This is a genomic window from Pontibacter locisalis, assembly GCF_042684605.1.
GTDB classification, from domain to species: domain Bacteria; phylum Bacteroidota; class Bacteroidia; order Cytophagales; family Hymenobacteraceae; genus Pontibacter; species Pontibacter locisalis.
The window spans coordinates 224,067-268,271 of sequence record NZ_JBHULU010000004.1; the positions used below are offsets into that span (position 1 = coordinate 224,067).

43 protein-coding genes and 1 tRNA gene (1 of these 44 cut by a window edge) are annotated in these 44,205 nt (G+C 45.1%); 32 read left to right on the top strand and 12 right to left on the bottom strand.

Going from position 1 to position 44,205, the window contains the following annotated elements; all coding sequences use genetic code 11:
- The 6 genes from mfd to ACFSRY_RS04145 all read left to right on the top strand — a co-directional run.
- Positions 1-1,480, top strand: the 3' portion of a protein-coding gene (gene mfd, locus ACFSRY_RS04120; RefSeq protein ID WP_377503498.1) for a transcription-repair coupling factor. It extends 1,892 nt beyond the left edge of the window; only the last 1,480 of its 3,372 coding nucleotides appear in the window; its start codon lies beyond the left edge, outside the window; the stop codon is at positions 1,478-1,480.
- 152 nt (positions 1,481-1,632) lie between these two features.
- Positions 1,633-3,261, top strand: coding sequence for a PAS domain-containing protein (locus tag ACFSRY_RS04125; protein ID WP_377503499.1), 1,629 nt, complete (start codon positions 1,633-1,635; stop codon positions 3,259-3,261).
- Positions 3,262-3,406: 145 nt separating this feature from the next.
- Positions 3,407-5,707: a PAS domain-containing protein gene (locus ACFSRY_RS04130; protein WP_377503500.1), complete on the top strand. Its 2,301-nt coding sequence runs from the start codon at positions 3,407-3,409 to the stop codon at positions 5,705-5,707.
- A gap of 27 nt (positions 5,708-5,734) precedes the next feature.
- Positions 5,735-6,142: a response regulator gene (locus ACFSRY_RS04135; protein WP_377503501.1), complete on the top strand. Its 408-nt coding sequence runs from the start codon at positions 5,735-5,737 to the stop codon at positions 6,140-6,142.
- 165 nt (positions 6,143-6,307) lie between these two features.
- Complete coding sequence (locus tag ACFSRY_RS04140; RefSeq protein ID WP_377503502.1) at positions 6,308-7,114, top strand: hypothetical protein; 807 nt, start codon at positions 6,308-6,310, stop codon at positions 7,112-7,114.
- A 198-nt stretch (positions 7,115-7,312) separates the two neighbouring features.
- Entirely contained in the window at positions 7,313-7,762 is a 450-nt protein-coding gene (locus tag ACFSRY_RS04145) for a hypothetical protein (protein ID WP_377503503.1), read from the top strand.
- 64 nt (positions 7,763-7,826) lie between these two features.
- On the opposite strand, the gene ACFSRY_RS04150 is transcribed toward ACFSRY_RS04145, so the two are convergent.
- Entirely contained in the window at positions 7,827-8,378 is a 552-nt protein-coding gene (locus ACFSRY_RS04150; protein WP_377503504.1) for a hypothetical protein, read from the bottom strand.
- A gap of 113 nt (positions 8,379-8,491) precedes the next feature.
- Between ACFSRY_RS04150 and ACFSRY_RS04155 the strand changes: the two genes are divergently transcribed.
- Genes ACFSRY_RS04155 through ACFSRY_RS04165 form a run of 3 tightly spaced genes read left to right on the top strand, consistent with a single transcriptional unit; the run spans position 8,492 to position 11,089 of the window.
- Entirely contained in the window at positions 8,492-9,079 is a 588-nt protein-coding gene (locus tag ACFSRY_RS04155; RefSeq protein ID WP_377503606.1) for a uracil-DNA glycosylase family protein, read from the top strand.
- Between the two features lie 35 nt (positions 9,080-9,114).
- The gene (locus ACFSRY_RS04160) at positions 9,115-10,263 is read left to right on the top strand and encodes a methionine aminotransferase (RefSeq protein WP_377503505.1); all 1,149 of its coding nucleotides are present in this window, start codon (positions 9,115-9,117) and stop codon (positions 10,261-10,263) included.
- 55 nt (positions 10,264-10,318) lie between these two features.
- A complete protein-coding gene (locus ACFSRY_RS04165; protein ID WP_377503506.1) occupies positions 10,319-11,089 on the top strand; it encodes an amidohydrolase in 771 nt (256 codons plus the stop codon).
- A gap of 72 nt (positions 11,090-11,161) precedes the next feature.
- Here the strand turns inward: ACFSRY_RS04165 and ACFSRY_RS04170 are convergent, their stop codons facing one another.
- Positions 11,162-11,551: a hypothetical protein gene (locus ACFSRY_RS04170; RefSeq protein ID WP_377503507.1), complete on the bottom strand. Its 390-nt coding sequence runs from the start codon at positions 11,549-11,551 to the stop codon at positions 11,162-11,164.
- Positions 11,551-13,773 carry a T9SS type A sorting domain-containing protein gene (locus ACFSRY_RS04175; RefSeq protein WP_377503508.1) on the bottom strand — a complete coding sequence of 741 codons (2,223 nt, stop codon included), beginning with the start codon at positions 13,771-13,773 and terminating at the stop codon, positions 11,551-11,553. The genes ACFSRY_RS04170 and ACFSRY_RS04175 overlap by 1 nt, the downstream gene beginning before the upstream one ends.
- A 175-nt stretch (positions 13,774-13,948) precedes the next feature.
- Here ACFSRY_RS04175 and ACFSRY_RS04180 point away from each other — a divergent pair, with 175 nt between their 5' ends.
- Positions 13,949-15,235: a UDP-N-acetylmuramoyl-tripeptide--D-alanyl-D-alanine ligase gene (locus ACFSRY_RS04180; RefSeq protein ID WP_377503509.1), complete on the top strand. Its 1,287-nt coding sequence runs from the start codon at positions 13,949-13,951 to the stop codon at positions 15,233-15,235.
- A 117-nt stretch (positions 15,236-15,352) separates the two neighbouring features.
- On the opposite strand, the gene rfbC is transcribed toward ACFSRY_RS04180, so the two are convergent.
- The gene (rfbC, locus tag ACFSRY_RS04185) at positions 15,353-15,895 is read right to left on the bottom strand and encodes a dTDP-4-dehydrorhamnose 3,5-epimerase (RefSeq protein ID WP_377503510.1); all 543 of its coding nucleotides are present in this window, start codon (positions 15,893-15,895) and stop codon (positions 15,353-15,355) included.
- A gap of 114 nt (positions 15,896-16,009) precedes the next feature.
- On the bottom strand, positions 16,010-17,128 hold the full coding sequence (locus ACFSRY_RS04190; RefSeq protein WP_377503511.1) for a glycosyltransferase family 4 protein: 1,119 nt from the start codon (positions 17,126-17,128) through the stop codon (positions 16,010-16,012).
- Between the two features lie 134 nt (positions 17,129-17,262).
- Here ACFSRY_RS04190 and ACFSRY_RS04195 point away from each other — a divergent pair, with 134 nt between their 5' ends.
- From ACFSRY_RS04195 to ppk1, 4 genes are all read left to right on the top strand, one after another.
- Positions 17,263-17,982, top strand: a complete 720-nt coding sequence (locus ACFSRY_RS04195; RefSeq protein WP_377503512.1) for a SirB2 family protein — start codon at positions 17,263-17,265, stop codon at positions 17,980-17,982.
- Positions 17,982-19,169 carry a GTPase HflX gene (hflX, locus tag ACFSRY_RS04200; protein WP_377503513.1) on the top strand — a complete coding sequence of 396 codons (1,188 nt, stop codon included), beginning with the start codon at positions 17,982-17,984 and terminating at the stop codon, positions 19,167-19,169. The genes ACFSRY_RS04195 and hflX overlap by 1 nt, the downstream gene beginning before the upstream one ends.
- 176 nt (positions 19,170-19,345) lie before the next feature.
- Positions 19,346-19,840: a SixA phosphatase family protein gene (locus ACFSRY_RS04205; RefSeq protein ID WP_377503514.1), complete on the top strand. Its 495-nt coding sequence runs from the start codon at positions 19,346-19,348 to the stop codon at positions 19,838-19,840.
- A gap of 79 nt (positions 19,841-19,919) precedes the next feature.
- A complete protein-coding gene (gene ppk1, locus ACFSRY_RS04210; RefSeq protein ID WP_377503515.1) occupies positions 19,920-22,028 on the top strand; it encodes a polyphosphate kinase 1 in 2,109 nt (702 codons plus the stop codon).
- Positions 22,029-22,114: 86 nt separating this feature from the next.
- Here ppk1 and ACFSRY_RS04215 read toward each other — a convergent pair whose 3' ends face one another.
- Complete coding sequence (locus ACFSRY_RS04215) at positions 22,115-23,143, bottom strand: DUF6268 family outer membrane beta-barrel protein (RefSeq protein ID WP_377503516.1); 1,029 nt, start codon at positions 23,141-23,143, stop codon at positions 22,115-22,117.
- A 56-nt stretch (positions 23,144-23,199) separates the two neighbouring features.
- Positions 23,200-27,021 carry a metallophosphoesterase gene (locus ACFSRY_RS04220; RefSeq protein ID WP_377503517.1) on the bottom strand — a complete coding sequence of 1,274 codons (3,822 nt, stop codon included), beginning with the start codon at positions 27,019-27,021 and terminating at the stop codon, positions 23,200-23,202.
- A gap of 327 nt (positions 27,022-27,348) precedes the next feature.
- On the opposite strand from ACFSRY_RS04220, the gene ACFSRY_RS04225 reads away from it, so the two are divergent.
- From ACFSRY_RS04225 to ACFSRY_RS04235, 3 genes are all read left to right on the top strand, one after another.
- Positions 27,349-28,551 carry a Pycsar system effector family protein gene (locus tag ACFSRY_RS04225; RefSeq protein ID WP_377503518.1) on the top strand — a complete coding sequence of 401 codons (1,203 nt, stop codon included), beginning with the start codon at positions 27,349-27,351 and terminating at the stop codon, positions 28,549-28,551.
- A 72-nt stretch (positions 28,552-28,623) separates the two neighbouring features.
- Positions 28,624-28,695, top strand: a tRNA-Arg gene (locus tag ACFSRY_RS04230).
- Between the two features lie 97 nt (positions 28,696-28,792).
- On the top strand, positions 28,793-29,146 hold the full coding sequence (locus ACFSRY_RS04235; protein ID WP_377503519.1) for a hypothetical protein: 354 nt from the start codon (positions 28,793-28,795) through the stop codon (positions 29,144-29,146).
- 155 nt (positions 29,147-29,301) lie between these two features.
- Here ACFSRY_RS04235 and ACFSRY_RS04240 read toward each other — a convergent pair whose 3' ends face one another.
- Both ACFSRY_RS04240 and ACFSRY_RS04245 read right to left on the bottom strand, forming a co-directional pair.
- A complete protein-coding gene (locus ACFSRY_RS04240) occupies positions 29,302-30,294 on the bottom strand; it encodes an alkaline phosphatase D family protein (protein WP_377503520.1) in 993 nt (330 codons plus the stop codon).
- Positions 30,295-30,479: 185 nt separating this feature from the next.
- Positions 30,480-30,854, bottom strand: a complete 375-nt coding sequence (locus ACFSRY_RS04245; RefSeq protein WP_377503521.1) for a T9SS type A sorting domain-containing protein — start codon at positions 30,852-30,854, stop codon at positions 30,480-30,482.
- Between the two features lie 525 nt (positions 30,855-31,379).
- Here ACFSRY_RS04245 and ACFSRY_RS04250 point away from each other — a divergent pair.
- The 4 genes from ACFSRY_RS04250 (at position 31,380) to ACFSRY_RS04265 (ending at position 33,656) form a co-directional block, all read left to right on the top strand.
- Positions 31,380-32,498, top strand: coding sequence for a type III polyketide synthase (locus tag ACFSRY_RS04250; RefSeq protein WP_377503522.1), 1,119 nt, complete (start codon positions 31,380-31,382; stop codon positions 32,496-32,498).
- A complete protein-coding gene (locus tag ACFSRY_RS04255) occupies positions 32,479-33,174 on the top strand; it encodes a methyltransferase domain-containing protein (RefSeq protein ID WP_377503523.1) in 696 nt (231 codons plus the stop codon). Before ACFSRY_RS04250 ends, ACFSRY_RS04255 begins: the two co-directional genes overlap by 20 nt.
- A gap of 31 nt (positions 33,175-33,205) precedes the next feature.
- The gene (locus ACFSRY_RS04260) at positions 33,206-33,379 is read left to right on the top strand and encodes a hypothetical protein (protein WP_377503524.1); all 174 of its coding nucleotides are present in this window, start codon (positions 33,206-33,208) and stop codon (positions 33,377-33,379) included.
- 70 nt (positions 33,380-33,449) lie between these two features.
- Entirely contained in the window at positions 33,450-33,656 is a 207-nt protein-coding gene (locus ACFSRY_RS04265; RefSeq protein WP_377503525.1) for a hypothetical protein, read from the top strand.
- A gap of 12 nt (positions 33,657-33,668) precedes the next feature.
- Here the strand turns inward: ACFSRY_RS04265 and ACFSRY_RS04270 are convergent, their stop codons facing one another.
- Positions 33,669-34,571, bottom strand: a complete 903-nt coding sequence (locus tag ACFSRY_RS04270; protein WP_377503526.1) for a histone deacetylase family protein — start codon at positions 34,569-34,571, stop codon at positions 33,669-33,671.
- A 521-nt stretch (positions 34,572-35,092) separates the two neighbouring features.
- Between ACFSRY_RS04270 and ACFSRY_RS04275 the strand changes: the two genes are divergently transcribed.
- From ACFSRY_RS04275 to ACFSRY_RS04285, 3 genes are all read left to right on the top strand, one after another.
- On the top strand, positions 35,093-35,710 hold the full coding sequence (locus tag ACFSRY_RS04275) for a porin family protein (protein ID WP_377503527.1): 618 nt from the start codon (positions 35,093-35,095) through the stop codon (positions 35,708-35,710).
- Positions 35,711-35,852: 142 nt separating this feature from the next.
- Positions 35,853-36,599, top strand: coding sequence for a YceI family protein (locus ACFSRY_RS04280; protein ID WP_377503528.1), 747 nt, complete (start codon positions 35,853-35,855; stop codon positions 36,597-36,599).
- A gap of 100 nt (positions 36,600-36,699) precedes the next feature.
- On the top strand, positions 36,700-37,251 hold the full coding sequence (locus ACFSRY_RS04285) for a DUF6992 family protein (protein ID WP_377503529.1): 552 nt from the start codon (positions 36,700-36,702) through the stop codon (positions 37,249-37,251).
- 54 nt (positions 37,252-37,305) lie between these two features.
- Here the strand turns inward: ACFSRY_RS04285 and ACFSRY_RS04290 are convergent, their stop codons facing one another.
- On the bottom strand, positions 37,306-37,863 hold the full coding sequence (locus tag ACFSRY_RS04290; RefSeq protein WP_377503530.1) for a type 1 glutamine amidotransferase domain-containing protein: 558 nt from the start codon (positions 37,861-37,863) through the stop codon (positions 37,306-37,308).
- Between the two features lie 115 nt (positions 37,864-37,978).
- Between ACFSRY_RS04290 and ACFSRY_RS04295 the strand changes: the two genes are divergently transcribed.
- The 4 genes from ACFSRY_RS04295 (at position 37,979) to ACFSRY_RS04310 (ending at position 40,594) form a co-directional block, all read left to right on the top strand.
- On the top strand, positions 37,979-38,476 hold the full coding sequence (locus tag ACFSRY_RS04295; RefSeq protein WP_377503531.1) for a TlpA family protein disulfide reductase: 498 nt from the start codon (positions 37,979-37,981) through the stop codon (positions 38,474-38,476).
- A gap of 11 nt (positions 38,477-38,487) precedes the next feature.
- Positions 38,488-39,120 carry a thioredoxin family protein gene (locus ACFSRY_RS04300; protein ID WP_377503532.1) on the top strand — a complete coding sequence of 211 codons (633 nt, stop codon included), beginning with the start codon at positions 38,488-38,490 and terminating at the stop codon, positions 39,118-39,120.
- A gap of 331 nt (positions 39,121-39,451) precedes the next feature.
- Complete coding sequence (locus ACFSRY_RS04305) at positions 39,452-40,132, top strand: outer membrane beta-barrel protein (RefSeq protein ID WP_377503533.1); 681 nt, start codon at positions 39,452-39,454, stop codon at positions 40,130-40,132.
- A gap of 204 nt (positions 40,133-40,336) precedes the next feature.
- Positions 40,337-40,594 (top strand): hypothetical protein, encoded by a 258-nt coding sequence (locus ACFSRY_RS04310; RefSeq protein WP_377503534.1) that lies wholly within the window; start codon positions 40,337-40,339, stop codon positions 40,592-40,594.
- 18 nt (positions 40,595-40,612) lie between these two features.
- Here ACFSRY_RS04310 and ACFSRY_RS04315 read toward each other — a convergent pair whose 3' ends face one another.
- Complete coding sequence (locus ACFSRY_RS04315; RefSeq protein ID WP_377503535.1) at positions 40,613-40,990, bottom strand: hypothetical protein; 378 nt, start codon at positions 40,988-40,990, stop codon at positions 40,613-40,615.
- 282 nt (positions 40,991-41,272) lie between these two features.
- On the opposite strand from ACFSRY_RS04315, the gene ACFSRY_RS04320 reads away from it, so the two are divergent.
- The 4 genes from ACFSRY_RS04320 (at position 41,273) to ACFSRY_RS04335 (ending at position 44,003) form a co-directional block, all read left to right on the top strand.
- Positions 41,273-41,884, top strand: a complete 612-nt coding sequence (locus tag ACFSRY_RS04320; protein ID WP_377503536.1) for a C40 family peptidase — start codon at positions 41,273-41,275, stop codon at positions 41,882-41,884.
- Between the two features lie 211 nt (positions 41,885-42,095).
- Positions 42,096-42,638, top strand: coding sequence for a YkvA family protein (locus tag ACFSRY_RS04325; protein ID WP_377503537.1), 543 nt, complete (start codon positions 42,096-42,098; stop codon positions 42,636-42,638).
- A gap of 22 nt (positions 42,639-42,660) precedes the next feature.
- Positions 42,661-43,008 carry a hypothetical protein gene (locus ACFSRY_RS04330; RefSeq protein ID WP_377503538.1) on the top strand — a complete coding sequence of 116 codons (348 nt, stop codon included), beginning with the start codon at positions 42,661-42,663 and terminating at the stop codon, positions 43,006-43,008.
- Between the two features lie 254 nt (positions 43,009-43,262).
- The gene (locus ACFSRY_RS04335) at positions 43,263-44,003 is read left to right on the top strand and encodes a M48 family metallopeptidase (protein ID WP_377503539.1); all 741 of its coding nucleotides are present in this window, start codon (positions 43,263-43,265) and stop codon (positions 44,001-44,003) included.
- The last annotated feature ends 202 nt before the right edge of the window (positions 44,004-44,205 follow it).

Below are 44,205 nucleotides of genomic sequence, written 5' to 3' on the forward strand. Positions count from 1 at the left end.
CGACAGGCTGGAGCAGTTTCCGGTTACAGTGGATTATATCAACCGCTTTAAGACTACGAAAGACACAAAGGATACATTAAAGCGTGTAGCCGAAGGCAAAGTAGATATCCTGATTGGTACGCACCGGATCGTTAGTAAAGATGTGAAGTTTAAGGACCTCGGGCTGCTGGTAATTGATGAGGAACAGAAGTTCGGCGTAAAGACAAAGGATAAGCTGAAGGAGATGCGTATAAATGTAGATACCCTCACGCTAACGGCTACGCCTATCCCGCGCACGCTGCACTTCTCGCTGATGGGCGCCCGCGACCTGAGCGTGATCGCCACACCGCCGCCTAACAGACAGCCGGTAAAAACAGAGCTGCACGTTTACGACGAGGGGCTGATTCGGGATGCTGTTGTAAATGAAATGAAACGCGGCGGGCAGGTGTTCTTCGTGCACAACCGCATTAAAGATATCGAAGAGATTGCCGATATGATCCTGCGCCACGTTCCGGATGCAAAAGTCACGTATGCTCACGGGCAAATGGAGCCGGAGAAACTGGAGAAGCGCATGATGAAATTCGTAAATGGGGAATATGATGTGCTGGTATCAACCAACATCATTGAATCAGGTCTGGACATTGAGAATGCCAATACCATCATCATTAACCGGGCGCACATGTTCGGTTTATCGGACCTGCACCAGATGCGTGGGCGCGTGGGCCGATCAAACAAAAAAGCGTATTGTTATCTGTTAACACCACCTGTAGCAGGCTTACCTTCCGATTCCCGAAAACGATTGAGCACGCTGGAAGAGTTTTCTGACTTGGGCGAAGGTTTCAAAATCGCAATGCGTGACCTGGATATCCGTGGAGCGGGTAATTTGCTGGGTGGTGAGCAAAGCGGCTTTATTACCGATCTTGGTTTTGAGATGTACCACCAGGTGCTCGACGATGCCATCAAGGAGCTGAAGGAGACAGAATTCCGAGAGTTGTTCCTCGGCGATAATCTGGAGCAGTTCATTGAGCCGGTGCGGGAGTGCAACATTGAAACGGACATGGAAGTGCTGATTCCGGAGAGCTATGTAAGCAACATTTCGGAGCGCCTCAACCTTTACAGCAAACTGGACAGCACCAAAGACCTGCAGGAGCTGGAGAAACTAAGAGCGAGTATTGTAGACAGGTTTGGCCCATTGCCTGAGCAGGTACAGCAGCTTGTAGAGATTGTAAAACTACGTTGGCAGGCACAGCAGTTAGGCTTTGAAAAGCTTACCATCAAGAAGGAGGTAATGAAGGGCTACCTGCCAAGCGAGAACAACGATAAATACTTTCAGTCCGATACTTTTGGCAACATCCTGAAATATGTGCAGCAGCATTCAAGACGGTCACGCCTGAAGGAGGCAAAGAGTAAGTTGATCGTGATTGTGGAGGATATTCAGAACATAGAAGATGCCAAGGAAGTGTTTGAGGGATTTGGAGTAAGGGAAGCCATCTCTGCATAAGCTTAATGTAGTTATAAATCAATTTGTTTCAGGATCTAAACCATTAGTTCTGAAGCAAATTGCATTTGCTTAATATATTCTATTGCAACGCTAAGTGATTTTAACTACTTTAGCTACGACTTTTACATCTCTCCTCACCAAAATAGTTTAACATGCTGTTGCCCGACGCAAATTTAACATCGGCCTTAGGTCCGGTTTTCAGAATACTGCCGGGGCTATACCTGGTCCTGAAACCTGACCTTACAATTTTCGATGCCACAGATGCTTACCTGCGGGCAACTATGGTTGCACGTGAGGAAATATTAGGAAAGTACTTCTTTGACGTGTTTCCTAATAACCCCGCTACCCCAACCCGTGATTCAGCCAGTGAGTTTGAACACTCCCTCCGGTATGTGTTACGTGAGAAAAAGCCACATAACATGCCTTTGCTCCGTTACGATTTACCTTCCCCTGACAAACTAGATCAAACGTTTGAAACACGTTATTGGAGCCCAACAAACACACCTGTTTTTGATGAGTGCGGTAACCTCATTTACATCTTACATGAGGCACGGGACATAACAGAGGAAATAGCAACAGCGGAAACGCGGGAACATCATGATGAGCGGCTTATGTTACTCACAACCGCATTAAATGCCGTAGCCTGGGAGTATGACATGGTAAACAACAGGCTTGCATGGGGTAAAGGGCTGTTAGAAGTTTTTGGTTACCAGCCAGATGAAATGGGACCTGGAGGCGAATCGTGGGATAGTCGCGTTCACCCTGAAGACTTTGAGTGGCTCCAAAAATCTATCACTGATGCGATTACCTCCAAACAAAAGATATGGACCGGAGAATACAGGTTTAGGAAGGCCGACGGCACTTATGCACATGTACTGGATCAGGGATATCTAATTTATGGCAGTAACGGAAGGCCCATCCGCACAATAGGCTCCATCATTGATCTGTCGCATAACAAGCGTATAGAAGAAGACTTAAAGGAGAGCCATGCCCGCTTCAGACATTTACTTGAGAACCTTCCGCACATGGCCTGGACAGCAGACCGCAGAGGTAAAGTCCTATACTTCAACGACAACTGGTACAGTTATACAGGTATGCCGAAGGGGCAGACGGAGGGTTGGATACATTATATTCACCCTGAAGATTCGGCAGCAGTACTTGCCTCCTGGTATAATGCGATCGCTACGGGTAGCTTATACGAAATTGAATATCGCATCAAAGACCAAGTTACCAACACCTACCGCACTTTCCTAGAGCGGGGTGTACCTATGTATGAGCAGGATGGCAGTGTAAAACTGTGGATTGGCACTTACACCGACATAGAAGACCAGAGGCAAATACTGGAAAAAATACTGCTAAAAGACCAGCAGATGGAAAAGATTCTGCAGCTTTCACCAGCACACCTGTGCCTACTGGAAGGTCCCAGACATATCTGCCGCTATGTTTCACCGGGCATCTATAACCTGTACGGTAATCGCTCTTATATCGGGAGAACGGCAAAAGAATTATGGCCAGAGTTCCAGGACTCAGGGCTGAACAAATTGCTTGACAGAGTATACCAAAAGGGGAAAACCATGCACCTCAAAGCATACCCATCCTTATATGACCGCTTCCAGAACCTAAAACTGGAAGAAGCTTATTTTAACATTAAATTTCAGCCAATTTTTGATAACGAAGGAGGCGTAGAAGGCGTATTGATATCGGCAATAGAGGTAACAGAAGCTGTAGAAGCTAAACGTACCGCCGCAGAACTTACTTTAAAGCTACAAGAAAGAGCATAGAGCATATTTTGAAGCCAATTGGCAAAACGCTGCACTTATTCTTAAATTTCGTGCTGCCTATTAAGTTTTACACCTTATCTTACAGTAGATACAGCTCGTTTACTACACGCTGCAGCAACAGGGTTAAAAGCCTACACTAAACATTATGGAAAGCTCACCCGCTTTACACCAGACTCTGAACTTCGAACATATTTTCCTCGCTTCGCCTGGGCTTCTCACTGTACTATCTCCTGATCTGTACATTGTTGCGGCCACTAACAGCTATCTGAAAGCTGTAAACAGAACGCGCGAAGAAGTAATAGGCAAATATTTTTTTGATGCTTTTCCTGACAATCCGGATACACCAGATGTAAAGACTTCTCAAAGAGCAAAATCATCTTTCGAAAAGGTGATAAAGTCTAAGGAGAAGATTTCTTCACCTATAGTTCGCTACGACATTAAACAATCTGGTGCACTTAACGGGGGCTTTGAGGAAAGGTATTGGGAAAGCACTTATATTCCAATACTGGACAATACAGGGGACCTGATCAACATCCTGATTGAGTTGCGCGACTGCACAGCACACATAGTGGCCGATCGTGAGGTAAAAAAATCTTTTGACCATATCCGGGAAATAACTGAAGTAGTTGGTGGCGTAGCATGGGAATGCAATGTTGCAGAGAACAAACTTACCTGGAGCGCCGCTTATAAAGACACTTTTGGTTATACTGACCAAGACCTAAAGACAACACCAGACGCCTGGGATGAGCGAGTACACCCGGAAGACTACAAACGCATCAGAGCAAGTCTTGATCTTATTAAAGCTACCAGGAGTAAAACTTGGACAGGTGAGTACCGTTATTTAAAAGCTGATGGCTCATACACAGAGGTGTTGGACCACGGGTACATATTCTACGACGAAGAGGGTAACCTGACTCGTATGTTAGGTTCTATGGTAGACCTGCGCCAGCAAAAACAGCGCGAACAGGAACTAAAGGAAAGTAATGAGCGATTTGAACGCATTGCTATGGTCACCAATGATGTGATCTGGGACTGGAACCTGCGCAACGATTCTCTTTGGTGGAACGAAGGCCTTTTCACCTTGTTTGGCTACAAAGTCAACTCACGGACAAATATTAACTTCTGGAAAGAAAATATCCACCCGGAAGACCTTCCTCGTGTTCAGGCAGGTATTTATCAGGCAATCGCCTCTGGTGAAGTGAACTGGGAAGATGAGTATCGTTTCAGGAGCGCTGACGGCAGCTATGTATTGGTGAACGATAAAGGCTACGTCATTTATAGTGAATCGGGCGCACCTGTTCGTATGCTGGGTGCAATGCTGAATATCACTGAGAAGAGGAGAGTTGAGCAGGAGCGTGAAAGTCAGTTAAGCTGGATGCAAAAGCTGCTTGACTCACTTCCCCACATGACGTGGACTGCCACTCCGGAAGGAGTGACAGAATATTTCAATGAACGTTGGCAAATCTATACAGGACTCTCTCAAGAGGAAAGTTGCAAGATGGAGGCATGGCTCAGCGCCATTCATCCAAAGGATCAGAAACATACAATAGAGCGTTGGCAGCATGCTGTTCAAACCGGAGGCTATTATGAGATCGAGTACCGCATCAGGAATGGCAGAGAAGGTTCTTACCGTTGGTTCAGGGGGCAGGGCATTCCTCTCCGGGATGAGGAGGGGCGTGTAGTGCAGTGGATAGGAACCTGCACTGACATAGAAGATCATAAAAGAGCAGAAGAAGGACTCGTAGAGAAGAACCTGGAACTAGAGCTTATTAATCAGGATTTGGATAGCTTCGTTTATACTGCTTCTCACGACCTTAAACTACCAATTATAAACATGGCCAGCATATTTGAGGAGCTGGTATGCATGGCCGAATTCAAAGATCCCGATGCCCACACCATGATTGGCATGTTTAACAGATCACTGCAACAAATCCACAACACGATTCACGATCTGTCTGAAGTGGTAAAGGTGCAGAAAACGAAGAAGCGCGATCTGGAGGATCTTTATTTTATGGAAGCAGTGCAGGATGTCACACTAAGCCTGCAGAGTATGATTAATGACACCAACACCCAGCTAATTACAGAATTTTCAGAGGCACCCTTTGTTCCATTTACAAAAGGTAGCCTGAAAAGTATACTTTATAATTTAATAAGCAACAGCATCAAGTACAGATCGCATGAACGTTCACCGGTTATCCTGATAAGCTCAAGAATAAAAGATAACTTTGTGGAGCTCACAGTGAAAGATAATGGACTGGGACTGGATATGAACAAACACCAGAATAAGCTGTTCCAGATGTTCAAACGCTTTCATAACCACGTAAACGGCTCCGGTCTCGGCCTTTATATCGTAAACAGGTTACTTACCAACCATGGGGGTTATATTAACATAGATAGTAATTTGGGCGAGGGCACAACCTTTACGCTATACTTCAAATATAAATAAGAAATAAGGTTCAAAGGAAATAGAACTATGAAATCGCTGAACACTATACTGCTCATTGATGACGATGAGACCACCAACTACCTGAATCACCGCCTGCTCACCCGCCTGGAGGTAGCACCAGATATAAGGGTAGTTACTAACGGCGAAGAAGCGCTTGACTATTTAAACAAATCATTTGCAGGTGAGCCTGAATACCCACGCCCTGACCTCATTTTTGTAGATATAAAAATGTCGGTAATGGATGGCTTTGAGTTTTTGGAGGAATACCAAAAACTTGACCAGTATGATAAAGACAAAGTAGTTATGCTAATGCTTACCTCCTCAGCAAGCTTCTATGACCTGGAAAAACTCAAGCAGTTTCCGGATGTTCGTAAACATTATTCCAAACCTCTAACGGAAGGCGATGTCCGGGATGTAATGCAAGAATACTTTTAATATATCCTTAAAAGTATTTAACCTGCAGGGGCACATCTTTTAAAAAGATGTGCCCCTGTTTTTTTTACCATACCTGCCGCTCTTTAACTATACCCCCTGCAATACCGTAAATATAAACCCGTACTAGGCGGAATTTAACTTGTAACAAACTTAAAAGATAAAACTATGACAAACACTGCAGGACGCTACAGAGGCTATGAAGAAGAGAACTGGCGCATGGGTCGGAAACTAAACGAGGAAGATAAAGAAAAGCAGAAACGCTATGGCTACCGAGGCCATGATAATCGCGAATGGGACGAAGGCAACTATTTCCACACAGGGCCAAGCCCACGCGGAGCACAAGATACACCTGAACGCAAGTATGGCGAGAATTACCAGCACGACCGTAACAGCACCTATGCGAAAGGCCGCAATGCACATCTAAATGACCACTACGGCAGCCGCTCCGACAGCGCTTACCGCAACGAGAAGTCTTACCTGGACCATGGTGACAGCTATCAACACAGTGAACAGCACAACATGCGTCGCCCTCACACATCGGGAGGCTCCTTACAAGGGAATACAACCGACAGAACAGATTACCAGAACAATATCTGGCGCGAAGGGCCAGGCAGCAGAGGCCGTTATAAGGAAGATGACTACAGATATGGTAGTGGCTCCCACAACTGGTACAGAGAAGGACGCTATACCCCAGATGAGGACAGAAGATCTCCTGAGCACCGTGGCTTCTTTAACAGAGTGAAAGATACCTGGAATGATATCTGGCATTCAGATGATCCGAACTACCGTCCGCACAGCCGTCCTTCACAGGCGCAGCGCATCGACTCGTATGAGCGCCATGGTTCAGAATCCTACCGTGACCGCAGTTTTGATAAAGGCTATGAAGGAGGACCTCGCTGGGCAGATGAAACTGATTCAGGCAGAGATGATTACTATAAAGATTCTGACAGAACCCAACGCTACCGCAGATAAGCCCGTATAAATGGCAGATTAGGTAGAATTGGTAGTAGATTAGTTTTAGTTAGTGAAGAGCAAAGCCGGCCATCAAAGCCGGCTTTGTTGCTTTTATCCGGTTTTTTGTTTATATTCTCTGCAAACATCCTGATTATCAGAGCGTACATCTAAGTATGAGCTAAACAGGAATTGATTGTCACACTTAAAAGATATAACATGCATCACGACGAACACGACCCAAGGCATCCTCATCACAATAACCTGCGAAACAGAAGAGAGCAGCATCCCCGCCATCATCATGATCAAAATTTTAATGATTTCAGAAGCCGCTGGGGCGAACCTAATCCATACATTCACCTGAACCACCAGCATGACTGGCACTCAGAAGATGTAGGGAGGTTCGAAGATCAGGGCCGGTTTCACAAAGAGGACTGGCTACCAAACCAGCAAAACAGGCAGTACCAGCAACGGCACCATGAGCACCAGCAACGGCATCCGGATAAACACTCCCAGGATCCTTTATGGCGCCAACGCGATGTACACTTCGACAGCAGTAACCAGCGTGTAGAAGACCGCTGGTATGAAGATCCACTCATGCCACACCCTAAATCTCGCCGTCGCAGTCGTGACCCGCGTGATGAGTATTGGAATGAGCGCAACCGCTAGAATTATTTTCCCATAGCAGAGGGCCGGAGTTTTTTCTTCCGGCCCTCTGCTATTTTTATCAAACCTAAAAATGCTTTCGTACCCCTACTCCCAGTGATACCAACTCCGGCAACCCAGGTACCAGGTTCACCGAGAGGTCAGTACTTTCATTAAGTTTATAGTTGTATTCGAACTCCCCTCCGTACCAGTAGAACTTATACTGCCACTCACCACTTCTGTTAAAGTAACCATCATCCTTGTACCCTTCTATCTTGTTCCAGTCTTGCCGGTAAACTAAGGTAGGTCCAAATCCTCCGTTTAAGGAGTGCCGGTTCCTTCGGAAGATAATGCCCCGCCAACCCAAATGCGTAAAGCCTGCCAGCTCGCCTGCACAATCTGCATACAGTCCCTGCTCTACCCGCACACTTATCGCATCACGCACAATAAAACGTTCATACCCAGCAATGCCGCCATAGTTGAAAGTGGCATAGCCTTTTTCATCTAACCTGTTAGGAAATATTTCAGGGTAAGGACTCTCTTTAAGATGCATGGAAAGCCCGAAGAACTTCACCGTAAAAGCGTTTTTATAAACTGCTGATTCCTGTGCCTGCACTGCAGGATGGAAACAGTATGCCATTAAAACTATTAACCAGAATTTCCAATACTGACGCATTGCATTTTACTTTCTACCCGATAATTGCCGCCACTCTTGCGGTATACTTTGTACCTTTGTGGTACTACTACTATACTATGGAAGCACTGGAAAGTTTGTTGCAGCAAGTTCGGGCCTGCCGCATTTGCGAAGAGCACCTGCCACTGGGTCCACGCCCGGTATTGGCGGCTAGCACCAGTGCAAAACTCCTAATTGTAGGACAAGCCCCTGGCACTAAAGTACATGCAAGCGGTATTCCCTGGAACGACCAGAGCGGCAAAAGACTGCGGGAATGGCTGGATATGGATGCTGAAGTTTTTTACGATGCCTCGAAAGTAGCCATTGTACCCATGGGCTTCTGCTACCCGGGTAAAGGCAAAAGCGGAGATTTACCCCCACGGCCGGAGTGTGCACAGCACTGGCACCAGCAACTGCTACATCTTCTCCCCAACATAAAGCTCACCCTGCTTGTCGGAAAATATGCCCAGGATTTTTTCTTAGGTAAAGCTGCTAAACCTACCTTAACCGAAACAGTAAGTAACTGGCACGAGTATTTACCTGATTATATGCCGATGCCTCACCCTTCTCCTCTGAACCATTTCTGGCTACGGAGAAACTCATGGTTTGAGGCAGACGCCGTACCAGTTCTGCAACAACTCGTAAAAGATTTGCTTAACCGGACCTAAGGCTGTAACTTCAATTAGCTCCTATAAAGTAAACTATGATGAACTATCCCCACAGCAAACTGCCTGATGTCGGCACCAGCATCTTTACCATTATGTCTGGCTTGGCAAACGAACATAAAGCAATAAACCTGTCGCAGGGGTTCCCTGATTTTAACTGCCCGGAGCCTTTGATAAACCTGGTAACACAATACATGCACGAGGGCTTTAACCAATATGCTCCGATGCCTGGGGTGCTGAAATTGCGGGAGAAGATCAGTGTGAAAACAGAAAAAATGTATGGCTACCTCCCTGACCCCGAAACGGAAATAACAGTAACAGCAGGGGCAACAGAGGCACTTAATGCAGCCATCACCGCAGTAGTTAAGCCCGGAGACGAAGTAATTGTACTGGAGCCCTGCTACGATTCCTACGCACCAGTTATCCGGCTTTGTGGTGGCCTTCCGGTATATGTCCCGCTAATGCTGCCAGACTTCAGCGTTGATTGGGACCGGGTAAAGCGCAGCATCACGTCACGTACCCGCCTGATCATCATTAACACGCCGCACAACCCGACAGGTGCTGTGATGACCCAACAGGATATGAATACGCTTGCCAAACTTATTAAAGACACAGACATACTGATAATCAGCGATGAGGTATATGAGCATATGGTATTTGATGAAAACGTGCATTACAGCGCCCTGCAAAACGCCCAGCTGCGGGAACGCAGTTTTGTAATCTCGTCCTTTGGAAAAACCTACCATACCACCGGCTGGAAGACAGGCTATGCTGTTGCTCCTGCCCGGCTTACCGCTGAATTGCGCAAGATGCACCAGTTCATAACATTTTGTGCTGTTACTCCGCTTCAGCTAGCCATTGCCGATTTTATGGATGAAGAAAGCCATTACCTGGAGCTACCATACTTCTACCAGGCAAAACGTGATTTTTTTATTGAACAGCTAAAGCAAACGCGCTTTGAAGTTATACCATCTTCAGGCACCTATTTTCAGCTGGCAAAGTACAGCAGCATATCTGATGAGCATGATCAGGATTTTGCCAAACGCCTGACAAAGGAAACGGGCGTGGCAGCTATTCCTGTGTCAGCTTTCTACCATGATAAAACGGACAACAAGTTCCTCCGTTTCTGCTTTGCGAAAAGTGAAGAAACACTTAGAAAAGCCGGTGAGAAGCTGGCGAAGCTTTAGCGTTTAGCTTATCATTCTTTATCCGAAGTTTTAATTCATTATTTCAGCAACAAGTATGGACTTACGCATCACCATCGTACAAACAGAACTATACTGGCAGGATGCCGTGGCTAACAGAAAAATGTTCTCTGAAAAACTGGCTGCAACTGCACCTAAGACAGACCTGATCGTTTTGCCGGAAATGTTTACCACCGGCTTCAGCATGAATGCTCCGGAGTTAGCAGAAGAAGCAGATGGATCTACGCTAAGGTGGATGCAGGAGGAAGCACAGAGACAACAGGCTGTGTTAACGGGCAGTGTGATTGTGAAGGAAGCCGAAAAATATTACAACCGCCTGTACTGGGTGAGGCCCGACGGAAGCTATGAAAAGTATGATAAAAGGCACCTCTTCCGGATGGCAAAGGAACACCATACTTATACTGCCGGAAAAGAGAAGCTTTTGGTTGAATTAAAAGGATGGAACATCTGCCCGTTAGTGTGCTACGATCTGCGCTTTCCGGTGTGGAGCCGAAACAAAGACAATGCTTATGACCTGCTGCTATATGTGGCAAACTGGCCTAAAGCACGTAACCAGGCCTGGCGTACTTTACTGCAGGCCCGCGCCATTGAAAACCTGGCCTATGTGGCGGGCGTGAATCGTGTAGGCACTGATGGGAGCAGCCATCCCTACTCCGGCGACTCCGCCATCATTCACCCTAAAGGTTACCAGTTACTGGAAACCAGTGAGGTGGAAGGAATCCACACTATAACGTTGAGCAAAAAGGAGCTGAAGGATTTCAGAGAAGCTTTCCCGGCACATTTGGATGCGGATGCATTTAGTTTATAAGCTTAAGCCACACTTCTTCAGTTTTAGAACAGGTTTGTCATGCACCTGCCCTTCATTGTAAAGAAGGGCAGGTTAATAGCTATGCAGAAACTTCTCTGTTTCCTCCACCACTTCCCCCTCTCCCACTACCTTAAAGTTTACCTCTGGCCTTGCTTCGAACATGCGACTTAGCCTTGTATGGTGCCCAAGCAGCAAAACCAGCCTGTCTGGATTCTCCTGAAAAAGCTCTTCTAAAAAGGGCATGAGTACAGCTATTTCTGTAACTCCTTCATCAGCCTTAATACATACAACCAGCTTTCCGGAATTTCGAAGTAAGCGCAAAGCATAGTGCTGCATCATCTCATCAGACTCAGCGTCTAAATCCAAGACCGATACTTTGGGTAAGACTGCCTTAACTCGCTCCAGCACCGGCTGATGATAAGAAGCCGGTGTTGTAAGATCTATAAAGAGGAAAGCCTGCATTAGTACACAACCAGTTTCGCAGAAGCCTTTGCCCCGGTTTGCGTGGTAGCCCTGATGATGTATACACCTGACTCTAAATTACGAAGCGATACACTATGGCTGCGGCTGTAAGTACCTATTTTAGCTACCTGGCGGCCAATTACATCATACACGTTTAATTGAACTGGTTCTTGTGCTAAAACAGAAACAGTTCCTCGTTCTGTTTTAGCAACAGGATTAGGATACACTTCCAGCCTTAATCCTGCTTCCGGATCAGAGGGCACAGCCATGTTGCCAGAGGTTTGCTCCAACAGGTATACTCCCCCTCCCAAAGAACCGATAGCCGTAAAAAGCTTATCCTCACCGCCCAAAGGAGCCACAGCTATACTAGCTCCTTTGCCAAATCTGCTTGCCTGCAGTTCCTGTGTCAGGTCATTTTCGATGAGTTGCGTTTCTGCCGTAAACACCCCGTTCAACTGTTGCGTGAAGTTCAGGTAAATACGCATTATACCGCTGTTGTCTACTGTAAGTAAGTCAGGACGACCATCTCCATTTACATCAGCGACCGTTGGATGGAGCATTCTACCAGCAGGATTAAAGCCCAACCCACCCAGACTACTGTTCTCCAGAACATAATTTGGTGTAGAGATGCTTCCTGAATTCCTGTAAAAGGACATGCTCCCATCAGGCATGCCTACCAGCATATCTAAGTCGCTATCATTATCCACATCAGCAAAGGCAGGAGAAGCGCCGTCTGGCAAATTCTGCACGATCTGCACATTGGCAAAGTCATACTTTGCAGCCTGTCCTTTTGCAGACTTGTTCGGAATATAGCTTACCCGGTTAGTACCTGCGCTTTTCTCTTTGTACGTCAGCACCATGTCAGTTAAACCATTACCATTTATATCTGCGAAAGCAGGCTTTATACTAAAAAGCTGCCTGTTTTTTAGTCCCAGGTAATCATCCGTCACTAGTTCATAAGCTGGCGCCGTCACAGTACCTGTATTGCGGTAAAAGCTGATGGAGGCACTATACAGGTTGCCTGAGAAAGACACTGCGTTACCAACTAAGAGATCCAGATCGCCATCAGCATCTAAATCTCCAAAAGCCGGGTAAGCCCCTTCGCTTAAATCAATCATCTGCCCTTGCAGAAAATCATTCTGTACAAAATTGAAGTTTGGCTTGTCTACAGCCCCTGTATTTCTGTAAAGCCAGGTAGAGTTCTGAAAATTGATGTCATGAAGGTCCTGCGTAGCCTGTGGCGCCACAAGCAAGTCAGGGACACCGTCGAAAGTTACATCTTCATAATATGCAGCAGGGTATACCCGAAAAGTTGCAGGTCTGGCAGCCGGAAAAGCTGGGGTAAACCCTGTCATTAGTGCATCTCCGCTGTTGCCCTTGTTCTCCATCAGCACCAGACTCTCGCACTGCACGGCTCCTGATATCAGATCTTTGTCACCGTCGGCATCTACATCTATAAGCAGGAGCGAAGAACCGTCATGGCCTGTATGCTGGGGAGCAGCTACACGGCAATGGGCACTAAACAAATAGTTATTACAGCCTTCACACTCTGTAATGCGGCCCCACCAATTTGTTTGCTGCACAAATTTTAAAGAACCGCACGCCAGCCCTTGCTCAGCCTGTGTGTTGCGGTAAAACTCCATGGTGTTTCCACGGGAGAATTCTGATACCAAAATATCCAGGTCACCGTCACCGTCAGTGTCTGTAATGGCCGGGATATCTGCGCCGTTCATTTGTATGTTTACGTTGTTACTGTTGTACAGCAGCACTTCCTCAGCCAAGGTGAATTTCAGCTTCCCGCCAGTTGCCGGTTCCTGCTTAAACACACGGATACCCAAGGGAGTGCTGGTAAAGATATCTTTCAGTCCATCACAGTTATAATCGCGCAGCAGTACCCAGTGCTCCAGGTCTGCGGGGAAGAACACCTCATAGTCCGGTGCGTAAGTATACTTCAACTGGCCGTTTTGCTGCACAGCCAGCCAGGCAAAGACCTTCTTCAGCTGCCTATCGAAAATAAAGAGATCCTGTTGTCCGTCCTTGTTCAGGTCAATGGTAGAGAACTGCGGCGTGTTAAGCCCCCCGCTCCAGGGGCTGGCTAACTTTCCTGTTGCTGTAGAGACAGGCACATCGTTACGGAACCGGAAAGCTAATTTATCAGCTTCCTGGGCTAAGGCCTGCACCAAAGGCAAAAGCAGTAATAGCAGTGTAAGGAGTAATCTCATATTATGGGTTAAGGCGAATTCTAATGTAGGCTAGCACACTTACATATAATCAGATGGAAAGAGCTTTGTTTACCTAATTTGCTGTTTTGGATGTATATTGCCACACAAAGGCGGGTTGATATCATAACGTAATTTGCCTGCGTAATAGCATATTAGATATAAAAATACGCGTTTTATGCCGAACAGCATTGAATTTCTGTACCAAAAATACCTGGAGTGCCGCCATGTGAGCACCGACTCTCGTGCGGACCAGGAGCAAAGTATGTTTTTTGCCCTGAACGGCCCTAACTTCAAAGGTGCTAAGTTTGCCGAAATGGCGCTGGAAAAAGGTGCGAAGTATGCCGTGGTAGATGATCCGGCTATGGCCTCTGATAATGTGTTTGTGGTAGAGGATACGCTGCAAACGCTACAGGACCTGGCGCGCCACCATCGCAAACAACTAAGCATACCCGTGATTGGCATTACGGGCAGCAACGGCAAAACCACTACCAAAGAGTTGATCTATGCTGTGCTTAGCCAAAAGTTCAACACGCTGTACACACAGGGCAACCTGAACAACCACATCGGGGTGCCGCTCACGCTGCTGCGCATTAAGCCGGAGCACGAAATGGCGATCATCGAGATGGGAGCCAACCATATCGGCGAAATTGCCTTACTCAGCAGCATTGCCCTGCCAACCCACGGCATGATCACCAACATCGGTAAAGCGCACCTGGAGGGTTTTGGTAGTCTGGAGGGAGTTGCCAGAGGTAAAAGCGAACTCTATGTGCATTTGGATAACCACAAAGGCACTGTTTTTATAAATACCGGCAATGAACACCTGATGCGCATGAGCCGCCGCATTGAAAACAAAGTAACTTACCCTTCCCCGAGAGATTACTACCACTCTGAGTTACTGGAGGCCTCACCATTTGTGGTGTATAAAGATGAAGAAGGAAACGTGGTAAAAACGCAGCTGGTGGGTAGCTATAACTACGAAAATATGGCTGCAGCTGCCTGTATCGGTAAATACTTTGGCGTGCCGCTAGCTAAAGCCAACGAAGCCATTGCCAACTACAGCCCGGTAAACAACCGTTCGCAGGTGGTGCACAAGGGCAGTAACACTATTTTACTAGATGCCTACAACGCCAACCCAACTTCTATGGCTGCCGCCGTGCGCAACTTCGGAAGCATGACAGCAACACATAAGGTGGTTATACTGGGTGATATGTTTGAGATGGGTACAGAAAGCGCCGCCGAGCATAAAGCATTAGGCGAGGTAGTGGCTTCTCAACCCATAGACAGGGTACTGCTCTGCGGAAAAGACATGAAGTATGCTGCAGAGATAAATAGCGACTTTTTATACTTTGAGACGAAGCCAGAGCTACAGCAGTGGCTACATGACCACCCGGTGTCGGATAGCTATGTGCTGGTAAAGGGCTCCAGAGGTATGGGCTTGGAAACGCTGCTTGATGTACTGTAAAAATTCGGCTAATAAGGAAAGTGAGTTATTCCAGTATAACTCTCAGTATGTAATTCATAAACACAAAAGCCGGAAGCATCAATGCTTCCGGCTTTTGTGTTTATACGTTTAACCTTCTTAAAACGGAGAATCAAAGTGCTTCAGCACCGGCAGTACCTCATCCTTCGGAGACACTAACGGCTCGTCAACTCCCCAGTCAATGCCAAGTGAAGGATCGTTCCAAAGTATACCTCCCTCTGCTGAAGGCTCATAAAAGTCTGTGCATTTATACAGGAAGGTAGTGTTGTCTTCCAGCGCAACAAAGCCATGCGCAAAGCCTTCCGGTATGTAAAACAGGTTCTGCTTCTCAGCATCCAACACACAAGCTATATGCTGCCCGAAAGTCGGGGAGTCTTTGCGAAGGTCCACTGCCACATCAAGAGCTTTACCAGTGCTTACTCTTACCAGTTTTCCCTGCGCGTGCGGCGGCTTCTGAAAGTGCAGTCCGCGTAGAACCCCTTTTGTAGACACCGACTGGTTATCCTGTACAAAGTTGGGCTGTATGCCAAAAGGGGCAAACCACTTCTCACTGTAGGTTTCTAAAAAATATCCCCTGTCATCTCTGAACACACGCGGCATGAACTCTATCAGGCCTTTAATATGGAAAAGCTTATGATCCATTTACTCTTTATGAAAATATATTTTATGTTTTTAAAACCGCTTTAATAAGTAAGATAAGAACAACGCATCTGATCTCAACACCATTCACTAATTCACTCAACCACTCATTCAATACTACACGATCACCTGATTCCCCACCTCCTCTATAGCCTGCAGGTATTTTTGAATCACGATGCGATCATCAAAACGGGTGACAGCTACTTGTCTGCTGGATTGCCCCATCTGCTCCAGTTCCTTGTCGCTTAGCTGAAGCATTTGCATCATCTTCTCTGCCAGATTTTTCGCATTCCGTACACGGCAGAGCAGCCCATTTACCCCATCCTGCACCACCTCACGGCAGCCCGGCACATTTGTGGCTACAATCGGCTTTGCCATCGCAGCGGCCTCCAGTAAAGTCCGGGGAGTACCTTCGCGGTACGATGGCAGCACCACGCAATCTGCACCAGCTATTACACTAGCTACATCGTCAGTGGCACCCAAGTATTCGATCACGCCTGTCGCAAGCCACTCCTGCAGTTTCTGCTGCTTGATGCCGGAGCGGCTCCGCTCATCTACCTGGCCCAGCAACTGGCACTTTACATGTGGGTACTTCTCCTGAATCAGCTTGCTTGCTTTTACAAACTCCACAATACCCTTATCATAGAGCACCCTCGCCACCATCAGGAAGGTAAATCGCTTGTTCCGCTTAAACTGATCTGCTGGCAGGAACTCCTGCAGGTTAATCCCTGACCCCGGAAGCACTTCTGTTTTGCCGGCACTTACCAGTTTGTTGCGCAGAAATAAGCGCCGGTCATCCTGGTTCTGGAAAAAGACTTTTGCAGGAAAGCGAAAAGAGAACTTGTACAACTTAAGAGCGATACCAGAAATATAGTCTTTGGTAATAAAAACCGTACCCAGCCCCGACACATTATTAATAGCAGGTATACTTGCCCAGTGCGCCGCAATGGCCCCGTATATGTTGGGCTTGATGGTATAGTGCAGCACCACATCCGGCTTTACGCGCTTGTATGTTTTGTAGAGGCGGCTTATCAGTAGCAGGTCTGTGAAAGGGTTTGTTCCCTTTTCCATTCTCACAGGTACAAACTTACAGCCAGCAGCAATCAATTTTTCTGAGTAAACATCCTGCGGTGCAATCGCCACTACTTCGTGCCCTTCTGCCAGCAAAGCCCTGATCAGGCTTAACCGAAAGTTAAAAATATTCCAGGAGGTGTTTATAACAATGGCGATGCGCATAGGTGCTGTCTGGCAAACAAAGATACAATTCTTTAGCTCAACTTTCTAAGTTCTATACTTAAGAGGTGGCATCAGAAATTTTAAAGTAAATTGCGTCTGTATTTTTCAAACACTACAAGGCACCCTAAGAAAAAATGCAAGAAACGGTCACAGCGCTGCACACGCATGTATTAGTAGTTATCCTGTTCCTGATTCTTTTCACAGCGAAGGCAATCCTGTTATTCCTGAACAAGCACAAGCAACTTGAGAAGGCAAAGCGCTATACTAAAGCCCTGGATGCGGTTTTTGGCATCCTTATTTTGGTTAGCGGCGGCTATCTGCTGTACCTGTACAATGGAATGCCAGGCTGGTTAATTACAAAGGTGATACTGGTGCTTTTGGCTATCCCTATAGGGATTGTCGGACTCAGGCGCCACAGCAAGTTACTTACTATCCTGGCACTGCTTATTTTCCTTTACGTATATGGAGTGGCAGAAACTAAAAGCCTGACCATGCAGCAACCTGGCCCTGTTCGAAACACCACGACTGCACCAGTGCCAGGTGAAACACCAGAAACAGGTGCTCCCGTAATTTCAGACGCAGGTGCTCCGGAGGAGATAATTTCTTCCATGAATGAGGCACAGTTAACCAATGCAAAAGCAATCTATACGCAGGTATGTGCTACCTGCCACGGCACTGACGGAACAAAAGGTTTAGGCGGTGCCGCCAGGCTTACAATTAGCAACTTAAGCCTGAAGGAACGTATAAACGTAATCGAGAACGGCCGCGGCCTGATGCCTGGCTTCAATGAACAGCTAACCGAACAGGAAGCTGAGGCACTTGCGGCCTATACCATGACGCTTAAAAATAAATAATGGGTAAAAAGAAATATTACGAGACCGCCAAACCACGCGAGACCGCCGTACTTGTGGCCGTACCCGGCTACCGCCAAACCGATGAGCAAACCAACGAGTACCTCGATGAGCTTGCTTTTTTAACTGAAACTGCCGGAGCAGAAACAGTAAAGCGCTTCATCCAGAAACTGGACAAGCCAGACAGAGCCACTTTTGTCGGAAGTGGTAAGCTGGAAGAGATCAAGGCCTTTATACAGGAACATGCTACTGACATGGTCATCTTTGATGATGACCTCAGCCCTTCCCAGGTCCGTAACATCGAGCGTGAACTGCAGGTGAAGATAGTAGACCGCAGCTTGCTGATACTAGACATATTTGCCTTGCGTGCCAAAACTGCCCAGGCACATGCCCAGGTTGAAATGGCGCAGTACCAATACCTGCTTCCCCGCCTTACAAACCTCTGGACGCACCTTTCCAAGCAAAAAGGTGGTATCGGTATGAAAGGACCAGGTGAAACGGAAATCGAGACTGACCGTCGTATTGTGCGCGACAAGATCTCTTTGCTGCGCGAGCGTTTAAAGAAGTTTGAAAAGCAGAATTTTGAACAACGGAAGGCACGTGCCGGCGTTGTGCGGGTAGCTTTGGTTGGTTATACCAACGTAGGTAAGTCCACGATCATGAACCTGCTCTCCAAATCCGAGGTGTTTGCAGAAAATAAGCTATTCGCAACCGTAGACGCTACTGTCCGCAAAGTAGTGTTCGAAAATGTGCCCTTCCTGCTTTCTGATACGGTAGGGTTCATCCGTAAACTGCCAACCAAGCTGATCGAATCATTTAAATCCACGCTGGATGAAATACGTGAGGCAGATCTGCTGATGCATGTAGTGGATGTATCACACCCTTCTTTCGAAGATCATATCGCCGTAGTGAACGAGACACTAAAGGATATAAATGCTGCTGATAAGCCTGTACTGCTGGTATTCAATAAAATAGACCAATACCTGGAGCAGCGTGAACAGGAGCTTAAAGACGAAGGAGCAGACGTTCGCCCGTCTATCGATGATCTGAAAGCCACTTATATGGCAAAAGAACATGCCCCGGCTCTTTTTATATCCGCCACAAATAAGCTGAACATAGAGGAACTGCGTGAGGAGCTGCTAAGAAGAGTATCTGAAATACACTATGAACGGTATCCGAACAATGTTTAATGTTTAATCTTTCTGTTTTAAGAGGAGTCGCAGGTAAACGGCTCCTTTTTTATTTCTCTTCCTAGGCAGAGCCGTTCACCCCTGCCGGCACAACCAATTACCCATAGTTTCAGTAATTAGCAAAGCTACTGTTGTTGTCATTTCTGTAATAACGGTGGCTACGAAACCAAAACAATATGAAGACGCTATATATCCTCAGGCACGCTAAATCGAGTTGGGAGTTCGAAGAACTGAGCGACCATGATCGCCCTCTAAACAAGCGCGGCCGTAATGATGCTGAATTAATAGGCCAGGAGCTACACTCAAGAGGTGTGAAGCCCAACATGATTATGTCCAGTTCCGCAGTAAGGGCTATCTCTACGGCTACGCTAGTAGGCAAAGAGATGGACTATGATGCAGATGATATTGTTGTGAAAGAAGAAATATACGGAGCAGGCAAGGAAGAACTGTTGGAGATAGTACAATCTGCTCCAGCAGAGGTGCAGTACCTGATGCTGGTGGGGCATAACGAAGCTATTTCCGACTTTGCTAACACACTTACCCCGGATCATGTAGCCAGTTTACCCACCACAGGCGTCGTTGCACTGGAGTTTAAGTGCGATAGCTGGTACGACATCAGCAGAAACAACGCAACACTGCTGTTTTACGACTTCCCTAAAAACTACAAATAACTACCGTTGCCTCTTTCTAAATAACACCAGACTTACTACAAAGGTAGATGAGGCAGTTGGAGGCACACACGCAAAAAAGATGGAAAAAGAGCAAAAGAAAGAGCAGAAAACCTCTCCGGAATTTCCCCTTATCAACCGGGAGCTTAGTTGGCTAGCTTTCAACTATAGAGTGCTGCAGGAGGCAAAAGATAAACGCGTACCCTTGCTGGAGCGCATAAAGTTTATGGCTATTTTCTCATCTAACCTGGATGAGTATTTTAAAGTACGGGTTGCCACCATGAAGCGCCTGATTAAACTAAAGAAGAAGACCCGGAAAAAGCTTGATGAAGAACCTTCTGAAACGCTGGACCTGGTAATACAGGAGGTGCGCAGGCAGCAGGAGGAGTTTGGGAAGGTGTTCCGGGATGGCATACTTGCTGACTTGCGTGAGCACGATATTCACCTGCTAACCGAGCACGACCTGAATAAGACGCAGCAGACCTGGGTAAAGAACTACTTTAAAGAAACCCTCGAACCTCTATTATTACCTATTATACTCGATGAAACAGAAACACACCTGTTCCTGAAAGACCAGACAGTTTATTTAGGGGTCCAGATGCTTGACCCAAAGAAGAACAAAGATTGTAAGCCACAGCGCTTCGGCATGCTGGAGATACCAACTAAAAAGCACGGCAGTCGCTTTGTAAAGCTCCCTACTGTTAAAGGGCATCGCCATGTGATGTTTATAGACGATGTAATAAGGTTCTGCCTGCCATTAATGTTCCCGGACTACACCACATTTCATGCGCATGCTGTTAAGGTATCCAGGGATGCTGAATTAGATATAGAGGAAGAGGTATCGGGTAATCTTATGGCTAAGATCAGAAAGAGCCTTAAAAAAAGAGAAACTGGCTACCCTGCCCGTCTCCTGTATGATCCTGAAACGCCTCAGGAATTACTGGAAAGGATGATGAAGCATACCGCCATCACAGAAGAAGAACTGGTGGAGGGCAGCAAATACCACAACTTCCGGGACTTTTTTGATTTCCCTGATTTTAACCTTCCTGACCTGAAGTACACCCCGCAGCCTACGCTGGTGCACCCTCAGCTGGAAAAGGAGCCAAGTATGCTGGAGGCCATGAAAAAGAAGGATTACCTGGTACACTATCCTTACCAATCCTTTGATTATGTGCTGCGCCTGTTTAACCAGGCTGCTGTTGATCCGAAAGTAACGGCTATGAGTGCAACTTTGTACCGGGTTGCCAACAAATCTGCCATTGCCAAAGCCTTAGTAAAAGCAGCTAAAAACGGTAAGCTGGTAACGGTGGTTGTGGAGCTAAAAGCGCGTTTTGATGAGGAATCTAACATTTTCTGGGCAGGTAAGCTACAAAAGGCAGGTGCCAACGTAATTTTCGGCCTCCCTGATCTTAAAGTTCACTCCAAGTTAGGGCTGATCACCCGAAACGAGAAAGGAAGACTGGTAAACTATGCCTATTTAAGCACAGGTAACTATAACGAGGATACTTCAAAAATTTACGCTGACCATGCCCTGTTCACATCAGACCCAAGGCTTACGAAAGACATGGAGCAGGTATTTGAGTTCTTCATTGACCGGCAACCCGACAAGGAGTTTAAGCACCTGTTGGTGGCACCGATCAACATGCGCCAGAGCTTTGTGAAAATGATTGACACAGAGATAAAGAATGCTAAAAAAGGCTTGCCTGCCCGGATGATTCTTAAGATGAATGCACTGCAGGATGAGCGCATGATCAAGAAACTTTATACGGCGAGCCAGGCAGGTGTGAAAATAGACTTACTGGTGCGGGGCATTTGCTGCTTACAGCCAGGCGTAAAAGGTATAAGCGAAAACATAACAGTGCGCAGTATAGTGGACCGCTACCTGGAGCATGCACGTGTTTACATCTTCCATAACAACGGAGAAGAGAAATACTATATAGCGTCTGCCGACTGGATGACACGAAACCTGAATCGCCGCATAGAAGTGGCTTTCCCGCTACTGCAACCTGACTTAATCAAGGAGATTAGGGGAATCATCGATATTCAGCTATCTGACGACATAAAGGCCCGAAATGTAGATAACAGCTATTTCGAGCAGGAATCCCCTACTAATGTACGGTCTCAATATGTCTCTTATGAGTTTCTTCGCGACCTGGTGCCTGAGGGGAAAGACCCAGCCTGCGAAGTATAATAGCAACAAAAACACCTCTTCAAACAGCGGGGCCAGCTATGTAGTAGCTGGCCCCGCTGTTTGAAGAGGTAATATTTCTAATGTTTTTAATTGCTACGTTCTGACCATTTTCGTGGCGGAACAAGAAATAGCTGCACTTCCACATAGCCGGCACCTTTAAGATCGTTTGTTATTAGCTCATCCGTAGAGCCTATTTCGTCAAAAATACGGTGCCTGTAGTACCTTCGGTAGCCGCTTTCTACAGCAAACCATAAAAAGTCATAAATCTCACGTTCCATGCGTACCAAGCCTTTTATATCCGTGCGGCGAAGCTCTATCTCTCCGAATTCTGCCAAGGCAGTTCTGTCAGCAATTATATTATAACTAGCACCTTCCAAACGATACCCTGTATAGAACAAGGTTTTCTCATTAGCATTGTAGCGCAGTCTAAAATTAGCCGGGAAAATAGACTCTATGCCCCAATTAGGATTGAAGGTGCGGTTGTACAAAATACCAGGGAAAATTCTCTGCCTTCCAAAGGTGTAACCCCACTGTAAGCCTACACCAATAGAGTAGTCAGGAGTTTTTTTCCAGCCGTAAGCCACGTCCACAGTAGCTTTAATGTAATCAGAGACTTTAATGTTGTCTTGTGTATAGTCGCCATTTAGTTCTCCCTTTAAGCGGATCAGGTAAAAATTGCGTTCACTTATCGAGCGCAGATAGGCCAGTTGCACTCCAATACTCTTTAAGTTTTTATCCTCCAGGTAACGGTACAGATCGTAGGAAGTTTCGTTCAGTCCTTCGAAGTTAAACTCCTCTAACTCATATTCGAAGCCAAGAATGAGCTTTGTCTGGGGCTTATTTAAAAGTGGGGCGAGAGCACGTACGGCAAATTTATTGTGCCGCCTTATTTGTCCTTCTCCGTCCCCTAGCCTGGGATCATCAGATTCAGATTCTAAACCAAAATCAGGCAGGCGCTCATACCTGATCACTACGCCTTGCGGTTTACCCATGCCACGTACACCTGGTGAGGCATACAAATCCAATGACTCAATTTCTGGCGGTTGTGCTAAGACTTTTGGGAATAAAGGAAAAAGCAGACAAAATGTTATCCCTAGTAAAAATAGTTTTTTCATAGTTTCTTTTCCTGCGTTAGCAGAGTTGATGGCGCTCGCAATTGTACATTAATTGGCTAAAAGAAGAATCCAAATTTGAGCATCCACAGTTTATCAGTTTCGCCAACGGCATACGTAAGCGATACTACCGAACTGTTTAAGGCATCTACCCAGATACCTCCTCCATAACCAGTATGTAAACTACGGAAGAAAGTATGTTTTGGGTCTTCTTTGTAGTAGACACGCCCCAAATCTAACAGGCCCAGCACTCCAAATTTTCCCGGAGCCAGGTACATATTAAAGTTAAACAGCTCTAATCGTGCTTCTCCATTGGCATAAATGCTACTTGTTCCGGAGAAGCGGGCACGGCGGTAACCCCTAAGGTTCTCTGTGCCTCCCAACGTATTAGCTTGATAAAAGCGATAGTCTCCAAAATTGTGTGCTCCACCTATTCTGCCCGCCCACGTGAGTTGGAAGGGGAAATTTGGACTGATATAAAAAGTAAACTCTGAGCTAACACGTGTATAGCTTAGCTGCTCCCCTCCCAACTGGTGGTTATAGCTGATGCGGTTAGACCAGCGCATACCTATGTCTGGGTTTGCTACTGTGCTGCCACCACCAAGCACCACCAGGTTAGCATAAGCTGTTGCCCCTCCGTAATGTTGTACCTCAAACTGACCTTCTACAGGATCATAAGTACCTTCCCGCAGAATTCCCTGTCTTGCCTGTTCCAGCAGGAATGTCTCATGCGATGGCATCTCTACTTCAAAACGGTCGTAAGTCGGGCCAAACCCTACCTTTAAAAATGAACTGATGTCTTTATAGATAGAAGCCCGGAGGTCTACACGGCTGTAGCGCACCCGATAGAACTTATCACTCAAATCGGGAGCCTGATCCGTAAAGTTGCCTAGCCCATAAAAGTTACGCTGGTATTGTGGCCCTTCAAGTAAACCATCTAAAGCCAGGCTCCACCTACCCATAATATAGCGTACATCACCAGTGTACTGCACATTGAATGAGTTTGTCAGAAAAGCAAAGTTTGTCTCCAGAAGGTGCTCCGAAGCATAAGGATTTTTGCGGAACCCGTGCGTTCGAAGCAAAAGACCTGCACCCAAAAACACCCCATCATCCACGTTATATTCTGCAGAAAGCCTTGGCCCCAGGTATGGTATTTTATAGTTGTCACGAACGTACAGATTGACTTCCTCCTGCTCATCTGTCTTGTCTTTTGTCTCGGAGCTGAAGTTAAACTCATTTCCTTCCTCGGTGTCGTATACAATAGTGTGTTTTTTAAGGCCGCTTACATGAGAGGTGTCAATAATTCTATCACTATCTCCTCCTCCGATTATGCGCACAACGATACTTTCATCCACATCACCGGTGATGATGAATTCATCCTTTCCATCCATACCATAAATCCGCACCTCCTCGGTCTCATTTGTGTAGAAGGTGCGGCTAAACATCTTCTCTAGTATTTCCCCTTCCTTAGACAGTTTGTAAACTGTCACTTCCAGTTCCTCGTTGTTCAGGCGCTTTATCTCAAAACGCTCATGCTTGTCACTGCCAGACAAATCAATGTGCTGTACCAGAAAATCAAAATATTCTTTTGCAGCCTGCGGCAGCTTATCTCTTCTTGACTGAAGCTTGGCAATAATCTCATCCCCGGAAATCTTCCGGATTTCTTCCGGCCAGGTGTTCACGGCTTCCCGTATCACTTCATCCGTTATGCTGGCTTTAATGTCTTCTGCTATGCGCATCCATTCCTCACGGGTTATGCGGGAGGTTAGAGTACGGTCTAAGGTGAGTCCGTTTAGGTTCAAGCCGATAATATCCCGGTATTCAAAGGCAAAGTTCTGCACTTTTCTTACGCCCCACTTGCGGGTAGCTAACCAGGGCAATATCCCATCTATTTTAAAGAAGGCCTGATCCCGGTCTTCCGGTACAGGTATGTAAACTTTTCCCTTGTCATTTTCCTTCTTTTCCTCTACCCAACGCCACTGTCCTTCATGCCGGTCCCAGTCCCCGATAAGCATATCAAACAGGCGCGCGCGTACATACTCTTCCTGGTCTACCTCATTATCGTTATCCTGCTCCAGTTCCTCCAGCACCTTGTCGGTACCCACAAGGTTTTTTGCGTAACCAAGACTTGCGATTTCTTCATGATTTTCGTCTGCGTCTTCCTCTAAAAAAGCAACTGTGTTTCCAAACTCGTCTCTGTACTGCCGCAGGTAAGGCGTGTCAGGAATAAAAACCAAGCGAGGGTTTGTGTGATATACACCTGCCGCATCAGCTAGCTTTGGAACAATCAAGGCGCCATAAGGGTGTTGAGCTGATATTTGATCTTGCAGCAGGTCTTTTGCAACAGTCTGCCGCAGGAACATAGGCAAGGCCATGGTAGGATCTTTGTCTACAGCACGAAGTACATATTCTTTTGCATCCGGATTTCGTACTTTTAATGTCGCCGTTTGCTTACCACCACCTTTCATATAAGGCCGTAGCCCACCCAGTTCGTTTTTCATGTCAAGCAGCGGCACCTCTACCTCTGTAGCCCATTCAGTACGGTAATGGTCTCCCAGTATTTTTTTTCTAAAGCTGGAGGCTTTGTATGCAGGGTTGGCAGCAAGCGTTATAGTACTGTCAGCATAATCTGTTCTATCTACAATAGGGGGCTCTTCTTTACGTGGCTTTTTAGTATAAACCGGTGTTCTGTAGGTGACTCTACCTACCTCTCCGCCTTCCTCCGGAACCCAAAACTCTGTCCACACCTCTCCATTCTCATAGTATAAGAGCTTTGCGAAGCCTTTTATGGACTGAAGGTACTTTGTATAGTCACCGCCATTGTTTAAGTACTGAATTTTACAGCCAGACCCACTGACAATTAACGGCACATCCTGATACTCGAAATACTCAAGGCCATGCTCATGGCCTGCAGCATAAACTACGTTATCATACTTCGTGAATATTCCCATTAAACCTTCTACAAGAGCTGTATAACGCGGGTGCGGAATATCTTGCAGAATGCCCCCATATTTCCTGGCAAAGGGATAGATTGAGCCAATCACTGGCATTGGTAAATACATCCACTTGCGGAGCATGGTAAAAGGGAAGAGGTGATCCCGAAGCGTGAAAAAGCCGCCATGGCTGCCCCTTGTCATTAGAGGGTGATGCCCTACAACCACAATATCACTGCCACTGTTCTTCTCGATGATGTCCTCCATCTCTATCAGGAAATCCAGCTCTGTTGCAGATCCACAATTACTGTTATCTCCGTATGGTCTGTCAAACGGGTGCAGCCACCATTCAGAATCTATTGCTATTAGTACAAGGTCATCGCTTATCTTCACTTCATAAGGACCTGGGCAACCATCACCGGGCACAAAGAAGTCTCCTCCCACTACAATGTTTTCATCTGAGAGATATTCGTTCACATAACGCTGCTCCCGCGTAACCGCATCGACGCCACCACGGCCGCTGTGGTTCCAGTCGTGGTTTCCCGGAATCATGTACTTCTCCCCTTCATAGCCTTTCAGAATGTCCAGCTGAGCGTTAAGACGCTGCTCGGATATTTCGCGATCGTATCGGCCTACAGGTGGTAAACCATTGTGGTAAACATTGTCTCCCAGAAAAATGGTAGCACTTTGTGCACCAGCCTCTTCCATTTGCTTCCGCATCAGGATCATGGAGGGTTCTCCATCCAGATCAGGTGCCCCTACATCACCAATCAGGAACACAGTGTAAAGAAGCTTATTTTCAGGATCAGGCTTTTCCCTCTCCCAATCCTGTATATTTTTGCCGTAGTATGGTTCTGTGGATACACACCCCACCATCAGAAATATCAGACACACCTGACCAAGGTACTTCAGGTAAAACCGGTGTTTTTTCTGCAGGTTTTTAATCATAGTTAACTCGAAAGCTTTAGCAGTCTTGCCCGATGGGAGCCTTTTGTTTATGTTTATTTACAATATCAGAGGCACTGGGACTGCACTTTTTAGCAGCACAGATCAGCATGTTGCACAATACCACGGTTGCGGCAAGATCGGGTTTCATAAACGTAATGAAAATGTATTAAGTTGTATGCTCCAGGCGGTGCACACCTACTACCAGTATAACGGATTTTACTAACAAAAAGCTGTTTTCAACGTAACCGCAAACATCATGTGTAGCGCATACACTGTATTTTAACTGTGCCGGGAATTTCCCTTATGCCAGCGCAGAAAACAACAACTATGAAAGACGCAAATATTGTAAAACAGGCCGGGGAATATGTCTTCAAGCTTTTTAAGGGGAGACTATCGAAAAAGCTTGTATACCATAACTATAAACATACTTTCGAGACAGTTGCAGAAGCCGAAGATCTGGGTAAACTTAGCAAAATACCTGAAGATGAGCTTCAGGACCTGCTATTAGCCTCCTGGTTCCACGACACAGGTTACATAAATACCTATACAGGCCATGAGGAAGAAAGTATAAATATCGCAAAAGACTGGCTACAAGAGCAGCAATACCCGGAAGAACGGATAGACCGCATTAGTGGACTTATAAAAGCAACCAAGCACGACCAGGAACCTGAGGGGCTCCTGCAGGAGATTATGGTAGACGCCGATATGGCGAACATTGGCAAAGAAACTTTCTTTGGTACAGCAGAGCTACTCCGCGTGGAGTGGGAGATATTTAAGGAGAAGTTCTTTACTGACCGGGAGTGGGCACAGTTTCAAATTGACTTCCTGCTTACGACTACTTTTCATACCAATCAGGCGCAGCGAAAGTTTGCAGGGCAGCTTGGGCTAAACATACAGGAGCAACGAAATCGCTTAAGCAAGGAAGTAAAGAAAAAGAAAAAGGCGGATAAAAAGCACCGGGAAACACTGGCGCAGCCAAAGCGGGGTATCGAAACCATGTTTCGTAACACCTATCGCACACACCTTGACTTAAGTGCCATGGCCGACAACAAGGCCAACATGATGATCAGTATCAACGCGATTATCTTGTCGGTTGTAATTACATACCTCAGTGCAAAGACATCTGTTACCGGGACTGAGTTTGCGCAACACCGCACACTTATCATACCAATTGGCTTGCTGCTGCTTACTACCTTAGGTTCCATTGTGTTTGCCATTATTTCAGCTCAGCCAGAGGTAACCAGTTTTACATTCAATAAAAATAGGATCAACAGCCGTAAGGTAAACCTGCTTTTCTTTGGAAACTTTACAAACCTGGAGCTCGAGGAATTTCAGCATGGAATGCACGAGATCATGCGCGATAAAAAGTCTTTGTACAACAATATGATCACGGACATATATTACCTGGGGGAGGTACTCAGGCGGAAATATAAGATCCTGCGCGTTTCCTACACAATCTTTATGGTAGGCCTTGTACTCACAGTTACTGCCTTCGGAATCGCAGTTTTATATTATGGGCCTTCAGAATAAAGTTTAATCGCCTTTTTTACTTTTGCACAATACTTTATTTGGCTTAAATTTGCCTCTAGCACCTGGCAATCCGGCCCTGTAGTTCAATGGATAGAATAGGAGTTTCCTAAACTCTAGATCCAGGTTCGATTCCTGGCAGGGCCACTACAAATTACCTGACTCACAAAAACTTAAATTGCCCGGTTGTAACATTATTTAAAGTATTAGCATATACATAGAACCATATGTATATGTGTCCCAGATGAGAAAACTCTTAATACCATTTCTTTCTGTTTTGCTTCTGTCTGTCGCCTCTTGCAGGGATAGCAGCCATGAAGAAATTGAACAGGATGCTTCTGAGGCTACTGTAGCCAGTGAAACAGGCGAGCAGGCTCCGCTGCCAGCTGATGTGATCATGGTTACGCAACCCCTGATCAGCGGAGAACTTTACGCCAGCCCCGCCTTCGAAAGTAAATCAATTACCAGTTTCGACACTTCTCAACAGATTCAGGTTCTGGATACATCACACAATATTTTTGTGCGTGCCAGAATCCGGAAAGATACCATATCGATGACAGGTTATATACCTAAAACTATCCTCCCGGAAAAGAACTAGGTCTAACAGGAAATTGGTCAGCTGACCAGTTTAAAAGAAAACCTATCAAACGCTAAGCCTGATAGGTCTCCGGGACTTTTACATCGCAATGACTTTTTAGGCAGCACCTCGTCTGCTATCCTGCTTTGGGTAAAACCGTTTTTGAAAGCCAGTTGTTAATGATAGCTAACAGTCTCCTTTAGCAGCACTTCACCTCCCTCGCCTTTTATCAGCATATCAACCTTTACAGTATTATTGCTCCAGTCAAAGTTTAGCACCCCAAAATTCACCTGCTTTATCAACACCCCGACACGGTATTTATTCGGCTCCACATTACTGCCGCTATACACATGTGTAAGACCGCTGCTTGTTACCTCATACAGCGGATAGCTCATACCTGAAACAGTTGTTTTTGATATCTCAGCAATATGGCGGTCTCCGCTCAGCAGAATAACCCCTTTCGCACCAGAGGAGGCAATCAGATTTAACAGGCGTTTGCGTGCAGCCGGAAAATTATCCCATTTCTCAAATACCTGTTCCTGCGGCAGTATCTGTATACCATTACCGATAATGTTGATTTCAGCCTTGCTGTTTTTAAGCTCTTTTTCAAGCCACTCCCATTGTTCCTCCCCTAGTATGTCACCAGTTCTATTAACCTGGTAAACTTTGTTAATGCGCGCGAGCGAATCGCGGTGATAACGGCTATCCAGTAAAATTACTTTTACCTGCTTTTCATCCGGCCCGAATGTATGAGAACTGTATACGCCTTCCTGCTGCCGCCGCGGACTATTGGCAGGTTCTCCTATAAAGTCCCAGAAAAGCTGAGCGCTCTCCTCTTTCATTTCATACTCTTTGCCTGCATCATTTTTACCATAGTCATGATCATCCCATACGCCAATAACCTTTGCATTTGCCTGCAGTTGCTGATACCCCGGCTCCTGTAGTACCATGTTATACTTGCGCTGTAGTACCGCCATGGTGTCGGAGTCACCGTAAATGTTATCTCCTAACCACACCCACACATCCGGATTGCTCTGATTTATAGCAGCCCAAAGCAACTGCGGCAGATCCTCACGATTACAGGACCCAAAGGCAACCGTATGAAGTGGCTCAGAACTAGCAACAGGTGAAGTTGTACCAGGTTTTTGGCAGGCAGTAAACAGAAGCAAAAACCATATAAACAAGTTTAGTTTGCAGGTGATCTTAAGCATAACAAATTTAGGTGGTTGTCTGGGCAAATATAGTGAAAGTCGCTTTTCAGTTCAGCAATAGTAAGTTAAAGAAGCGATAAGTGGGGTATAAAAAAAGCGACTGTCTTGTTCTGACAGCCGCCTTCTTCACAAATTTTTAAAATTTATTTTATAACTACCCTGCGTACAGAGCTGTAACTGTCAGTTTCCAGTTTAATATAATATAATCCTTTCGCTTTTCCGCTTAAGTCTATGGTTTTGGAAAACTGACCTTCTGTTCGGGTCAACGTTTCATGGTATATCTCATTACCGATAACGTTTATGATGCGTAACTCTGCCTTCTTTGCAGAGAGGTTCGCAACAGAAATGGTAAACACGCCATTACTAGGATTAGGGTAAATTGCAATCTCCTCATCCTCCTGCTCCTGTACCTGCACTTTGTCAACAGGTCCGGCCTGACCAACTACAGGGCTCCTGGCCTGTGCCTGACTTAAAAGCACTGAAGTACAAGCAAATAGCGTAAGTATAAGTTTTCTCATATATATGTTAAATATCGTAGCGTTCTAAATCAAAGGTACAAAAGGTGTACCACTTATTAAGAACGGCTGTAATATTAATTTGTTCTTGTATTATACACTATAAAAAAGTGGTGTTCACTAAATTCTAAGCTTTCTTTTTGGACTTAAGGTATAATCTTGTTCATTATTAACAACTAAATGATGTAATCGTTTTCAGAGGTGGTTTGTGAGGCCTTATAGCTGCATTACGTGTGGCATGTGCAGGCTATGCTATTCACCCCTTATTTATTTTATCGTTACTACCTTCACTTGCTGTTCGTATGTAAAAGCAGCGCCCTTTACTGTGTACCCTTCAATACAGCAGATGCACAAATGAATACTCTAATGTGCCTAATGCACTGCTATATATCTATTCTTCCGCTGCTTTCGTACTTAATCCATACCCGTTGCTCATTGTTGCAGCACTGCTTACCACTATAACTTTTATGCCTGCTCTTTGTTAGTTAAGCCCGAAGCGGTAACAGGTAAAGAAAAACAGACGAAACCATGAAAAGCTACATTTGCGCCATAGGCACTGCAAACCCACCTTTCAAAATACCACAGATGCAGGTAGCTGATTTCATGGCTAAGGCACTACAATTTGATGAACAGGACACACGTAAGCTAAAGGCACTTTACAGAGTATCTGGCATTGGTCAGCGTTATAGCGTGCTGCAGGATTATACAAGAGAAAACGGAGACTTTACATTTTACCCCAACACACCTTCGCTGGAGCCTTTCCCGACAGTGCAGCAACGCATGGAGCTTTACAGGAAGCATGCTGTTGATCTCTCTGAAGACGCTGTCCGCAGCTGTCTTGAAAACTCTTCTGTCAACTTACAGGACCTCACGCACCTGATCACGGTAAGCTGCACGGGCATGTATGCACCCGGGCTGGACATTGAGTTGGTGGAACGCCTGAGCCTTTCTTCCTGTGTGCAACGCACCGCTGTGAATTTTATGGGATGCTACGCTGCTTTTAATGCCATAAAGCTGGCTGACGCTATTTGTAAATCAAATCCTGAAGCAAAGGTGGTGCTAGTTTGTACAGAGATCTGCACCATTCATTTTCAGAAACACGCCGAGCAGGATCACCTGGTATCCAACGCCTTATTTGGTGATGGTGCCGCAGCTGTGTTAATGCAGGGGCAGCCTTGCCAGGAAGTTTGCCTGGAACTACAGTCTTTTCATTGCGACCTGGCACCAGCGGGTAAACGCGATATGGCCTGGCACATTGGCGACACCGGTTTCGAAATGACCCTCTCCTCCTATGTGCCTGATCTCATCAAGAAAGGCATCAAAGAGCTTACAGACCGGCTACTGCAGGGACTGAAGACAAAAATATCCGAGATCAACCTTTTTGCCATACACCCAGGCGGCAGACGCATTCTGGAGGTAATAGAGCAGGAATTAGGAATGACTCGTGAAGATAACCGGTTTGCCTATCAGGTGCTCCGGGACTTTGGGAACATGTCATCAGCCACAGTGCTTTTTGTGTTAAAGGCATTGATGGAAACGCTTACCTCAAAAGAGCAAGACGAGCCAGTATTAAGCTTTGCCTTCGGCCCCGGACTTACCCTTGAATCTATGCTGTTAAAAGTGCACTATGCTAAAGCTACGGTCTAACGAACCTGAGTTGATGGACGACCTGACTTTGTCGGGGGATGAGCTGCGAAAAAATATGGAGGAGCTGGAGGTTATCAACAACTGGCTTGGCGGATACAAAGTAGTACTTGATGCGCTGGATCAGCTCCAGGTGCCTGAGAACCACACCTTACGCATTGCCGATATTGGCTGCGGTGGCGGCGACACACTAAAAAGCATAGCTAATTGGGCAAGGCGGAAGAAGATAGCTGTTGAACTGGAGGGCATAGATGCAAATGACTTCATGGTGCAGTATGCCAGAGAACACTGCGCTTCTTATCCCGAGATAAGCATCGTTCAACATAATGTTTTTTCAGAGGCCTTTGCAGAAGAAAAGTACGACATAATAGTCTGCAGCCTTTTTTGCCACCACTTTACAGATACTCAACTGGTGCAAATGTTCCGGCAACTGTACCAGCAGGCACGAATAGCTGTAGTAATAAATGACCTGCACCGGCACTGGCTTGCTTATTACTCCATCAAGTATATTACAGCAGCTTTTTCCGGCTCCCGACTTGTAAAGAACGATGCCCCCCTTTCAGTATGGCGGGCGTTCAAGCGGGAGGAGCTGCAGCGCCTCATTCATACAACCGGCATCCATAATTATTCTTTAAGATGGATGTGGGCTTTCCGGTGGCAGTTGATATTAAATAAATAGTTAAATTGTACTGCAACTAACCAGCAACAGCATGAATAGAATTAACTACGTGTACCTTATCTCTGTAATAGTTGCGGCCCCTATTCTGTACTTTGCCTGGACCAGGCTACCAATTTCTCCTGCCATATTCCTTATAACTCTTGCTGCACTTCAGCCAGCGCTGTATTATACCCTAAAACTTATCCTTACAAAACTACAGCGTTAGTGCCTCACCAAATAGAAAGCTGATGCTGTCTGATCTCAACCTAACCATATGTATTGAGGTATAAAAAGGTATGAAAAAAGATCATATCAGGTTTTGGCTCCTGTTTACACTGTCTATTGCCATCTCAGCTGTAGTTATCTCCTTTTTTGTGGAGGCACTAAAAATTGTATTATACATTATACTGGTGTTGGCACTGGCTCCTATCGTTTACATCATTTTACGGAGCATCATACCCGGACGAAAGAAAGGCTCTGATAAGCTTGGTACCAGAGAGTAACGATCCTACTGTTTAAAACCAGATTTGCTGTGCAAGCCTGAATGTATTAGCATGAGCCTCTACAATATGTGCTATCTGCTTTGAGTAGCCGCCTCCCATGCTAACGGCAACAGGCAGCTTATTTTTATGGCACAACTCCAGCACCGTCCTATCCCGCTCCTTACAACCTTCGATCGTCATGCCCAGCCTTCCTAGTTTGTCTGTTGCAAGCACATCTACACCCGACTGAAAAAAAACAAATTCCGGTTGCTCCTGCTCCAACAGGCGCGGCAAAGTGTTATTCAGCAGCTTGAGGTACGTCTTATCATCTGTGCCCTCTTCTAAAGGAATATCCAGGTCCGACTGCTCCTTATGAAACGGATAGTTGTGGCCGCCATGCATACTGAAGGTAAATACCCTCGACTCATCCTTGAAGATTTGTGCGGTACCATTTCCCTGGTGCACGTCCAGGTCCACTACCAGCACTTTTCTGATACCTTTATGATTCAGCAGGTAATTAGCCGCGATGGCAATATCGTTGAGCAGGCAAAACCCCTCTCCCCTGTCAGTGAAAGCATGATGGGTACCTCCTGCAATGTTCATTCCAACACCAAATTCAAGAGCAAACACAGCTGCCTGTAAGGTGCCGTTCATAATCACCACCTCACGGTTTATCAGTTGCCTTGATAAGGGAAAACCTGTCTTACGAATCTCAGACTTACTTAGCTGTAAGCTGTTTAATCGCTGCCAATACCCAGCATCGTGTGTATCTAAGATATATTTCTCCTGCAGCGGTTCCGGTGCAAAAAGATTACTGTCAGTGATGGTACCCTCATACAACAACTGCTCAGGTAACAGGTCATACTTTGCCATCGGGAAACGATGCCCCTCCGGAAGGCTATGTGCGAAAATTTCAGACCAGGCAATTTTAAGCATAACACAAAGTTAACAAGAAACCTTCAGCACAGGTTTTCTCCTGAAATACTTTGAACCTTCTACGAACTAAAGTATCGTGAAGCAGTGCAAAAACTAATATAATTAGTAGCTGTTTATACCATAGTGGATAAATATATTCAGAATTCTAAATCTATTGATGGAGTTAGCTTTTGACTGTTGATAAGTGTGGATAACTATGTTAATTACCAACAGTTATCCACCAACAACTACCAAATTTATGTTATCACAAATCAAAAATATCAATATTTTCATAATACTATCCCAAATAATCGCATTTTATTAGCAAACTGTGCTAAAATATTTACCAACTGCCACAGTTAATGCTTTTATTCCGTACTACACTAACAATCAGCAACAAGTGTATAAATGCAAGATTGAGCCTGTGTGTGAAGATTTAGTAACTGTATACTTCGTAAAAGCAGTATAACAGGTACAATCGGCAAGGTTTAGTAGCAGCCGTACTGGCTTAAGTGCTGAGGAACAACAATGATACTACAACTATGAAAAAAATTATATTCCTAATACTGCTCCTGTTAGGCTCCTATGCAGGGCAAGCGCAAATAAGTGACACAACTGTACAGGTTGCAGACACTACTTCTGCTAGTTTATTTAACTCTTTATTCGGAGTGAAGGCGGGCTTGAACTTTTCCAGCATTTACGGAGATGATGAAGAACTTCTTGGAAACTACAGCGGCCACAGAAGCTATCATGGGGGCGTGTTTGCTCAAATTGGTTGGAAAAAACGTCTTGCCATACGAACTGAATTATTGTACTCCAGAAAAGGGTATGAGCGGTCAGATTCCGTATTCAGGTTCGATTACCTGGAAGTACCAATCCTGCTGGTGGTTAACCTTAACGAGAATATAGGTTTTCACCTGGGACCTCAGATAAATGTCATGGTCTCAGCAACCGAGGAAGGAAAAGAAGTGAGATTAATGGATTACAACACGTTTGATTATGGGGCTGCGGCTGGATTTGAAGGGAGACTCAACAGGTTTATAGCTGGAGCCCGTTACAACCTAAGCTTCGAAAACCTTATAAAACAGGATGATGCAGGGAATACTGACTTAGCCGTACACCCTAGGGTGCTACAGGTATACTTAGGCATAGGATTCTGACGTTAGTACTAAAGGCCAGAGCCATAACAGAAATGTAAAACAAACAATTAAGCAATATAACTATCATCAGCACACCAATTTACCAATATACCGTATTGCAATTACCATCGAAGGCTGCATTACTTAATATAACTCAAGCTACATGAGCAAGCTACATTTGCGCATATCACCCCATTTAACTTCTGCTGCTTTCGCATGCCTTTTCACTTTTTGCTCCTGCGATACGACCGTAAAAACAGACACAGCAAACGTAGGAGAGGCAATTCATAAAACAAACAAAATCACCCCCTCTGAAACCTTTCAGATCGATACAACAAAAAGTGAGATAACCTGGATCGGAGCCAAAATGACGGGCAGACACAACGGCTATTTTAAGATAAAGGAAGGGGAACTATACATGAATAATGGTCTGCTATCCGATGGCAGAATAGTGATAGACATGGCCAATATGCGCGCTGAAGATAAAAAGATAGATCAGAGCAGCAATGAAAAGCTTACCAAGCACTTAAGATCACCTGATTTTTTTGATGTTGAGAAGTATCCTACGGCTGTGTTTGAGCTGACAGGAGTAGCTCCTTATGATAGCACTAAAACCAAAACTCAAGCAAAAGCAGTAAGAAATGCTGATGATGCACTACGGGTGAAACACCCGACTCATCAGGTTACGGGTAACCTGACGCTTAAAAACAAAACGAAAAGCATATCATTTCCGGCAAAGGTTACCATGGATGACAGTGTACTAAAGGCTAAGGCAAACTTTAATATTAACCGCACCGACTGGGACCTTGTTTACCGGTCTGATGAATCTCTTGGTGACAAAACCATTTATCCCGAAGTAAATATTGGTTTCAATATAGTCACTAAACCACAATCCAAAACTAATTTATAATCAGTCTTATTCCACTAAATATGCCGGAGTAAAGGCTCTCCTACGCCCATAAACTGCTGTGTGCCGTTACAGCACTATATTAGCAGAACAAGCTTTCACAATGAAAAAATTCTTTTACCTGTTAACTCTACTACTCTCCTTTAGTTTTGCTGCACAGGCACAAAGCAGCACCCTTGCAAATTTTAACCTGCACCAGGAAAATGTACTCCGGGTAGGTATGCTGATATTAGGAGGGTGGGCCATCCTGAACATTTTACTAAGCAGCTTTAAACTAACAAACACTACGAGGGCGCGCAGATACTTTTTCCAGATGAACCTGTACTGGAACGTTGTAAACCTGCTTATAGCCGGTGCTGCATTACATACTATCTTCTCTGATGATGCCGTTACACGTACCCTGGCAGAAAGCGTGCGCCTGCACAGCTGGAATAAGACTATACTATACCTGAACATTGGGCTTGACTTCGGCTATATCATGTCAGGGGTTTATCTGAAGGAACGCTCTAAGAACTCGGCAAAAAGTGAACAGCTTTTTGGTTGGGGACAAGCTATTGTACTTCAAGGGTTCTTCCTGCTTTTGCTGGACGTGGTACTGGTAATCCTGCTAGAGTATAATGCGGATCAGCTTTTTGGTCTTATACCTAAAACATAAAAAGGAGAGCCGCACCTTTACATGGTGCGGCTCTCCTTCTCTAATTATATTAGCCTAACGGTCATGTTTACCTTCGGCAAACTCTTCTATCATTTTTTTATTGAAGGCCGGAATGTCATCTGGATTTCGGCTGGTAACAAGTCCATTATCCACCACTACTTCCTCATCCACCCATTCGGCACCAGCATTTTTTAGGTCTGTTTTCAGGGTATGGTAGCTGGTCATTCTCTTTCCTTTTACTTTGCCTGTCTCTATTAATGTCCAGGGACCATGACAAATAGCCGCTACCGGCTTACCAGATTCCATAAATTTATTCACGAAGCTAACGGCATCTTTATTAGCACGGAGGTGGTCCGGGTTCATAACGCCTCCAGGCAATAGCAGTCCGTTATAATCTTCAGCTTTTACTTCATTTAGCTTCTTATCAACTTTAAATTTGTCTCCCCAGTCTGTATGGTTCCAGGCTTTTATCTCACTGTTCTTATTTGGTGAGATAATGTGAGCCTCTGCACCTGCATCTTTTAATGCCTGTAGCGGCTGTGTTAGTTCTACCTGCTCAAATCCTTCTTCCACAAGTATGGCAATTCTCTTGCCCTCTAGTTTATTAGCCATTTGTAAGTTTGTTTTATAGTTCTACATTAATTCGCTTTTACAATAACGACCTTATAGCTAAATTGTTAATAAATCGTATAAGCAATAGCCATTAAAGAAACTTCGTTACTTATCTATGAGAACTATCCTGACAAAGCTATTCGCTCCTTTTGCCCTGGCTATGATCATCGCCACTGCTGCCTCGGCACAAGATGTGAAAGTGATAAAATTTAATGAACTACAGGGCCTGCGTAATAGTGCAGCAGACACTTTATATGTTGTAAATTTCTGGGCCACATGGTGTAAGCCCTGCATAAAAGAGATGCCTTACTTCGAGGCTGTTACTCAAGAATACAAAGACAAGCCAGTACGCGTAGTGTTGGTAAGCATGGATGCTGCGGAGGATCTCGAAAACCGTGTTAAGCCATTTGTAAAAAGACGGGAGTTAAAGTCGGATGTAATGCTTTTAGACGAGGTTGACGCCAACTCCTGGATAGATAAGCTGGAGCCGAAGTGGTCGGGTGCAATACCTGCCACCATGGTGTTTAACAACAAACGCAAGCAGTATGAGTTTGTGGAGAAGGAGTTAACAAAGGAAGAACTACAGAGTCTGATTGAAAAGTATAAACCATAACCTTAAGTCCTATGCAAAGAATGAAACTACCTTTCGTGTACCTGTTTTGCCTGCTCTTTGCAGGCGTTTTACTCGCCGCTGTTCCTGCTAGTAACGATGGCTATCAGGTGGGTGACACCGCCCGTGACTTTAAACTTAAAAATGTAAATGGTAAAATGGTGTCTATGGCAGATTATAAAGATGCCAAAGGATTTATCGTCACCTTCACCTGCAATACCTGTCCTTACTCAGTTGCTTACGAAGATCGTATCATTGACCTTCATAAGAAGTATGCTCCCAAAGGTTATCCTGTAATTGCGATTAACCCTAATGATGTGAATGTTTCGCCAAAAGATTCATATGTCGATATGCAGCAACGTGCTAAAGAAAAGAACTTCCCGTTCGCTTACCTGCACGATGAGAGCCAGGAGATAACCAAAGCTTATGGCGCTACCAGAACACCTCACCTGTACATTGTACAAAAGCAGAAAGATGGCAAATTTAAGGTAGCTTATATTGGGACCATTGATGACAACTCACGCGCTCCAGAGAAAGTAGAGAAGAAATATGCGGAAGCAGCCCTTGATGAATTGGTTTCCGGCAAAGCAGTTAGTCAGCCTACCACCAAAGCTATTGGCTGCACTATAAAATGGAAGCAGGCGTAGCATTCGGAATTAGGATCTTCTTTTCAAGTCCCTGCCATGCTCTGGCAGGGACTTTTTTTTATTTTGTTGCTGTCAGACCTCCAATACTCGTTCCCTTTCGAACTACCTCACCTTAGGAACAACTGTTAAATATATATTTATTAAGATTTTCTTATCTTGTTAGGCAAAGCAGCTTGTTCGCATTGAGATGATGTGAATAGGTTGGATTGTAGGTTAGTACAAGTAATATATAATATAGGTAAATAAGCATTAAGTCAAATAACTCCGTTTATCCGCTCGTTAGGCTATATTGATAATAACAGAAAACTTTCATATTTGGAGATAGATGGTTATGAAATTAACACAAATTATAATTTTCCTGCTCATCTCCATTTCAGTAAAAGCGCTACACGTAGACTCTACTCACTCGCCAATAAGTAAATTATATTTGGGAATTAGCTTTAGTTCTGTTTCACATCATATTTACTATAGGACATCAAAAGCTCCAGAGCATGTGCAGTCAGTTTACTTTGCACCTTTGGCTTTGAATTTAGGCTATCAACTAACTGATAAGACTCGTTTACAAGCTGGTCTTGCCTATGGGGGAAATAGCGACAGTTATGACTGGGTAAACGGGCAGACTGAAACAAATCATAAACAAACAGGACACGCAGTAGCTATTCCTTTAACTGTTCAACATAATGTCCTAAAGGTATGGCGTCGGTTTCCAATTTATGGGACTGCTACTCTCATGCCAGCATGGGGCATAACTAAATATGAAACCAAGGAAATAGTAAATGGTACTACTGCAACTATAAATAAGGGTAAGGTTTCTGGTGTCGATGTTTTTTTTACTGCGGGGGTAGGATTTAACTATAAAATAAGCAACCGATTAGAAGGTCTGGCTGAGTACGTCCCCTTTAGGCATAACTTAACAGGAGAGAATTCTATTTTCTATGATTGGGATTATGGACTTCGTGGCTCTTTGAAAATAATTAAATCTCTAAAAGTAGGTGTAAACTATAAGCTATGAATTATATAGGTAGCGTAATTACCTAACTCTACCTTAGTACAAATCACCCTTAATGAGAGACTGTTCGAAGTGAAGACCCAAAAGAATAATTAAGACTAACAAAACCTAAATCACACCAAGGCGTGCCTTACGAGCACGTTATCACAGTTCAAATTATAAAACCCAAAAATATCTTAAAATCCACCCTACCACTAACTATCCGGTATGCACTCAAAATTCATATTAAGCCTTATATCCATTCTTATACTTTCCGCTACACAAGTATTTGCTCATGGTGACTACACAACAGAAGAAGTTAGCAGAACCGTGGTAAAGAACGGGGTGGGATTGGGTGCTGTTATTGCTGTCGTTGCTTCCTGGTCCAGAAATGAGTCAGTCCTATGGGCGATAATCCATGGTATCTTCAGCTGGTTCTATGTCATCTACTTCGTTATTACCAGAAGGTCCTACAACAGATACTAGCATAGTAAGCCTTTCTCCCTACTGTGTTTCTTTTTCATCCCCGGGCAACGGCAAACCTGTGGGCGTGATAGTACTGGCTGCACGTTGCGCAGGGTTCATGTGCCGGCGGTGCTTCATTCCCTCCAGACGAGCCTCTACCTCATACTTGTTGTTGTAGTAGCCCACCCGCCACGACTCTACAAGGTACAACCACAGAAACCGTAGATAACCATGCTCTTTAAACTGCCTGATATGGCATAACTCATGCGCCACCCACCCCTCATCTTTCAGGAAAGTATACCGATCTACTCCACTGAGGTGAATTGTTTTACCCAGCACCATGGCAACATTACTGCTCCTTAACACCATGCGTGCTATTCGCGCAAACAAAGACCTCTCTACAATTTTAAAATCCATTGCTTTATGTACTGATTTTGCACTTTTAAAAATTTTATTTCAATTCATTAGCTGCTATTCACGGTAAAGGCACTCCAGAAGCTCTCAGACAGACCACATTTACAGGCACATAGCAAACAGCAACTGTTTGGCACTTTAAAAAATAGTACTTATTTTTGCCCGCCTTAAGCTGGAAAGTATAACAAAAGCTTACCAGTTGCTATTTTAGTGCAATTTTACGCTGCCCGTGCAGCAGAGGTGACATTGTTTATGCCCATTGTGGCAACAAACAAGCTAAACCCTATGATCAGAGCCATTATACTTAGTGCCCTTGCGATACTTTCGCTCACGCTGTCTTACTTCTACGAGGTAAAGCCGGCTAAGTCGGCAGCAACAGACGCGACTTCTACTGCTTTTAAAATCACGCCGTATGCCATTAATTCTGGCGAAGACATGGTTCGTGCTCTTGAACTGTATGAGCCCCTGGAAGAGAAATCAGCAGAAGAGTTTTTTTCCCAAAAGCTTAACATGCGTTTCGCAGAACCTGAAAAGTGGCAGTTCGCAGAAACCGTTGCACGTTGGATAGGGACTCCCTACCGCTACGGCAGAAGTACCAGAAAAGGAACTGATTGCTCAGGCTTTGTTACCAGCATCTATCGTGAGGTATACGGCATCAAGCTTAGCCGTAGTTCCCACTCTATGTTCCGCGATGTGCAACGCATCAACAGAGAGGAAATGCAGACCGGTGACCTCGTTTTCTTCCGCCGCAGCCCTAAACAGCCTATCTTCCATGTAGGCATTTACTTAAAGAACAACAAATTCATACACTCGGCTTCCAACGGGGGGGTTATGGTGAGTTCACTTAAAGAGCCATTCTACCGCAACCACTTTTATGCCGCCGGGCGTGTTAATTAAGCTTTAACCTAATCCCATCAGGAGGCCCTGCAGCAAGCTGCCGGGCTTTTTTGTTTACTTCAGATTATAACAATTTTATCCGCTTCAAGTATAGGTAGGTTAGCATTACTTTAAGCAAATTGCACCCGATTTGCCACTAAAAACATTGGCGGTCTTAAAGTGTTGTCAGAAAAACGCACCAAACACAAAGAGTATAAGCACGTACACAAATATGGAGAACCAGAAAACAGAGGGGAAAAACATAGCACAGAGCCCCATCTTTAAAAAAATATTAGAGAAGGCTGAATCGTACCTGAAGCACCCGTCACAGGTAGCAAAGCTTTTGAATGATACTTTTAAAAAGGCCACAGCTAAAAAAGGCGTAGGCGCACTGGCTGGGGAAGTATGGGAGAACCTGCAAATTTTATCCCGGATGATAAAAGCCGCAACAACCGGCGAATACAAAGGTATCCCGACTACAACTTTAGTAAGTGGCATTGCCGTTATCATTTATTTCCTCACTCCAATTGATCTCATTCCGGATTTTATTCCAGTGATAGGCCTGCTTGATGATGCTAGTTTACTGGCTTGGTTTATGGCCAGCACAAAATCAGAACTGGATAAGTTTAAAGAATGGGAGGAACAGAGGAAAGAAGAAGAGAGACACATGCCGCATACAGACAATGTACACCATGCCGACTCTTCTTTTGGAACTCCTAAGTACAGCAACCAAACAGAAGGCACTGTACAGATAGAAACAAATAAAGAATTATAAATTGATCAAACCGTTAAGAACTATGGAAACAAATAAAGGGAAAAACACAGATAAAAAAGATTGGCAAAAAACAGCTCAGGATGCAAAGGGCGATTTAAAAACAGGCCGGATTCCTGATAAGCACACCGATGAACAGTATCGCAATGTAAGTGACAGGAACCGGAATGACCCAAATCCTGTAGAAGGCGAGCCTAAGAATCAGAAAAAGGAAGGGCCTACTAAAGATCATTCCTCTCAGGGCCATTCCACTGACGCTAAAGGCTCTGCAACAAGTAGCAAAGAACCAACTTTACGCAATTCTACCACCGATAGCAGTCGTACGCATAAAAATGCCAACGACGACAGACCTACCGGCGGAAACGTTCGCTAGAAAGTTTACAATTGAATGATAGCAAAGAAGCGCCGGCTGTACTAGTAGCTGGCGCTTCTTTTTTGTACTATTATTGCTTTTCTCGCTTCCTTTCGGCCTTTTTATACTTCCTTAAAACATTAAAATATAGTACAATACAAATACTAAAATTTAAATAATTTCACATAAAAGCCCTGTGCACTATAGTTTTCTAAGGAAATTATTCTTTATATTTGGCCAGAGGATTTTGTATTTTAACTTTTAGCCAAAGTAAAGTGTCTTCATCATTTTTACGACTTACTTCCGTTAATGTCCACATCGACGGTATCGGGAAAGTTCTGATTGAGCGAAGCGATAAAGCAAAGCGTCTTAGCATTAGCGTAAGGCCTTTGAAGGGTATACGGGTAGCCGTGCCCCCACATATCAGCTTCGAAAAGGCAGAACAACTTATCTACACCAAATCAGATTGGATAAAGGAGCACCAGGCACGGATGCAGCAGCATGAGCAGCAGCTAACAGTGTATGATGGCTCTTCTGAATTCCGAACGAAGCACCATACCCTGCGCCTGCTCACCCATGCCCAGTATACAATGCGCTGCGTTATTCAGAACGGCTACATCAATGTGTTTTACCCGGCCTACAAAGATGTACGCGATAACGATGTTCAGAAATTTATCCGCCAGTCTATTGAGGATGCTTACCGCAAGGAGGCCAAGCAGTACCTGCCACAGCGTGTAGCTTATTTTGCCGAAAAGTTTGGATTTGAGTATCAGAATGTATTCATCAAAAGCGCAAAAAGCCGTTGGGGAAGCTGTTCACACACAAACAACATCAACCTTAACTTACACCTGATGCGTCTGCCAGAGGCACTCTGTGATTATGTTATCCTTCACGAGCTGGCCCATACGGTAGAAAAGAATCATGGTCCGCATTTTTGGGCATTGCTCGATAGCGTTTGCGGCAACTCCAAAGCACTGGACAAAAAACTGAAAGCTTATCGTATTTCCATCTTCTAAGAAACAAGCTATAGCGAAACTTTACTATACTCCAATAACCTGCTGCTAAAGGCCTTGACAGAAACAAAGCTGAATCATCAGTCAAGAGAACAAACAACTCCTCTGCAGCACAAAAATTGCATACTAAACAAAAGCCCCGGAGCATATCATGCTCCGGGGCTTTTACTTTTAAATCTGTTTCTTCTTAACTGGCCTTTCTTAT

Excerpts from the sequence above, each read along its gene's own strand:
- ACFSRY_RS04125 (WP_377503499.1), top strand. The coding sequence starts at position 1,633 with ATGCTGTTGCCCGACGCAAATTTAACATCGGCCTTAGGTCCGGTTTTC.
- ACFSRY_RS04130 (WP_377503500.1), top strand. The coding sequence starts at position 3,407 with ATGGAAAGCTCACCCGCTTTACACCAGACTCTGAACTTCGAACATATT.
- ACFSRY_RS04135 (WP_377503501.1), top strand. The coding sequence starts at position 5,735 with ATGAAATCGCTGAACACTATACTGCTCATTGATGACGATGAGACCACC.
- ACFSRY_RS04140 (WP_377503502.1), top strand. The coding sequence starts at position 6,308 with ATGACAAACACTGCAGGACGCTACAGAGGCTATGAAGAAGAGAACTGG.
- ACFSRY_RS04145 (WP_377503503.1), top strand. The coding sequence starts at position 7,313 with ATGCATCACGACGAACACGACCCAAGGCATCCTCATCACAATAACCTG.
- ACFSRY_RS04150 (WP_377503504.1), bottom strand. The coding sequence starts at position 8,378 with ATGGCATACTGTTTCCATCCTGCAGTGCAGGCACAGGAATCAGCAGTT.
- ACFSRY_RS04155 (WP_377503606.1), top strand. The coding sequence starts at position 8,492 with ATGGAAGCACTGGAAAGTTTGTTGCAGCAAGTTCGGGCCTGCCGCATT.
- ACFSRY_RS04160 (WP_377503505.1), top strand. The coding sequence starts at position 9,115 with ATGATGAACTATCCCCACAGCAAACTGCCTGATGTCGGCACCAGCATC.
- ACFSRY_RS04165 (WP_377503506.1), top strand. The coding sequence starts at position 10,319 with ATGGACTTACGCATCACCATCGTACAAACAGAACTATACTGGCAGGAT.
- ACFSRY_RS04170 (WP_377503507.1), bottom strand. The coding sequence starts at position 11,551 with ATGCAGGCTTTCCTCTTTATAGATCTTACAACACCGGCTTCTTATCAT.
- ACFSRY_RS04175 (WP_377503508.1), bottom strand. The coding sequence starts at position 13,773 with ATGAGATTACTCCTTACACTGCTATTACTGCTTTTGCCTTTGGTGCAG.
- ACFSRY_RS04180 (WP_377503509.1), top strand. The coding sequence starts at position 13,949 with ATGCCGAACAGCATTGAATTTCTGTACCAAAAATACCTGGAGTGCCGC.
- rfbC (WP_377503510.1), bottom strand. The coding sequence starts at position 15,895 with ATGGATCATAAGCTTTTCCATATTAAAGGCCTGATAGAGTTCATGCCG.
- ACFSRY_RS04190 (WP_377503511.1), bottom strand. The coding sequence starts at position 17,128 with ATGCGCATCGCCATTGTTATAAACACCTCCTGGAATATTTTTAACTTT.
- ACFSRY_RS04195 (WP_377503512.1), top strand. The coding sequence starts at position 17,263 with ATGCAAGAAACGGTCACAGCGCTGCACACGCATGTATTAGTAGTTATC.
- hflX (WP_377503513.1), top strand. The coding sequence starts at position 17,982 with ATGGGTAAAAAGAAATATTACGAGACCGCCAAACCACGCGAGACCGCC.
- ACFSRY_RS04205 (WP_377503514.1), top strand. The coding sequence starts at position 19,346 with ATGAAGACGCTATATATCCTCAGGCACGCTAAATCGAGTTGGGAGTTC.
- ppk1 (WP_377503515.1), top strand. The coding sequence starts at position 19,920 with ATGGAAAAAGAGCAAAAGAAAGAGCAGAAAACCTCTCCGGAATTTCCC.
- ACFSRY_RS04215 (WP_377503516.1), bottom strand. The coding sequence starts at position 23,143 with ATGAAAAAACTATTTTTACTAGGGATAACATTTTGTCTGCTTTTTCCT.
- ACFSRY_RS04220 (WP_377503517.1), bottom strand. The coding sequence starts at position 27,021 with ATGATTAAAAACCTGCAGAAAAAACACCGGTTTTACCTGAAGTACCTT.
- ACFSRY_RS04225 (WP_377503518.1), top strand. The coding sequence starts at position 27,349 with ATGAAAGACGCAAATATTGTAAAACAGGCCGGGGAATATGTCTTCAAG.
- ACFSRY_RS04235 (WP_377503519.1), top strand. The coding sequence starts at position 28,793 with ATGAGAAAACTCTTAATACCATTTCTTTCTGTTTTGCTTCTGTCTGTC.
- ACFSRY_RS04245 (WP_377503521.1), bottom strand. The coding sequence starts at position 30,854 with ATGAGAAAACTTATACTTACGCTATTTGCTTGTACTTCAGTGCTTTTA.
- ACFSRY_RS04250 (WP_377503522.1), top strand. The coding sequence starts at position 31,380 with ATGAAAAGCTACATTTGCGCCATAGGCACTGCAAACCCACCTTTCAAA.
- ACFSRY_RS04255 (WP_377503523.1), top strand. The coding sequence starts at position 32,479 with ATGCTAAAGCTACGGTCTAACGAACCTGAGTTGATGGACGACCTGACT.
- ACFSRY_RS04260 (WP_377503524.1), top strand. The coding sequence starts at position 33,206 with ATGAATAGAATTAACTACGTGTACCTTATCTCTGTAATAGTTGCGGCC.
- ACFSRY_RS04265 (WP_377503525.1), top strand. The coding sequence starts at position 33,450 with ATGAAAAAAGATCATATCAGGTTTTGGCTCCTGTTTACACTGTCTATT.
- ACFSRY_RS04270 (WP_377503526.1), bottom strand. The coding sequence starts at position 34,571 with ATGCTTAAAATTGCCTGGTCTGAAATTTTCGCACATAGCCTTCCGGAG.
- ACFSRY_RS04275 (WP_377503527.1), top strand. The coding sequence starts at position 35,093 with ATGAAAAAAATTATATTCCTAATACTGCTCCTGTTAGGCTCCTATGCA.
- ACFSRY_RS04280 (WP_377503528.1), top strand. The coding sequence starts at position 35,853 with ATGAGCAAGCTACATTTGCGCATATCACCCCATTTAACTTCTGCTGCT.
- ACFSRY_RS04285 (WP_377503529.1), top strand. The coding sequence starts at position 36,700 with ATGAAAAAATTCTTTTACCTGTTAACTCTACTACTCTCCTTTAGTTTT.
- ACFSRY_RS04290 (WP_377503530.1), bottom strand. The coding sequence starts at position 37,863 with ATGGCTAATAAACTAGAGGGCAAGAGAATTGCCATACTTGTGGAAGAA.
- ACFSRY_RS04295 (WP_377503531.1), top strand. The coding sequence starts at position 37,979 with ATGAGAACTATCCTGACAAAGCTATTCGCTCCTTTTGCCCTGGCTATG.
- ACFSRY_RS04300 (WP_377503532.1), top strand. The coding sequence starts at position 38,488 with ATGCAAAGAATGAAACTACCTTTCGTGTACCTGTTTTGCCTGCTCTTT.
- ACFSRY_RS04305 (WP_377503533.1), top strand. The coding sequence starts at position 39,452 with ATGAAATTAACACAAATTATAATTTTCCTGCTCATCTCCATTTCAGTA.
- ACFSRY_RS04310 (WP_377503534.1), top strand. The coding sequence starts at position 40,337 with ATGCACTCAAAATTCATATTAAGCCTTATATCCATTCTTATACTTTCC.
- ACFSRY_RS04315 (WP_377503535.1), bottom strand. The coding sequence starts at position 40,990 with ATGGATTTTAAAATTGTAGAGAGGTCTTTGTTTGCGCGAATAGCACGC.
- ACFSRY_RS04320 (WP_377503536.1), top strand. The coding sequence starts at position 41,273 with ATGATCAGAGCCATTATACTTAGTGCCCTTGCGATACTTTCGCTCACG.
- ACFSRY_RS04325 (WP_377503537.1), top strand. The coding sequence starts at position 42,096 with ATGGAGAACCAGAAAACAGAGGGGAAAAACATAGCACAGAGCCCCATC.
- ACFSRY_RS04330 (WP_377503538.1), top strand. The coding sequence starts at position 42,661 with ATGGAAACAAATAAAGGGAAAAACACAGATAAAAAAGATTGGCAAAAA.